This window comes from Flagellimonas yonaguniensis (assembly GCF_029193885.1).
GTDB classification, from domain to species: Bacteria; Bacteroidota; Bacteroidia; order Flavobacteriales; family Flavobacteriaceae; genus Flagellimonas; species Flagellimonas yonaguniensis.
Window position 1 is genome coordinate 57672 of sequence record NZ_JARFVB010000014.1, and the last position, 46307, is coordinate 103978.

A 46307-nucleotide genomic window follows, 5' to 3' on the forward strand; every position below is an offset into this window, starting at 1 on the left:
TCGTGGGACCATTAACTTGTCATGAAAGGAATTGCTGTGATAACCCATAATAATAGGCAGTGAATAATTTCAAAATATTCTTATTAATTATTTTGTTTAATGATATAAATTAAATTCTAAATAGGTATTTTTGAATATGTTGAAAGATTAACAAGATTTATGGTATTTAATAGGTCAAGGGACGTGGCTTGATTATCGTCATTTGGTATAGCGCATAGGGTGATACAAAATTTATGTCAATTTATTGGTCTGTCAAACAGTGAAAATTTGGTCAATCTATGATTAAGGTTGTATTTATGGCGATTAAGGTTAAAATTTAAAAAAACATTTTGATAACATGAACTCGAAAATTTTAGTTCCCTACGACTTTTCCCAAGAAGCCAAGTATTCTTTGAAATTAGGAAAAGAGGTTGCAGCTCGATTGGGGTATAAACTTAAAGTATTGCATTGCCTTGACTTTCCGGAGTACCCTTATCTTGGGTCCGACAGGATAAAACCCCTGGAAAAAACTTTGATTGATGAAGGAGCCAGTGCCTTGATTGATGATATCACCAAAATGTTTGGATCTATGGAAGGCTTGGAGGTCGATATTGTTAGTGGATCAGCATCCTCCAACATTCTTAATACAACTTTCGATAAGGAGGTCAGCTATACCTTTATGGGTTATAAGAATCGACAAATACCGAATCACATCGGGTCTACCACCAGAGATATCCTAAGGTTTGCGAAAGGCTCTGTGATGAGTTTAAAAAAGGAAGTATCTCTGGAATCCATCAAGCATATCTTGATAGTCACGGATTTTTTTAATACGGCAGTAAAGGCGATTGAGAACTTGAAACTTATCCAGAGAATAACAAAAGCCAAACTGACCTTTGTTTATGTAAATACCCGCGAAAGTTGGCTTACGACCAAGGAAACGAAAAGAAGCATGAAGGATTTTACTGAAATCCATGGTTTGCATGAAGCGAATTTGGAAATCGTTAATGATGATACGATAGTATCCGGGGTGCTCAACGGATTATTGACCAGTTCCTATGATTTGATTGCCTTAAAGCTCAATGGATTGTCCGATGCAAAGAAAGTCAATGACCTCCACCTTATGGGAGAAGTGCTGCTTGAGAGCACGGATATCCCAATATTGACCTATGTCCACGAGAACAATTATAGATAGGAAATTTGTAGGCGTATCACTACCAAGTCTGCCGATATGAATAATGAACTTTAAGAAATAATCAAAAACTTTGACATGAATGGGGAGGTCCGTGTTATTATAGCCACATGAGTTTTTGGCTATGGGGATTGGTAATTCCCCGTGTGGTAGGAATCAGGTCCTAGTCGACGTCATATTCATTGAAAGCTGGGATTTTATGGAAAGGCTCTGGAGGAATGTAAAGTATGAGAAAATCTATTTGAACCCTCCAAGGGACGGTATGGACCTTTATCTAATATTGCGTAGTACTTTGATTATTACAACCATGAGAGAAAACATCAGTCCATTGGCTATGAAAGACCCATTGATCTATTTAAAAGAGCATCTTGATAATTATATTAGTTTTGTAGAAAACCTGTCCTAAAGATCGGGGTATCTACAATAAACAATATCTTTATTTTACCAATTTTCAATATGGCTTTTATAAATTTACTCACTTATGTAAATTAAGTACCATGCAAAAACACTTTCTGACAATAATAATCGTATTGGTGCTGTTTTCTTGTAGTAAGAATCGTAGCATTTCCATCGATGAAAGGAACGAAGCACTTTTTGGTCAATGGGAATATGAGGCCATTGATTCTGATACTGCCGTTGACATCAATGGTGACGGCACTGTGAATATTGACCTGTACAACACAAACGAAATCCGCCAGTGCCTAAAGGATAACCTGACCTTTTTTACGGAAGGACCAATCGGAGAGAAAAACGAGTTTAGGCTTAATGAAAATGGTCTTTCTTGTGGTGAAGTTGACCCATATAGTACAGTGGAATCAGACAAATATGAGTTGATCAACAATGAAATTCTACGCTTCGAGAACAGGAATGATTTTCGAATCATAGAGTTTAGCAAAAACCGACTTGTATTGGAACAAGATGATTTTTTGGATGATCAGAATGTCGTTATCACATATACTTACAAGCGGGGTTGATTTAAATAAGTGGGCAACCCTTTTATCAATTTTACACCCTTACTACTGAACCAGAAGTCCAATCGCTCCATTGTCCATCACTGTCCCTGACCCGTATCTCATAGGGTTGATCTAAGTATTTCAACCTACTTTCACGGGATTCGGTCTCCATCTCAAAATACCTGTCGACACCACTTCCCTTGGCTTCGCTGTAGTTTAACAATTTGGTATCCCAACGATTGCCCTGTCTGTTAAAAATGCGGACCTCGACCTGTTCCAAGCTTGCTCCATTATAGGCCTCCGAACAGTTAATGCTAAAGCAGGTATATATCCTGACCTGGTAATCGCATCCGTTCAGGCCACCGCAATTGATGTTGTGCTTTTCACCCTTGGCGGCAACGGTCGGCAATTTCAACATCTCAATCGATTCGCTCTCGGTCTGTGACTGGCCGGTGGAATTCAGCACCAAGAAATTGATTACGAAACTTTGATCTATTTCGGGAAAGAACTGCATGGGCGCACTTCCATAATCCAGAGGAACAATCTCTCCCTCATTATAGGTAATGCCCTTATAGCGTATGGTTCCCGCACTGGCCCCGGTAAAGGTGAACACCAATGTGTAGTCAACACTCTGGTCATGGCCCGACGTTGCATTGGTTATGGCAGTAATATCGAAAGGATCATTGATGTACTTATCCTGGGCCGATTGGCTGATGTTGAGTGTGAACGGTTCCTGGTATATCTCATAATTTACGTTGACGTTGGCAGTCTTCTCCACATCGGAAGAGGAACGCACCGTAAAGGTCAGATTATGGTTCCCCTCACTGTTCCCCATATATTTTCCGGAAAAAGAACCTACCGGTACCGTAAAACTTTCACCAGCTGAATAAGTGTTGCCATTATACCGGAAAGATCCATTGTTGCCACTGACGGAAAAATACATTTCATAGCTGTCCCCGCCAATGCCTATTTCGGAAATATTGAAATTCATATCGATTTCCTCCCCGGTGTATGCCTGCTGGGCGGTTCCGGAAGCAGTGAAATTATAGTCCTTGGCCGAAACGGCCACGGCGATGTTCACCGATTTTTCGAGCCCTGTGTCGTTCTTCGCATAAAAGGTCATGCTTACCGTACCATCGTCAGTGCCCTCAAAGCTCCAGTTGAAGTTTCCCTTTGGCACTTCATAAAGGTTCCCCGGACTCACCACATTGCCGTTACTGTCCTTTATGATGGCATTTCCGTTCATACTGAAACGCAGGGTATAGTCGGAGGATCCCATGCTCTCGGAAATATTAAAGTTCAGGGAAGTGGTTTCCTCCATGGTAATATCGGAACTCTGTATGCCTCCCGTAAAGGTGAAATCGACCTGATCAAAGGTGATGGTCGCATTGGCTGTACGGGTAACGTCGGACCCTGATTTGACACTCAGGACAATATTGTGCTGACCAGGCTCCAGGCCTGTATAGGTAATATTGTTCGATCCAGCACCCAACGGGAAATTCTCCCCTGGTCCATAGGAAACCCCATTGACCAACATGGACCCGTTCTGGCTTGATGAATAAAAGGCGGTATAAGTGTCGTTCGCACCATTCGGAACTTCATCGATGTTCACGATGATGCCCACTGGATTATTGGAAAATTCGGTGGCCTTCGAAGGTGTCATGGTCAATCCAAAATCATTGTTGCCCACCACTATCGTGACCTGTTCCTCCAATATTTGTTCGTTACTGTCGCGTAACAAAAATGAGATTTCATAGGTTCCGGCCTGCTGTCCTATAAAATCATAGGCGAAACTTCCCGGGGCAACGGTGAAATATTGACTGGGCGTTATCGGGGAATTCCCGTTATAGAGTTGGCCATCCCCACCCGTAATGAAATAGTTGAGTTCATAGGAAACCCCATCATAATCGCCTTTTTCGATAAGGCTCAGGGATATGGCCCCACGTTGGCCCACCAATACCTCACTGTTGTTGGCCGAGGCACTGAAATCAAGTTCCAATTGTTTTGCATCCAGATCTATTTCGACCGGCCCGACCTCTTGCCCAAAATTGTCGGTCACAAGAAAACTGATCTGATGGCCCCCAAGGCTTTCCGGGGTATAGAAAAGGGAAAAGTTTCCAAGGTCGACAGGGTAGTCCGTATTGTTCTGGATATTGTTCCCGCCCGTCCCCGTAACCTTGCCATTGCCCTCGGTTATGTTGTAGGAAAGGAAATAATCGATATTGGAGGTATTTCCGCTGGATCTGATGTTGAAATTGAGCTGGGTCCTTTGGTTGACAAATACCTGGTTGCTCTCCGCATTGCCACTAAAAGTGAACGGAATATTGGCCACCTCGATCTCCACGCTATCCCTTTTCATCTGGCCGTTGCTGTCGCGAACATCAAAGTAGATCTTCCGTTGGCCGAGCACATTGTCCTTAAAGGTAAAATTGTAATTGCCCGGGAATATGGATCTAAAGGCCCCGGCGTCCATTACGCCCCCGTTTTGGTCCCTAACGGTCCCGCCACCCTCACTGCCCGGGGAAAAGGAATGTCCGATATCGTAGGTGACATCACTTTCCCCATCCTGTGTCTGGAGGTCGATATTGATGGCGATGTTGGTGTCGAGTTCCACTTGGGTGGAAGCGGCCGTGGCCCGAAAGGTAAAGTTAAGGTTTCCCACATCGAGGACAAGTTCCCTTGTGATGGTAGCGCCATCGGGGGCCTTCGCCACCATGGTCAACCTGTGTTCGCCCAAGGTCTCAGGAAGGTATTTGAGGTCGCTGACCCCTTTGGGGAGCGCAAAGACATCCCTAGGATCATAGGCGGTATCACCAAAATAGACCTTACCGGTCCCGTTTTCCAATTGGTAGGAAACCTCAAATTCCTGATTGCCGTTGTTTGCGGGATCTTCGGTGTCCTTGTCCCTTAACAGGGTCACACTTACGGGATTTTTGCTGTTGATGATAAATTGATCGGTCCCTTTGCCCAATAAAAAGCTAAAGCTTGCATATGTGGTATTATAAATCAAATCGAGTTCCTTTTCGATCTTGTTGGAGTCCCAGGCAAGGATCTTGACCTTATGTGCGCCGGTATCGATTGGCATATAACGGAATGACACATCAAAATCCCCGATGGGGATGGTATCGTTCTGGTATATGGTGTCATTCCCTATGGACAGGTAGTATCCCTTGCCGTTCTCGATACGGTACTTCATATAATAGGAGGTCGTGGAGACCATTTTTTCCGGTTCCAGGGAAAAATCCGTCTTGACCGCCTCAAAGACAAAGCCATCATTATTGTGGTCTTCCGTAAGGGTAAAATCAAAGGAATCCTGGACGATGCCGTCAAAATCCTTACTGCATGCCAGAACAAACAAAAAGCTCAACAGAATTAGGGAAACAAGGCGTAGTGGAGTAATTTTTTTCATAGTGTCCGGTTATGTTCAGAATAAAAAGTAGCGCAGGCCGATCCCCACATAGGGATAAAAATTGCCGACATCAGAATTGATATGGTAATACTCATTGGCCTTTATCAATAGGGAAAGGTCGTTCCCGAGGATCATCTCCCATTCGACACCCGCATATATTCCATAGATGAACCTGCTCTTGCCATCTATCACGGCCCCGGTATCCAGGGTGTTGTTCCCGTTGTTGATCACTTCATATCCAATGACCCCGCCCCCGCCTATGTTCAGCGCATATCTCCTGAAGTTGGGTTGTTCCCATACCTTGAAGAAACAGCCAGGCTGCACCGTGAAAATATTATAGGGGATATCATAATCCCCCTTGTCCTCCGCAATGGCGGCAAATATGCTCAACTGGGCATAGGTACTCCTGTCCAGATGATAATTGTACGTTGCCATGATCCCGAAACCGTCCTCAGCATATCCACCGCTGAGACCCACGGAAGAGGCATAGTTTCCGCCCCGCTGCGCGGAAAGGGATATGGCCATAAACAAGAACGAAAAAAGCACCAATGATCTACCCATAATCAAAATCGTTTAGGATTGTTTATAATGTCCCTGCCAATGGACATGGACAGGTTACGGTTTCCTCCCTCTTCATCGAGTTCCACCAAAAGTTCCTTTTTATTGTCCAAGGAGAATTTCTTGAGTACGATGACAAAGTGGTTCTCGGTTCCCCCCTTTACGATCTTGGGGACCTTGTACTCGAACAGAAGACCGTTATTTTTATCAATCGGGATTTTCTGTTCGGAAGCGTTCCTGTACGAACTTTTGATGAAGAATTTGATAAAGTTGATATCGAGGTCGACCCCCTCCTTATTTTCCAGCCTGAATTGGATATAGAGTTCGTCGTTGTTATAGTAAACCCCTTTGAGCCACAGGAAGACATCGCCTTTCCGTGCAAAATAACGGGGAATCAAAGCCTTATCGAACTGCATGTAATAACTCCTCAACCGATAGTACTCGATGGGGTAATGGGCATAAAGATCCGGTGTGGTCAATTCCAACACCGAGTCCTTCGGTATTTTCTCGATCTCTTGCATGGTCAACGAACGGGATTCCTCCGATTTTAGGGGAGAACCTATACTGGAATTAGGTTCTGGAACTTGAATGGACTTTGGTCCCTTATAGGAAATGGCCCTATCATCAATATTGGTCACCGCCATTTCGGGCCCAATGGTCCAGGTCAATTTTTTGGGGCGGGCATCCAGTTTCAGGATAAAATCAAAGAGGTTCCCGGATCTGGTGATGACCGTCAGGTTGGTATAGTTTTCCTTTTCGGTGGCCAGATCATCATAGTATACTTTTAGGATACGAGGGTTGAACCGGCTCCCGATTTCCTTAGGGAAGCCCACTGCAAATCCGATATCGCTCCCAATGATGCTTTCGGCGATATCCTCCGGAAAGATCAAAATGGTCTTGAACTTTCTGGAAACCTCGATGGTGTCACGGATTGCCTGTGCGGAAAGGCCATGGTTCATCAATAAAAAGAAAAGAAACAATAGTAGTTTTTTATCCATAGAGTGCCATTTATGTTTTCAGAAATACCTTGTACCCGTTGATCAATAATATTTCGTCGCGATCCTTCCTTTTTTTATTGGAGAAGAACTTGCCGAATGCCCGTATCGCATTTTCCGTCATGGGAAGGTCGATCCCGTTGGAGAGTTCCCTTGAGATGTCCCCCATGGCACCCTCCTCGACATCGGCGTAGAACTCTGTGAGCAGTTTCCCCGCCCTTTCATTGTAGATACCGAGACCGCCGTCTTCTTGGTCATACGCCTTAAGCGTTATCGGAAAGTTCCCAATGTTGGAAATGTCCATCAACAATCTGGACCCTTGGATGTTCACGGTGGCATAGACAAAGGTATTCTTGGGGAAAATCCGATCGGCAACCCTGAGTTCTTCCCGTAAGATCAGGGTCACCCTACTGCCGGGAACGACGAATTGGTCCCTATATACAGTGGCCTTCGCCCTTATATCGGCCAATAGGGCACTATGTTGTGAAACGCTTTCGTTCGGGGCCGAGAAATCCTGGCTTCCCGATCTGCGTTCCTCCCTTGCGCGCTGTAACATTTTTCGATATTCGATGCGCTTTTCGGTTTCTGAAAGCCCATTTGTACCGGAAACATCAGTATTGTTAGGAACGGTGCTACTCAATGTTTCGGTTTCAGGCTTGGAGATGGCCTTGCCATCGACCAACGAGAAATTTTCAAGATCTTCCAGGATCTTTTCAAGGGAATCGTTCTCTTTCTCCCTGTCCACTAGGTTTGCAGGCCCATCTTTTTTTCGGGAACTGTCCAATAATGAATCCTTGATAGACTCCTTATAGTAGGTGTTGGGATCTTTTATTTCCATCCCACTTGACCTATCTGGAAGGGAATCATTATAGCCATCGGTCGTTCCTTCCTCTTGGATGGCACCCTTCAATCCATTGAAACTGGTGGACAAAAAATATATAAGAAGCAGGATGGCAATGGGAAGGGCGAGGGCGAACCCTTTATGGTTCCTGATCCAATCGTTCAATTTATGGGTGTTCAATGCCATAGTAAAATTTCTTTACCCGATAATCGAAATCTGAACGTACCGGGTTATGTTGTCAACAAATATCATTTGCGTAGGTCCTTGTTGTCCAATACATCGAAACGGACAATCTTAAGGCCGTTCAGATTATTGGGGGTAGATTTGGTCTCCATCAAATAGCCGGTCGTGACCAGGTTCCGATATTCGGTCTTGCCGTCCCTTTCAATTTTTTGTTTTCCGATGAACCTGAACCTGAACGGATAGGACGAATAGTCAATGATGATACTGTCCTTCTCCAGTTCTATCGAATAGCCACTTTTGGCGATATCCTCGTAATAGTCCTGGTCCACCAAACGGTTATAGAGCCGCATGCCCGAACGATCGACCATATAAAGTGCCTTTCCCTCGATATTCCTTTTTATGAACCCCAGGTCCGGCTCCAGGCCAAAGAAAAGTTCATGAAAAATCCCCACATGTCCCTCGCACAGTATATCGATGGCCCTTTTGTAGTCCTTGATCCGAACAGTGGCCAATTTCTGGCCGCTGTCCAAAAGGTAAAAGTTGTTCTTTGCACTTTCATTGACCCTATGGATAACATAGGTACAGCACAAAAAACTAAAGAGCATGAAAGTTAAAGATAGGACAACCAAGCGGTTGGATCTTTTCTCTGCCCTTGTAATATCGTTGAAAACCCTATAACCTTCGTTGAATTCCATATTTCTTATTGGATCAAAGTTCTTACACCTTTTGTAGTCCCACCCGTTTTTATATCAATGGCCGTTTGTGCAGCCTTTTTGGCGTAGTGCTTTGTCTTTTCCTTCAATTGCCCGGCATTCACGTTCATCCCCTGTACTATAAAATTGGAAAGAGTGGGGGCCTTGAGGTAGACGAACAGGTTCATCAGCATCAGAAGGGCACTGGTCAGGACCAGCCCCAGATTGGCCTCGGTACGCAACAATAGGGAGTCAATGAGCTTTTCCATGATCTTGAGCATAAAATTGTCGATCAGGTGCAACATGGGGATCCAAAGGCAGACGGACATGAATTTCTGCAACCAGGCCTTCCACATTCCCGATAGGGCAGGGATGAACGACAGCCCGATATTGAGCGGGCCGAAAACGATGAGTACGAACAGATAGATCACGGACATGGCTTTGATCCCGATGAAGACCACGGTGGAAACAATGGAGGCGAAGGTGGTGATCCCGGAGGTCATACCGCTCAAGATCAGGGATTCCAATGCCGACCAGTCCATATCGAACAGGCTCCATGAGGAACCGATGTCCTCCATGGCCCTTGTCTGGGCGAGATATATCTTCAACTGTAGGATGTCCCATGAGACATCGTTGCCTTTCAACGAGTTTCCGATACCCTCATAGAATTGGAATATCGACCGTGCGAAAACCTTGTACTTTAACAAGATGAACGCCAATGGGACCCATTTGAGATAGGCGAAAAAATCGGCCCGGGTCTGCTCGTTCATGAACACCTTCAATGCGATGATGCCTATCCCGATATAGGCGAATTCCTGTCCAATGTCCATGATGGGATCCACCGCGTCAAAGGCGTCCAGGATATATTGGTCAAAGAGTTCGTTCACCTCTTCCCGGATGCCCGCATCGGTCATATTTTGTGTCAGGGCCAGTAAGGTCATCGGTTCAGGTCTATCAATGTTCTTCGTATTTCCCTGCTGGCGTCGAGCTGTTTCATTTGCTTGTTGTGTGCGATCAGACCGCCCAATACCCCGTTCAACTTAACGGTGATGTCGTTGATCTTCTTGAGACGTTCCTCGGGGGGCATGAGGGATCTTGTGTTCAGGATGGTCCTGCTCTGCTGGAACAGGTCCTTTGTTCGCAACAGGGCATCAGTGGCAAAGGCCAGGAATTCCTTGGTCTGCTTCGTCTCCAAGTTTTTAAGGTTCTCGATGGTTTCCTGAGATGTCCTATAGGCTTCCAAGATCTTATCCTTCAATTCAGTGATGTTGGAGAGTTCCGTGGATTGCAACACATAGTCCGGGGCGGTCTTCATGGCATCGAGTTCCTCTTTTAGGATTTCCCTTGACCTAGTGGTCTGATCATTGTTTTTCTCCATCAGGTCGATCAACCGGTCCAATTTCCGGTTGGTGGTGGCCAACCGGTTTCCCAATGATCGGAGCTGTATATGGATTTGGGCCAATTGGTTGTTGGTGATCCCGAGGGAGCCGTTGGTCGCTGCATCGGTGACGGGAATCTGGCCCAGGGCGACCAAGGGGACCAAATTGAATAGGTAGATGAGTTTTTTCATTTTTCCTGTGTTTTATGGGAAGGACCTATGGAATAATCCTTGGCCGTCAGTTCCCAATTGTTATGGTTCTTTTTATGCAGTTCATTGATCTTGTGGGATTCCATCGGGTTGGTCTCATAAATGCATTTTTCTACCAATGAGGTTTCCACTCCGTAGACCTTCACCCTGTCCTTCCAACAAAAGGCCACTTCCCGATATTTCCGATCGAGCGGCAGATCTCTGTTCAGGGAAAGGATGGATTGCCTCTGTTTATCACTGAGACCCATCATTTCCTGGATGTTCTCGAAGGCATTCTCAAAATCCCCCATGTCCAGGAAGACCTTGATATGGGAATTGACCACAATGGCATTCTTGATGACCTCGGAGGCAATAAAGTCATCCACCTTTTGGGAAATGAATATGGGCTGGCCACCATATTTTCTGGCCATTCTGGACTGGCTGTTGAAGTAATCCTCGAACTCCTTTCTGGAAAGGGCCTTCCATGCCTCATCGACCACCATCATCTTGTTGATGGCCAGTTTGTCCCCATCGAGGAGTTTTTTGTCAAAAATTTCCATGACCATGAGGGCGGTAATGGGGAACAACAGTTCATTGTCGATGAGTTTCCCCAGTTTGAAATAGACCAATCTTTCCTCGCTCAATCGGGCGATCCTTTCATCCTCATGGTTCAACAACATATCCCTTGGCCCGCCCTTATAGTATTTCTCCAAAAGGAACAGAAAGACATCGGGGTCGAACACCTCCTTGGAAATCCTTTTTGTGCCGACAAGTACCTTAAGATGGACTTGACAGTATTCATAAAAGGTATCGAACCGGAAATCGGTGTTCCCGGTCTCCCACATATGGGAATAATATCCTGGCAACAGGTTTTCAAGAACGGTATTCTTGACTTCGTTGGACATTGTATCCCGGGAAACGCCACGGTCGTCCCCCGTAATCAATTTCATGAGGGTGACCAGATTGATGACCTTGGCCTCGGTCAATACCCTGGATCCATTGTCCTTTTCAATGGTGTCATATGCGTCCAACTTGAAGGGGTTGAAGGTAAAGGGCCGCTTGTCGTCATGTTCTATGATGGTCCCACCAAAGACCATTGTGATCCGTTCATAGGAATTACCGTCCTCCATGATGATGGCCTCCGCACCTTGGCGGAGTTCCGAGGAGATGTAATGGTTGGCCACATAGGACTTGCCGCCACCGGAGCCCGAGGCGATCAACATGCCCCTATTAAATATCCAATGATTTCTCTCGGGTTCCCGGTAGACACTTACGGACAAGGGCCGTCCACTGATCCGGTCGATCAGCCGTAGACCATCGATCCCTTGCGAACCGTCACGATATCCGCCCTCAAAGTATACCAATGAGGCGGCCATGTCGCTGGACATGGGCATGTACATATCCGAAGGGAGGCCCACGGCATTCCCAGGGACCCCTGCGAAGAACAGGTTCTTTCTGTCAATGCTGTTTTCCTTGGCATTAATCTTCAGCTTTTTGAAGCCGTCCGCCACGGCGCTGCACATTTTTCCATGGCTCCCATCCGTGTTGTTGAACCCCAAGACGTTCAAATGGTAAAAGACGATCTCCTTATGGTTCTCCAAGATGTCGGTATTGAACTCCCGGATCTGATCGGCATAGATTCCGTTACTGTCATCTTTCTTTCCATTGCCGAACTGGTCGAAGCGCTTGGCCTTTTTCCTCAACCCCTTAAGGGCCCTTTCCTGCTCCGGAATATAGATGTACTGGTTGATGATGTGTTCATGGGGTATCTTGAACCCGATGGAAAATAGATTGCCGACAGGGAACCGGTTGTGCCGCGTCGTGAATTTTCCGTAGAGTTCATAGGGCCCCAAATATTCCTTGGTGAACTGGTCCAGGTTCTCCACGGTAAAGAACCGGGCCTGTTTCTCCCCGATCCTGATGGAATTGTTGGAAAAGTCGATATCGGGCAGGTTTTTATTGGATGCGGAGAGGCTAAAATATTTGGCATAGAGCCCATCATCGGTAAAAAGGCTATCATATTCCATTATCTCCGACCGGACAAGGCCCGATCCGTTCAACAGGTTCGAGACACTTTCCACCTTTGCCTCAAAATCCAACAGGAGATCCCGGTCAAGGAATTCTTTGGGAATTGTCCTGTCCAAAAAGAAATCCCTCTTTTTCGAAAGAAAGGAATTGACCCTGGTGGGGCCATATTTGAAGTACTCCGTCGGTACCAAACTGATAAATAGGTAATGCTCGGCCCTTAGAAAAGGACGCTCCTCAAAATACCGTTCATTGCCGATCTCCATAAAATCACCGTTCAACCGTTGCGGGATGGGGTCGTACCGTTCCTCAAAGAAATGGTCCTGTCGGTGCAGGATCATGTTGGGGCCCAATATGTCGATGATATTGAAGAAGAGGACGTTCAAGGTGTTGTAATCCCTTTGGTCCAAAGTGAACACCTCTGGGAGCTCCAATCTCAAGGGAATGGTCAAACAGCCCTTTTCTTTGGAAATGAGGGATTTCCTTTCATACCCATAAATGGGGAACACATCCATCATATCGGCTATCCTTTCCATAGGGGCATATTTTTGTACGGTCGGGAGATCTTGATCTTGTCCGGCCTGGAGGCATCGGCCATCTTTTTGATGAACCCCCTGGCCCCGTAGGCCCTGGAATGGAACAAGAGGATGGCGAACATGGACAATAGAGCACAAGTGGTCACCACAAGGGCCATGAACGTGGGGACGACCATCGATAAAATGAACCCTAGGGAGAGTATGCCAAGGCCTATATAGATGCAATGATTGATGTACCTGGCCTTGAGGCCGAGGAACAGGACTTCCTTCTGGAGTCCTTTCCGTATAAGGATAAACTTGTCTTCCATGAGGGCCTTTTTTAGGAACGCATGCTGTCCCCAACGGACAAAAGGATCCAGAAAATGGCCAGGCCAAGAATGACCTGTCCCACCTTTTTGGTAAGATCGCTCTGTTGGTCCCTTAAGTAAAGGAATACCAATCCACCCAAAATGGTGGATGTCCCAGCAATGGTCTTGACGGCACTGATGACGATATCAGCGATCCTGGAGAGGTCACGTTCCCCTTGTTGGAGTTCTTGGGTCAGTTCGTTCAATTGCCCAAAGGAATCGTGTGGTAGGCAAAGGCCCAGCCCGATAAGGAGCATGAGTTTAAGTTTCCGGGCCGGGATCGGTCTTGTCCGTAACATCCCTGTTACGGATGATCTTGAATTTTTCATTTTCTGTGCGAGTTAAGGAATTGTTCAATGCTTCACTTGAAGAGCCTTTGTTTTTGAAAGCCTCCAGGAGTTTGGAGTTGTTCTCGACTTCATCCACCTGGCTGAGTATGGTTTCCAAATCGGCTTGTTCTTCTTGTGAATTATTTACAAATTTATTATTTAAATACAAATAATCATTATTTTCTTTGATTTTTTTGGTTCCCCTTTTCTTTTTTACCAACAGGACCCAGGCCACATATATGTAATACATGGCCGTAATGCCCAATACTATTTTCCAGAAAAGGTTCAAATACAGTTTATTATAGTTTTTCTATCAGTTTCTCCAATTTGGCCCCGTTCTTATGGACGAATTCTTCCAGGACCTTCCTCAAGATCTCGTTCCGGTTGATCTTTTGTCCCATTTTATAGCCCAATCCAAGGGCCAGCCTTTCATAACCGGCGAGGCATTCCCCGCTCAGGGACATCTGGAACACATCTTTTTTGTCCCTATAAAACTCAGATTCAACGGTTTTATTGAATTCATGCCAAATTCTTTCCTCGGATTTCGTCATTTTTTTACCCTTGCTGGGACGGTTCACGTTTTCCATGGGCCGCACCACGGTTCCATCCTTTGGGGTTTCAGGATCATCCAGATCTTTGCCCAACGGTATTTTCTTCTCAGGAGTTCCCGTTATGGCATCGTTGGTAAGATCGGCGGTTTCCCCAGTTTGATCGGTCTCCATTCCGGAGGATCTTTCCTTTTTTAACCTGTCCAATATGCCATCCGTTTTGTCAATGTCCATCGTTATGGCCTTTATCAGTTGCCCAGTATCTTTACTTTTTTTCATTTGTTCACTGCTTGATTTTTGGTCCTTGTCTTTTGTAGCCATATTTCTTCCGTCCTAAAAAAATCCTTCATTGAGGGTTTCGTGGCCATATCAATTACTGGATAATTTAAGGACTTCCTCGAAAAAGTTCCTGATATCACGTGGTCCCGTTTCCATTTGTTCCGGGATGGGATGAAGGGTGCTCCTGTACTGTTCCCTGTATATGGTCTTCTCCTTGACCACATGCTGCATAAAGGGAAGGCCTGCCGTCAGGACATCGCCTTTTAAATTCGCGAACTTGTTCTTTTGGACCTCCCGATATTTGTTGAAGAAAAGATGGACCGATCGCAGTACCCGGTCCCCATTGTCCAAGAAGTTTTTCTTCAATGTCCTGTAGAAATTAAAGGTACTGTCGATTTCCAGTTCGTCATGGTCGAAGGGTATGAAGATATGTTCGACGAACATAAGGCCCTGTACCATTTCGAGGCTCAGGCTTCCAGGAAAGTCGACGATGATGTAGTCAACGTTTCCATAGTGCTGCAGGATCTTGTCCTTAATGGTCCTAACCGTTACCCGGATTATCGGATATATCGGGAGGCTGTCCTCTCCATTTTCCCCGATAAGGTCCAGTTCGCGCTGTCTTTTCTTGAAAATGGAGAATTGGGGATCGTCCACATCCAAAAGGACGACCTTCTTTCCATAGGTATGGAACAGGTTGGTGGCCAGCATGATGTTGAGGGTCGTCTTGCCCACGCCGCCTTTTTCCCCGGCGACCGAAATGATCTTTGTTTTCATATTGATATGTATTTAAGTGAGTAAAGGAATATTTATATATAGGGTCAATTACATAGGCATTTGTTCAATGGTTTGGATATTTGCTGATATAAGTATTTGTATCATCATACAGTTGGATAATCGCTCATTTGGTGAAATGTTTATTTGTATAAATGAATAAATGAATAAATGAATAAATGAATAAATGAATAAATGAATAAATGAATATTTTACTATAAATGTCCAATGCCGGTCCGTGTCAATTTTCCATCGTTGCTTAAATTTTTGATTTGAACCCTGAAAGGGCTTCCAGGATATTGGACTCAAGGGCCTTGAAACTTTCTTGGATCCCTTCCTGATAGACAAGGTTTTCCCCGATATTGCGCTTCGGGATGAACTCATTGTCCGTGGCGATGATCCACATGGGGTTGTAGCCCAAGGAATAATAGTACAGGATCAGCTTAAAGGTGGTGGGCGATATCGTACCGCGTTCCACATTGGTCAAGGTCGAATAATCGACGCCCAATCGTTCACAAACATTTTTCCTGGAATAGTGGGAATTGCGCTTGTCCGTGGTATCGTCCGCTTCGACCAGATCGTCCCGGATCTCCCTGAGCCTTTTTCCGATATAATAAAAATCCTCCGCTTTCGCGTTCTTAAGTTCGTCGATGTCCTTCATGTCTATAAATTTTGAACGGGGTAGGAGGAATAGGGTTCTTCCTCGAAAAGATCGGCCCCATCCCATAGGGCGGCCATACCTTCCCCTTTGCTATTATCTTCCTTAAAAGTAGGTCTTTCCTGTGACCCGTCCATATCCTCGAACAGGTCTGGGCCGGACATTTGGTTGAAATCCTCCAAAAATTCCAGGGCGATTTCCCTGTTCGCGTCCAGTGAAGACCCGATTTCATCCGTTATCTTATCGGGATCGAAGATCGAGGACTTGGGATGTTCCCCCTTGATCTTGAAATATTCGTCCTTGACCAGATCATCAATGTCCCCGAGTACCTTGTGGAAGGACTCGTCCAGGACCCGTTCCATTTCCCGTTCCAAGAACATCCTTCCGACAAGGTTTTCCATGAAGGCCCTTATCTGGGAGCCATAGGCTCCTTTATTGTCGACCAATTGCCCTAGCTCCTTTAAATGATCGTAGAGTTTCAGGTCACGGACCAAGGAAGTGAACTGCATTCGCTGCATGGGCCCATCGCAATTTTCCTTTGTAAAGGTTTCCAGGTAAACGTTATAGAATTCGATGTAATCGTTTTGGGCGAGATCAAGTAGGGCCACCTTGTCAAAAAAGCCGATATCCCCCATCAATGCCAGGCGTTCCCTTACCTTTTTGTCATGGTCCTGGGTCCTGAAATCCCTGGTCACCGGAAGGGGGAATTTGTCCTGGTGTTTCTTTGCCTCCATGTTCGGTCTCAATAGGCCAAAGCACAGTTTTTGCTTGATGGGATGTTCAAAGGTATCTGCCACTATACCTCCAAAATATCCGGTTGACATACGGGTTATCTTGCTCTTGGGCATCAGTTCCATCATTTGGGTGCCCATACTGGTGGTCGTGTCGTTCCTTGAGACCGTCCTGGACAGTTTTTCCTGGTGGATCTTCCCAAAAATGTCACTGATGCGCCGGGCCGTTTCCCCCTTGGCAGCACCGCTGAAGACGTTCGCACAGTTGTCAAAGATCACATCGGCCAGTTCCTTTCCGTAATCGGCGATGAGCTGGGAGACACTTTGGATGCCCAGGACAGTGGCCACCAAATGGGACCTCCCCGTATCGATGATCTTTCTAAGGCCCATGATGAAGATCGTGGGCACCTCGTCAAGGATGACGCCCATGGGCCTGCCCCCGGGCCTGTTGACCACCTGTAGGGCCTTGTTGATGATCAGCCCGATGGGTGCGGCATAGATCTCTGATCGGTCCGGATTGTTCTGCACGCACACGATCTTGGGCCTGGAAGTGCTGTTGATGTCCAATTGGAAATCATTGCCGGTCATCACATAGAATATCTCCTTGGTGGCGAGCATGGACAATGATATCTGTGCACTCGCCGTCTGACCGGCCAATTGTTGTCCCGCTTCCCGCTCCAGGGCATCCTTGAAGGGGATCATCAGGTTGCGGACTTCCATGTCCCTCAGGATAATGTCCAAGAGCACCTGTATGTTGACCGTTGAAAGGATGATGACATGGGGAAGGGTACAGATGTTGGTCCCGGTCTCCTCCGCTTTCTTCTTCAGGTACCAGATGAGCCCCGAAACAAAACTGATGGCACTCCTTGAAAAAAAATCGTTCTGTTTGATCCATTCCTTATTGAGGTTCTTCATGATGATGGTGGCCGCATCCGAGGCATCGATCTGTGACTTCATCAAGTAGGGGCTGATAGGATTGTTCCGGTGGGTCCTTTCCGGATCATCGAAGGAAATGGTGTAAAACCCAGGCAAGGAACCCAGCTGTTCCGGATCATCAGTGCCGAGTTGTTCCTTCTTTTTCAGCCAATGGTTATAGGCGATACGGGAGAGTGTATCGAACTTGAAGTCATAGATGAGCAAGGTGAACATCTTTCCGATAAGCTGCTCGATGATTTCTTCAAAAAAGGCAAACGACTTCCCACTTCCCGGTGTACCGATGATCAACAGGGCCCTGAAGAGGTTGACGAAGTTGACCCAGCCTTTTCTGATCTTTCCCTTGAAACGGTAATCATAGGGAATGTTCACAGAATAGGGGGTATCGATCTTTTGTTCCATCTGTTGGAACGTCTCGTTCCCGTCATTGAAAGGGTCTTCTTTGGAGAGGTCGGTAAAGGACAGCACCTGAAAGAGATGGACACTGCCCGATAGGGAAAACAGGAACCCCAGGAAATAGCACGGCACCGAAGACCAATACAAAACAATGTCGGGAACCTTAAGTGCATCACCGGCACCAAATAATATAATTCCAAGGGTCAGGTACGACACTCCCTTGGTATAGGTCTTTCCCGCTACCTTTTTGGGGTGGTACAACATGACCGCCGCTCCAATGGCCATGAGCAATAACAGTTTGCTTAGGTACTTTTGGTGCAGTGGCCCGAACTCCATGAAAAATCCATAGATCCATCGAAGGATCGGGCCATCGATCCCATGGTAGGCCAATAGCGCATAATGATCGATATAGCCGATCGCCGCAAAAAGGGCCACGGAGAGGAACATGGCCGAATGTGCCAACCTTTTATCTTGCATGGAAGGGAAGAATATGGTCCATTATGGAATCAACCAAAGGTCCTTTCCCTCCATCCCTCCAAAGCGATGTCGGATGCCTCCTGAAAGGAAATCCCCTTCTCCCGTACCATTTCGATGGTAGTGTCCATCAGGACCTTGGATTGGTCCCGGATGAACTGGGTATATCCATCCCCTATTTGGAGGCGGTTCTTGAGTTCCATATCGTTCTCTTCGATAAGTGCATCCAGCAGTTCATAGTAATATTGGTGGTCCTTCAACCCTTCCGATAGCTCTTCCATTATTTTCATTTGTTTAAATTTAAGTCAATACATTGAAATTTGATCATTCCCCTTTCTATGGGTATTTGGCCTGTCTTGAAAAATCCCTCGATGATAGCTTCATATTTTTATTTGTGCAGTGTTCTCCTTTGAGAACTTTTTGTGCCTAAGATGCGTCCCAATGGCCCGAAAGGGGACCATATAGGAATACCGGAGCCCAAAATCGGCCAAGACCCCAGTGGTACGTATTTCCTCCACGATGCCCTCATTGGGGGCACCCTCCGGTCCGCTGTTGGTCTTGAGAACGATCTTGTCCCCTGGGCGTATCCTATCCGGATCCACGGTCCCAAGTTGTTCGTACCTTTCCTTCTTGCTGCTTTTCAGGTCGTCGTTCCAATCCTTGCCCATCGATTTCATGATCTTGGCCCTTACAGGAAGGTACAGTCCGCCCAAGGTGGTCAAAAATGACCGTAATGCCTTGGCCATCTGTGGATCCAAGATGGTTGTGGATCTGGATTCCGAGATGGAAAATTCAAGGGCCAACTTGTCCGAAAAAAGGATGGCCTTGAACCCTTGGCCCTTTGGGAACGCATTATCGACCGAGTCTTCGATCTTACGGGCATCATGGGCCATTTGACCGCGCCGGTCCTTATGGTAGTGGATGTTCATTGACACTCTCTCCCGGTTGATTCGGTTCTCGACATAGATCCCTTTTGCCATTCCATTGATGAGCTTGGTGAAAACTTGGATGTCAAATCGGTGTCCCGTGGCATCGTTGTCGAAAATGGACACGAGCTGGATTCCTTTTCTTGAAAGAAAGGGGGTGATGAGCTCATAAAAGAAATCCAGTTTTTCGGTATAGACGTTCCCTCCAAAGGAAATATAAAGGTCACCCTTTTTTCCCTCAAGTTCATGGAAGGAGAGCAGGTCCACCCCGCTTTCCCCAAAAACGATCCGTTGGGCCCCTTCCTTTGGGGGATTGGAACTGAACAGAAAATGGTCCTTTCCGTTGAGCACCAGGCGGAATTTTTTGGATTCCCCCGTATGCCTGTCCCTATAGGGCCTGTTGTACAGGATATAGTTCCTGGGGGTTCCCCCGATATCGAATTTTGGGAAGGCCACATTGGCGATCTTGCTCCCATTGTCATTATGGTGGAAGGCATTGAAGATCCTGCCCCTAAAGGGATCGGATGCAAGGGTTTCCATCGCAATGCCCCTTTCCTTGGTCAGGTATATGGGATTGTGCATTGGTACTATGTTGTAATTTTCCTCCAAGGACTTCGTTCTGCCCCTTTTTTGGGGAACCTTTGCGTTTTGTGCAACATGTTCGTGGGAACTGTCAATGATTTCCAGGCCCTGTTCGACGGCCCTGTAAAAGTTCTCCTCCCTATTCTTTAGGAACGAAAAGAAAAGTCCCTTGTCCTCTGTATCATTGCGGTTGAAATAGGAGATGGGGTCCCTTGAGGTCATCAGGACGATCCGGTCGCCCTCCTTGGCGAATTCCATCGATCCGGCACTTTTTTTGAGCAGTACATGGCCCGTACGCAATAGATGGCCCGCAAAGTCCACTTCCCGGTTGATCTTACCGATCAACCGCTTATAATGCCCTGGATCATCTTTGTAACTTATAGTGTTCTTCATTGCCGATAGGATTGAAAAAAGCCGATATATTTGAATATGTCGGCTTTTGTTCATCAAATGGACCTTATGGCCCCTATTTGCTCATGACATTATGCCGTTTCTTTTTTTTTTCGTCCCCGACCACAACGGCACCCTTGGTTTCCAGGTCCTTTACATTTGCCTTTTCCGGGGATTTTGTAATGAACCTTTCCGCCTTGGGGCTATAGGTGACGCTATAGGTCTTCCTGCCCTTCTTGGTGGCTATGGAGATTTCCACGGCCTCTCCCTTGTTCATGGCATCGGCCTGCTGTTTGGTCAATTGCTGCCCATAGAAATAGGTGTTCTCCGAAAGGGCGGTCTTCGTCCTGATGTCATTGAGCTTTGGCTCGTAATAGGCCAGCTTCGAGAACATTTCCCCATCCTTGGTCACCCCATTGAAGACGATGGATCTACCGTCATTGACCATGGCCTCGAACTCTTCCTTGGAGAACTGGTGGTTATAGGCGGTGGCCTGGGCAAGGGTCACGGGCTGGTTCCTTTTGATCTGGACGTCCAATTTGGACCCGCTCTGGGAACTGTACATCAATTGGACGGCCTTGACACTTTCCTTGAGTTCCCCTTCGTTGACATAGGTGGAGCGATGGATGTACTCCTCTCCCTTGACCAGGGCATCTTGTACGTTCTCGGGAAGCTTGTCAAAACTGATATAGGCGCCCTCCAATTTTTCCTTGGCCTCCCCATAGGCGAACCGCTGGGCGGGGGACCGCATTTTCTCCACATAGGGACTGGTCTCGTCAATGTTGAATTCCAGGCCTCCCTGGGTCTTGATCTTTAGGATGCTTTCCTCTTTGGAGAGGATTTCCCCTTTTTGCCAAACTTGGTTCACTTTTACGAAAACCCTTTCTACTTGTTTTTCCATTTTACTGAGTATTTAATTGTTAAGGAATATTGATTTTCGTACCTTTGCGGTACTTGTTGATATTCATTTATCGATGAGTTAAGGAATATTTCGGAAAGAGGGCGGGAGCGCTCTTTTTCCATTTTATAAAGCTATCCGGTAATCCTCCATCTGCACCTCCTTCCCCTTTAATGTGATACTTTGGTCAGATTCCCATTCCAAATGCCAATTGGCCATTTTGGGTTTGAGGATATCCAATGTTTTGCCCAGATAGTTCCTGTGATAGGACCAGACAAAATATTTGATGGCACCCACCTCAAGGGGCACCCTTACCGAAATACCGTCCCCTTCCTTCCCTACCACCATACTGTGGCGGTTGATACGGAATTGATCCAGGGCCTTGTTGTACTTTAAAAAACTTTTTGCCAATCCTTGGTTGAAGTCCTTTATGGAATTATAAAAGCGCAGAAAGGATTTTTCGTCCCCTACCTGGAACTTGACCCTTAGGTCCCCTTCACCAAGTTTCAACATGAAATTGGTGTCGTCGATGAAGGAAATGAAACTGAGGTCCCGTAGATACCCTTCTATCTTTTTGCCTCCTGTGAACGAAAGGATGATCTTCTTCACCTTGGTCAATTTGCGGATCTCGAACAAGATCTTGGTGGTCTCATAATTGATCTCCCCGAGGGCCATATAGACGGCATTGTCGAGTTGGAACTTCCTGTGAAAGGCAATGGCCTCCCTGGGATCCTTGAACACGACTAACCATTCGATGGATTTGGGGATATTGGAATACCAAAGGGAATGTTTGGCATCGGATTCCCCATAGGGCCGGACCCCCTTGTCACTGTCCAGGAAATAGCCCGAGGTCTCGTTCTGGACATTGTAGAGGGGGAACAATGGCTCCCCGGAAGGAGCCTCGAAGATACGGTCCTTAAAGGCATCCGTTCCGGTAACATCGGAATAAAGCCCTTCCGACCTTCCCTTGAACGGCGCAGCGTAGGAATGGAAGTGATTAAAGTCCGTAGGGACCCTTTCCAGGCCCACATCCTTGGACATATCCAACATCAATTCCTTGGCTGCGGTCACCTGATGGTACTTTTGATCGACCTTGTCCCAAAGCGTTTCGCTCTTTTTCCCCTCTGTCCTAGAGACTTCTTCGATGATAAGGTCCGAAGCGGACAGTTTGTTCTGGGGGCTCTCCACGTGGTAATATAGGAATCCCTTTTCGGTATGGATGACCACACGGTATTTGCCGTTCCTTTTGAACAGGATATGGGTGGGTTCCCTTTTTACAGGTTCATACCCGAAATGCCCGAACAGGGCGGGGAGGTCTATCAAATGGTCTTTGTCCAACCAACGGTCCAACATATGATTAAAAATTGTTTATTTGTAAATAATTAATAAGTTTGTAACTGACACCACAAATATATAAAACTTTTTCAAATGACAATGGTTTTCAATAAAAAAGGTCTGAAACGGATATTGGGACATCTGATATCCCTCGGGAAAAAGGAGGTCCGGTACCTCATATTCCTTATCGTTGCCCTAACGGTACTTCTACTGGGCAAGGCTTTTTCCATGATGGAGGAGGATATCGGGGAACAGATGGTGGCCATGGACCGTTATAATACCTCACTCAGGGCCAGCTCGGGGAATGCCCCAATGGACAGTATGGTCTCGGACAGGGAAAGGGAGCGGTTGCTCTTTGAAATAGAGGAAAGGATCGTAAAGTATCTTTTTCAGATCCCGGACTATACCTATATGTCCTCATTGGAAACCTATTTTAGATATAGCCCGGGACTGTTGGACGAAATTCCCTCGTGTACGCCCTTGGAAAAGGGAGACTATAGGTTGAGCAGTGCCTTTGGGTACCGTGTACATCCCATTTCTGGAAAAAGAAAAAAACACATGGGACTGGATTTTGCCGCACCGAGGGACAAACAGGTATATGCCACCGCATCGGGTACGGTGGTTTCCATCGTCCGTTCCAAAACGGGGTATGGTACCCACATCATCATCCGACACCGTTTCGGTTTCAGGACCCTTTATGGGCACCTGACAAAGACCTTGGTGGGCAAAGGGCAATTCGTCCAGCAGCACGAATTGATCGGGACTGTGGGCAGTTCAGGGGATTCCACTGGGTACCATCTGCATTATGAGGTCAGCAAGAACGGTGAAAAGATCGATCCCATACCCTCATTGGACCTGAAGCGTAAGATCATACTTGAACTCATCGAACAATAATTATGGAGCCATTACAGGAAAACAGACCACTGGACCCATGGCAAAGGGCAAGAAAGCTCATGGCCAGATTATGGAACCTTAAGGAAAGGTTGTTGAACAGGGATTTTGGGGACTTTGCCACCTTGGAATATGAAAGGGTCCGCCCGGAGGACATCCGGGACATCCAAAGGCTCAAATACCACAGGAACCTGGATATGGCCAAAACGGGGCATGCGGATGCTTCGTTGAACAGCCTGATTTCCTATCATCGGAAAAAAGAAGGGTTGGTGAAACTCGACCAAGGAGTGGTTGCCATGGGAACCATCAAGGTCAGGGAAAATGACGACCTCCTGGCCTCGATCCGGTTTGGGTACGACAGACATCGGAAAGCCCCCGTTATGGCCTTGAGGAACCATGATAACATTCCCATGTGGAAACCACTGGATTGGCCGGAACTCTTGGGAAGATTGTCCAGCCTTCATCCAAAGGCAACGGACGGACTTGAGTTCGGACATTCCTTTTTTGCAAGGGACATCCAAAGGACCGTTCCATCCGATTTCGAATCCCTCGGTAAAATGTATGACCTCATTATCGAAAAGTCCTTTGGGTCCAATAAATACTTTGGGAAGGGGGTATTGACATTGGATACAGGGGTATTGGAGCATTCCTTGGAACATCTGCACAGACCGATGCTGTTCCCAGCATCGATAAAAGGCCATGAGATCCTAAGGTTGACGGAGGCCAATGCACATTATCTTGTCTTTCAACCCTTTCTCAAGACCTCTGCAGATCTGGTGCACCTAACCCGTGAAGAAATCCAAGAAATGCTCCAGAACCAACGGGTCGATCGGATTGCCAAGCTCAGGTTCGGACTTGTCCTCGGCATCAGGGAGGGGCAGTTGTACATTGGTAAAACGAACGGTGAAAAGACCCAGGGGATGGACTGGACAACTTTCAGGGAAGCCATGGAATCCCCTGTCCATAGTGCCAAGGTCAAGTACTATCTGGCCAAAAAGATCGTAAAGGAAAAGGACTTTGTGATCGAAAAAGGTGCGATCCGATTGGAAAGCGGTGGACGGACCGCTTATCTAAAAAGGCATTATAAAAATGGCCAATGGTACTTTGCCGAAACTAGTCGAAACAATCAAGAACTACATTTCAGGCCTGCAGATGGACCGGTCATGGGACACCTGCGGACCCATTTTTCGGATTCGGAAAATCTACAAATGGCATTGGATGCGATCAAAGAACAGAAACTGTACATAAGGAAAATCGAAAACACGATAAATATATGAAGCATGAAAACAAGAACAATCATCAGAACGGGCCAGTATGACCATTGGCAAAGGGAGATCGTAAGGGATGGATCGGGGACCCATTATGTACTTGTGGAGGGGGTGCCCCATCATACCACCAAAACGGGGGAACCTACATTTCCGTTACGAGACTTTGTGTTCCAGGACCTGGGAAAACCACGCACATTTGATGGCAATGATTACCCTTATGGATTCGATCCAATGCTTTATGATCTGGAAAAGGAGCAGGTCAAGAAACCCAAAGAACAGAACATATTAAAACTATAGGTCATGAGATCCATCCTTGGCATTAACGGCCCGGACAGCAGACCAGTTGTTTCTGCCAGGGTTCAATTGGACAGGGCCAAAGAACCTGAACGTGCTAACAATCTCCATTGACCTTGATGCGTCGGCATTAACATTTAAAAGAACATAACACTATGGCATTATAACCTTAAAGCGGGGGAACAACCCCTACAGGGCCGACCTTAATGGACGGTCCCACAAATTCCTTAACTCACGATCTATGAAATACTCAAAAAAGAAATATCTGGACTTTATGGTCCGGACCATCGACGCATTGCGAAATTCGGACACCCTCGGGCATACCTTCATCAACAATCCAGGGTTCGGCAATATCTTCGACATCCTCAAAAATGAAAAATACCGGGAACGGTTTTTAGGTGCATTGAACCAGTATGTGGGCGATACGTATACGGATACCCTTGTGGACAGCCTAAAAAAAGGTTCCCTGAACTCGTTCTATACCCCAGTGCCCATAATTCGGGCCATGATGGATTTTTTAGCCGGGATACCCGACTTTTCCCCAGGGACCATTTTGGAGCCCAGTGCGGGGAACGGTTTGATCATCAGGGAACTGTTGCGCAGATATCCCAAGGCCATGGTCACGGCCTTTGAAAAGGAGATCCTGACCGCACGGATCTTGGAACATAATTTCAAGCACAGGGACAATGTCCGGGTGTTCGGCATCCCATTTGAAGGTATCGGCCAGAGCGATGCCGCCAAAAGTTATGATCTGGTCATCGGCAACATACCGTTTGGCGCCAACAAGGTCTTCGACCCCGATCTGGCGGACCACCCGTTAAGGGACGGGCTTACCAGCAATGTCCATAGCTACTTTGTCCATAAAAGTCTGGAACTGGCCAAACCGGGGGGAATGGTGGTATTGATATGTACCAAGAATTTCCTCGATAAGGCAAAATATGGGCAGATCCGTGAAAATATCATTAAGGACAATGATTTTTTGGGCGGGGTCAGGTTACCGGACAATGCCTTTGAGCAGGAAAACACCTCGGTGGTTACCGATATCCTGTTCTTCCAAAAAAGCCGTACCAAGAATCCATCCTTGGAACAGGGGGAAAGGAACCGACTGTTCATGGGAACGGCAAAGATGGATCTTGAAGGCAACGAAATCCAGATGAATGCCTATTTTGATGCCCATCCCGAAAACATCCTGGGGACGGTGGAACCGGGAGGGCTTTATGACCATTCCGATTATACCGTAAAGAATCCCAACAATATAGCAACTATCGAACCCGCCATAAGGGAGGCCTTGATAACCTTTAGACCATCGAGCATAAAATCCAGAATCATAACGGAGAAAAAAACGGATAAGGCCGCTGTGCCTAGAAACCCTCAGCAGTCATATGAGGGCCCATTAAGACCGGGCAACCTGATCGTGGCGGAACAAAAAATTGCAAAGATCACCGATTCCGGCCAGTATTACTACCTGAAGACCAGACCGGCCGAATTCGATAAACTGACCAAGATCATCTCCCTACGGGACACCTATTTGAAACTCTTGGAACCCAAGGTCGTAGATGGACTGAAAATCTGGGAGGACCTTAACTATCAATATGATGTGTTCCTCTTCCAATACGGGAACCTTAACCACAAGGCCAATTACCATTTGGTGACCCTGGATGTCCAGGGACCATTGGTGCTGGCATTGGAAATTCCCGAAAAAGGGACTTTTACCAAGGGCCAATTTCTGCTTACCCCTTGGGCCTCACAAGTGGAAGAAAGCCCCGAACGGTTATCGCTACAGGATGCCATTTATTTTTCCCTGAACCGGTACAATCGGATCGATATCGATGCCATTGCCGGGCTTACGGACAAGCCGAATGAAACCGTGATCGGGGAATCCCTTTCCAAGGGCCTTTTGTTCATCGACCCGACCGAAGATGGGTGCAGGCTTGCCCCAAAATATCTGTTCTTATCAGGTGTCATCCATAAAAAGATACAATGGTACCGGAACAACGACTTTGGGGAGTTCCGTTCCTTTGTGAACAAGGACATCCTCTCCAGGTCCATTTTGGAACTCGAAAAGGTCAACCCGCCGATTACCCCGTTCGAGGATCTCGATGTCAAGATCCATGAGCCATGGTTTCCCATTGAGGTGACCCAATCCTTTATTTTTGACACCTATGGGACATTGGCGCACATAAACTACAATGATACCACGTCAAAATACATGGTCAAGATCGAAAAATACGACTATGCGAGCGTCAAAAAGTTTTACGTCAGTTCAGAACACCGATACTATGGTTTCAAGGACATTCTCGAAGGGGCCCTGAACTCTACTATACCCTATATTTCGAAGGGGTCCGGGGATTTTAAAAGGACCGATAAGACCAAGATGCAGGAAGTGAACATAAAGTTCGAGATCATGTACAGGGAATTCAACGAATATGTGATCGGGAACAGCGAACTCAAAAAGTCGTTGGAGTTCCAATTTTACTCCATCTACGATGCCAAGATCATGCCCAAGTACGATGGAAGCTATCTGGAGTTCCAGGGATTGAGACATTTTGAACCCTACAGTAGTCAAAAGGACACCGTGGCGGGGATCATCATCAACCAAGGGCTCTTGGTCAATAAGGAGGTCGGGTTCGGAAAGACCCTGGATATGGCACTTTCCACCGAAAAACTCCGTGAACTAGGCCTGTCCAAAAGGACGGTGATCATCGGCCTGAGATCGACCGTGGTGCAATTGGAAAAGGAGTTCCGAAACGCCTTTCCCCAAATGAAACTGTTGGTGGCCAACGACAGGGAGGTCGGTGGAATCCAAAAGCGGAACGCCTTTTTTGCAAAGATCGTCTCCCAACGGCCCGATGTGGTATTGATGAGCCACGATACCTTCAAGTTCATACCGCAGTCCCCCGAGATCATCAAGGAAATCATCCAAGAGGAACTGGACAATCTGGAAAAAGACCTGGGCGTGATCTATGAGAACAAGTACGATATCAATAAAAGGGTACTGAAGGGGCTGGAGATACGAAAGGAAAATCTGGAGGCACAGCTCCAGAACGTTTACCACCAGATCGAAAAAGGGAAGGACAGGATATTGACCTTTGACCAATTGGGATTTGAACATATCATGGTCGACGAGTCCCATAAGTTCAAGAACCTGATGTACACCACCAGACATTCCAGGGTAGCTGGCCTGAACACCAGTACCGGATCCGAAAGGAGCAAAAACCTGTACACGGCGATCAGGACCCTCCAAAGATCCAGAGGGAAGGACTTTCAGGCGACCTTTCTATCGGGTACGCCCATCTCCAATTCCATAACCGAGGTGTACGTCCTGTTCAAGTACCTGATCCCGGAAAGACTCACGGAGATGAACATAGCTTCCTTTGACCAATGGGCCCAGGTTTTCGCCAATAAATCCTATGAGTTCGAGCCCACGGTCTCAGGGGACTATAAGGTCCGTGAGCGGTTCCGCTCCTTCAAGAAGATGAAGCTGCTGTCCACCCTGTACAATGAAATTTCCATCATTGTCAATGCACGGACCCACCATATCGATCGGCCCAAAGCGGTAATGGATGTGCATACCATCAAGCCCACCGAGGGCCAGTTGACCTATTTTGAACAAATAAAAACCTTTCTTGGAACAGGGAACAGTGACCATCTGTATGGCAACAAGACCTATACGGAGGACCAAAAGGGGGCACTTTCCCTGATTGCGCTGCACCATATGCGGCATGCCTCCATCGATCCCAGATTGCTCAACCCCGATCTGGAGGATCCCGGGGAGGCCAAACTGCGGATCATCGCCCGTGAGGTCTATCGGACCTATACCGAGAGCAATGGTTTTAAAGGTACCCAGGCGATTTTTTCCGATCTGGGCACCCCAAAGGACACCTTTAACGTTTATTCGGAGATCAAGCGAATCTTGACCGAGGAATTTGATGTTCCGTCCGAAGAGGTGGTGTTCATCCACGATTTCAAGACCGATGGAAAAAGGCTCCAATGCTTTGATGACCTGAATTCGGGCAAGTACCGTATCATTATAGGCTCGACGGAAAAATTGGGAACCGGGACCAATATCCAGCGAAGGATGGTCAGGATCCACCATGTTGATATCCCCCACCGGCCCACGGACGTGGACCAGCGTAACGGAAGGGGGGCAAGGAAAGGGAATGAAATGGCCAAAAAATATTGGGACAATAAGGTCACCATCTCCTTTTATATCGTCGAGAACTCCACCGATGCCCTGATGCTCAATAATGTCAATACCAAAAAGAACTTTATCGAACAGATCACCAACGGAACCATCCAGTTCAACAGACTGGACATGGGCCCAGTGGACGACAACGGGTCCATCGATTACAAGACCCTGTTGGCCGTGGCCAAGAACGACCCGCTCTTCCTGGAAAAGGAACAACTGGGCAAAAGGTTGGAAGAGTTGCAACTGGAACGGTCCATCTTCAAACGGAACAGGCTTGAAGCGGAGAACAATATCCGGTTCCATTCCAGGGAGAAGGAAAAGGTGTACAAGAACATTGAAAAGCTCGAAATGGACCTACCGTTATGGCAATTGATGGAAAGCAAGGAAACCTATTACGGCATTATCAGAAATGCTATGGGGCTTCCGTCCAACACCCAGGATACGGATATTGGACAGGCCATTATCGATTTTTTTGAAAAGCACAAGGGCATGGTTTCGGAACATCAGGTCCTAAAGATGGATGGGGCAAGCCTGTGCATAAGGATAGAGGATGTAGAGACCCATTCCCTATTTGTCCGGACTGACAATGCGACCTATGGACATGGGGCCAGACGGATCGTTACGAACCCCAAGAGTGTTGCCGATTATATGTACAATACCCTTTCCAAGATTCCCCGGTCGATCAAGGATCAAAAAGAACTGGCCCTTGACCATGGACACCACATTACCGCCAACCAAAAGATCTTGGACCTTGATTTTGATAAATTGGACGAACTCAAGAAGATGGAAACAAGAATGGAACAGATCAACGAGGAGCTTGACAAAAAGTTCGATGTAGATGTTTCCAAGGAAGAGCCCGAAAAAACGCAAGTGTCCGCCCCACATTCCCAAAACGTGGGGGTTGACCGCTCTTTATGAGCATATTATGGATTTCCCCTTTGCTGGGAGATTTGATACTGCCATCGAAACCAATACAATGGAATCGATCAGCATGATCGGCAAAAGAATGAGGAATACTAAATATTGAATATTAACCCAATATTTTATACTTTTAGGTATTATACCATAAGGTAAAAAATCATGAAATCACCTTTTATATATGGTAAAACGGTCAGTAATGACGCCTTTACCGATAGGACCCAGGAATCCGAGAAATTATCGAACAATCTGCTACAGGGAATAAATACAATAATCATCTCACCCAGAAGATGGGGCAAATCCAGTTTGGTGGAGAAGGTGGTCAATACGATCAATGGTACGCAGACGGACCTAAAGACCGTGGTCATCGATCTCTTTTCTGTATCGACCGAAGAAGAATTTTTGGAACTTTTTGCCAAAGAGGTCATCAAGGCTTCTTCATCCAAATGGCAAGATTGGTTAAAGTCAGGGAAAGACCTTTTCAAACAACTGGTGCCGAAGCTCAGCGTCGGGGTCGATCCTTCCTCGGATTTTTCATTGAGTTTTGACTGGGAGGAACTAAAAAGGCACAAGGACGAAATATTGAACCTGCCCGAAGTGATCGCCCAAAAGAAGAACATACGTTTTGTGGTCTGTCTTGATGAATTCCAAAACCTTGCGACATTCCCCGATTATGAAGGTTTGGAAAAAAAGATGCGGGCCATTTGGCAGCGACAGAAAAAAGTATGCTACTGCCTTTATGGGAGCAAAAGGCATATGATGACCGAAATATTCAACAATACCTCAAAACCATTCTATCGTTTTGGGGACATTATACTGCTCCAAAAAATCAGTGGGGAGGATTGGCACCAATTTATTTTGGAAAGTTTTGAAAGCACGGGCAAGACCATTTCAGAAGAAATGGCCCGAAAAATCCCGCAGTTGATGAAGGACCATTCATGGTATGTACAACAATTGGCACACTATACTTGGCAGAAAACGGAAAAAAATGCCAAGATGGAAGAAGTGGCCGAAGCATTGAACGAATTGATACAGGCCAATTCCCCATTGTACCAAAAAGAAGTGGAAAATATCAGTGGCACCCAATTGAACCTGTTAAAGGCTATAAGCAAAGGGGCCAAGCAATTGACCGCTGCGAAAACAATGCAGGAATATAAATTGGGCACTCCCAGAAACGTGAGCAAGAACAAGAACATTTTGATCAATGAGGACATAATCCACGAAACGTCCAATGGTTTTGAATTTTTGGACCCAGCATTTGAACTCTGGTTCAAGAAAACCTATTTCAACCAGGATTATCTGGACCTGCTCCATCCTTAAATATATAATATCCACATAGGAGGCAAGGACAACATTTCCCGTCCATCCAAGTTTTTGTTCTATACCCTATGTCCCCTGTTCCTGCGGAAGTTGAAGACCCTTCCCTTCGGTCGGGCGTTCAACCCCCTCGGAACCGCGCACAAAAGCAAGCGGGCGAAAAAACGCCCACTTGCATTTATCTTTCCACCGCTCGAATCATTCTTTTCCCTACCCATAAAATGGGACAACGACCCCTATCGACCCATGGATCCTGTCATGGGAAAGGGCACCCTGACGGGTGCTTTTTTGTGGAAAGGGAGGAAGAAGAAAAGGGTGGATATTTCCTTGGATTTCCCTATCATGCCTACTTGTTGATCGTATATTTATAATAGTTAAGTAATTGTAAAACAGTTAAATACATTTTTTATGAACCAATTTTTTTCATCCCTTGAGAAAACGGGGATACGACAGTTGGGGCTGAGCATCACCTTTTCCGATGGAGAGGTATCGGTGTCCGTTCTGCCCAAGAGCCATGCCGATGACAAGGGGCTGAAATCCCTGAGACCATTGAGCCTACGGGCAAGTGTCGAGGAAATGGACAACAAGTTCTTCGAGGCCGTCCAAAGTCCGTTGGAGCGTACAAAGACCATGTTCGACAGTGTGGAGGCCTATGAAGCATCACTAAAGGTTTCAGAAGGCAGGACGGCAAAGGCCAAAAAGCAGAAAGAATCTGTGGGCAAGAAGGCCACCGCCTTGCAGAACCTTATCAAGGAAAAGGATTTCAACCCGATCAAAGACCATGAGAGGGCGATCAAGGCAGCCAAAGAGATCTTGGCCATTGACCCAGATCACAAAGAGGCCAAAAAGGTCTTTGAGCAAATGTCCCAATATGAATCACCAAACCTTTTCCAAGATGCAGATCGCTAACATAACGAGAAAATACATCTTCCTGAACGGTAACAGGGAGAAGATCGAACTGGAGGACATTGACCTCGAAATGGGGCATGAACGGATCATGGAGCATTATTCCACACTATATCCCGAACTCACCAATGCCAATGTCGTGGACAAGGGCATCAACGATGGTTTCCATGAGATACACTTCCAATCATTGGCAGGAACCAAAGGTTGACAAAATGAACGTAGATGAATTTTTAACCAAAGGAAAATGTACGGCACCATCAAAGATCATCAACTCACGAGAACTCACGGAGTTCCACAACGACCTGTTCAGGGCGTTCCAACAGGACAGCCACCGTACAGGGACAAGGCGGATGAAGGCATTGTCAAAAAGGACAGACTGCTTCCTGACGTGAACGTATGGCCCATTGCCATTAACGATATATCGGAAAAGTATTCAGGGGACGGACTTCGCCAATTGGCAGGGCTGATGGTGGAGGTTACCCGAAAGTTCACGGGGAGCATCGATTCTTGGAGGTTCGATGAAAGGGACAGTCTGCAAGACCTTATTCTCAGATGTGCGAACAGGCTCAGGGACAGGGCAAGGGTCGATTTGATTGATGTATATCGCAATTGCGATGGGGAGTTGGAACTTGACCTGAAACGGTACATCGGGAACAAGGGCAATATCTACTGTATAAACCTAAAGCCATTGTACGGAATGAAGTGCAAGAATAGAAAATTGTTCGATATACTCCTATCCTTTATCAAGGGACTTCCCTTTGATTCGATCTTCGATACGTTTGAGGACAGGATCGATTGGATATGGACTTTTTTGATCGAGGAAATGGAATATTGCAGGGAAGCCCCCAACGAGGATTATGGGGAGAGATTGAAAGGTTCGGTGGACTTCCTTTCACGGTACGAGAAGAAGTACAACGACTTTGAGGTAAGGGACTGGAAATCCCGATTGGAAAGCTATAGACCCAAAAGGGAGGTGTACAAGAAACTAAAGGAACTCCTTTTGGCCTCGGAAAAGTTGGATTTTCAGGTGGTACAACGGATATCCGTCCGTGACGGTTATGAGAGCATGGTCGATTTTTACCATACGTTCCTGATAACCGATGATGGCGAGAGCGAATTTACCCGATCGTACATCAACATGCTCAATGATTGCTCCAACGAGTACGACCTGCTCTCCACCTATGCCCATGCGACCATAGGCAACGATGGGATGGGGGAATTTGAGGAGGGACTGGAGGAAAAACTTAAGGAAGTGGAAAACTTTATTTGTGAACTGAACGAACTGATAGAACGGATTTGATATGGAAAAAATCATGGAATTGGACATGGACGATCATTTGGTGCCAAAATTTGCATTGATAGGCTATGCCAGTACATCGAGTTATTACAATACGGAGCATTATTTTGCGTACCATAGGATAGTGGGGGAATGTCTTACAGCGGGTATGCCCCTGACCAAGGATACCGCAAGGAATCTGTTCAGATGTCTGGAAGGGGAATTGATAAAATTTTCCTTTAAGGGATTGTTGCCCAAGAATCTGGTACATATTGATTTCAAGGGGGAACTCCATTTGATATGGATCGTCCATCCAAAACGGCATACCCTTTATTTTGATGAAAAGATGGGCATTCCGATAGGGCAGTACCCCCTCCCCAAACTGATCTTTTCGTTGAAAGGGAACACGTTGAACGTATTCTCCCTAAAGCGGAGCGAAGTCCTTGACGGGGATACAGGACTATGCCATGCCCCCTTGCCCAATGTCAATGCACGGGGGAGGGTATGCATGGGCAATGTTTCCATGGACTACGACGGATTTGAACACTATGAGGACATCATGGGATTTATGGAAAAACAGTTCTTTTCTTCGGTGTTCACGGAAACCCACCATAACGACCTGATCAAGGGAAACCTTGTGCAAACGATGAAACACCTCAATGGGAAACAGCGTTTTGACGATGCCCTTCTCATTGCGAACAACAAGACCATAAAACAACTTTATGAAAGATAGGATACATATTGCACCCAATTATTTTTTCAACCCTACACACCCGATCACTATCTCATTGATAGGGGTGGGAGGGAATGGCTCCCTATTCCTTGCGAGATTGGCAAGGTTGGATCACGCCCTTTGCCAAACGGGACATCCCGGACTGCACGTCAGGGCATTTGACGGGGATATTGTCGAACCCATGAACATCGGTAGGCAATTGTTCACCCCACATGACCTTGGACAGAACAAGGTGGTCAATGCCCTGACCAAGATCAACCGTGCCTTTGGGCTGCAATGGGAAGGAATACCGATGAATGCCATGACCTTTGGCGATGACATCAGATCGAACATCGTCGTGACCTGTGTGGACAATGCCAAATACAGGACAGCACTTTCTTTGGCCTTACAGCACCCCCATAAGGGCTCGGAACATAGGACAATGTTCTATTGGATGGACATAGGTAATAGTAGGGACACGGGGCAGTTCGTTCTAGGCAGTCTGTTCGAGGAAGATAGAAAATTGGACGATGGTTCTTTGGAGTGCGTAAGCAGACTTAAGAAGATAACCGACCTCTACCCGAATTTGGAAGATCATGATACCGAACCCCAACAGGGAAGGGGATGTGCCTATGCCGATCGGTTGATGGAACAGTCCCTGTACATCAACGATGTCTTGGTGGCGCACGCATCGGACTGTCTGTTCAGATTGTTGTCGCACAGGCAACTATGTGTCCACGGAGGATTTGTGAACCTCAAAAGCGGAATTGTCAACCCCATAAAAGTATAGGACAAAATTAAGGATATGGACAAAGTATTTATAAAGGCCTCCAATTATTGGGCGATCCATGATCTTGCCCTGTTGGGCGATTGGAGCAGGGTACAGGGAACAAAACTACAGGCCCTTTACCATCTTGTACAGTGTAGGGGCAAGGTCTTGGACGGCCCCCATGACAGTGGGTACAAAGGGATAAAAGTACTGGAATATGGTGACGGGTGTTACATCGGCTTTATCCGTATGGCCTACAATAAGGACACTTTTTTCCCCTGCAAGCTCCATGTTGTCAGCTTACAGGAACTGGTAAAAAAATGAACAGAAAAAAATCGGTATCGAAGTTACCCTACCTGTCATTGATCGGGTTTTTGGGAACCGATTTTATCACGAATTGGAAATCGAACTTAAAATCAAAGATTATGACATTTTCGGAACTTTATAATGATCTTCCCTTGGTGGGTTTTCTATGGGTGGTTCTTTACACTTATTTAGGGATCCTGCGTATCAAACGATTGTTGAGATTGCCATTTTTATTGGTGATCATCCTTATTGGGCTTATCCCAGGCATCTGGTTTGTACTTCCCATATTTGCCGTTTTTGAACTGAGTGTACAACTGACGAAACTGATTGGACAGCTTTTGTAGGCTGTTCTATATATCCAATAAAACCAATAAAGGGGTAACAAATAAAACAATTGATGTTTTGGAAGACCCTTTTATTATTTGGTAAAGGGTAATATAGAATTTTATTAACATAAATGGCAATCTATTTTTTGCACTGATTGGATGGAATTATATTTTTCAAAACGAGATGTTTGATTTGTTCGTAACTCAGAAACAAAGAGAAACAGAAAAGTTAAAGAAGAATGTTCAAAAAGGACATATAAGGTTTATACACCTTTAATTAAACAAATTTAATTTGAACTGAATGCCACCAATACATACCGACGGCAAAAAACCCATGGGAAAATTATTCATAAAGGTACCATGGTTTAAGGAGGATCGCTCGGCTTACGGACTCCTTTTATTTTATGGATCGAACCAACAAATATGCTTTGAAAAAGGGCTTTTGATCATTTTTGTCCTATAAACTTAAAATTCAAGAAAAAAATGATTGATTCACTTATCAAAATGTTCAATAAAGAGTTAAGTTACAAATACTTGGTATATCGCCATTTGACTTTAAAAGAGAAGCTTTTAGACTTATTCCCGTTCATCTATCTTTTTGTTTTATTCTTTAGCGCAATCGTTGCTATCATCGGGCCTAGGTTACGGTGGATATTGATACTGCCTCTTTACTTATTTTTAGATTTTTTCTTGATTAAATTGAAGCCTAGGGTTTCTTTAATCTCATATCTAGAGAAAAAAAGGTTAAAAATGGTAATGGCCGTGTTTAGGGATAGAAACGACGTTAAAAATAAGTGCAAATCTTTCAGTAAATCATTCGAAAAATATAAAAAACGAGAGGTAAGGAAATATTTAAAAAGCTATGATCCTGTAATAGCTTTGGAATGCATCAGATATAAAGAAAGCCGACAATTGACGATGACGTTATTTTTTGCGGGAGCATTTATCTTGATGGCATCTGAGCAAATCGCTAAAACCATAGAGAAGATACCTTTTTACAAAGATTTCAATATCCAATTTCAAGAAATCCTTGACTATTCCAATAATTATGAACCTAAATATGGATATGTGCTTTTCGCATTCATTGCATTGGCGATTATGCTTGGTTTGATTTCTATATTTTTTAAGGCAGTTCCTTATATATTTTTTAAATCGTATATGGATATAAAATCCTCCAAGTTAAAATCCCTTAGAGTGCTGGTGGAAGATATTGCCATGAAAAAGAAATAAGATCCTTTTGGGATACTGTCTTGATAGTTGAGATTATCTTTTCTGACAACAAAGGTTATGGTCATGACATGTTCGAAATATGGGAGAATGGATATACAAAGTCCTTAAAAGAAAGGCGGGATGCTCCTTTGTGATAAGGATAACCGTACATTTATTAAAATCCCTATGTTTGGATGGAGTAAAACACAACTTTGTAAAAAAATGTTTTTTGTGGCCGAATATTGGGCATTTTCCACCCTTTTCTTTTCCTCCCCTTCCACACTTTTGTAAATTTATGATGGATAGGTTTTCTGTTTTCTAGGATATGGGCGGCCTAATGAATCAAAAGAATGAGTGAAACCGCTTATAATATATTGGATTTTAATGGGCCGATAGGCAAAGAGGTCTTTTCCGATATGGTCAAGGAACTTGGGCCAAAGGAATCGGTGAAATTATCATTGGAACAGCTTGGCACGCTTATATCCCTTGTTTTCACCTACGGAATCCACTATGACGAATTGACGGAGGATAAACACCCTCTTTTTTTTAAAACCCTTATGGAGGAAAAGCTCCCGTTGTTTCAAGTTTCCCAGACATTTGCCGGACACCTGTTGAACAATTTGGACCAAGGAGGCAAGGCCGAGTTCCAACAGCTCCTCCAAATGGAACACAACATTAAGGAAATTCTTTCCAATGAAAGGTTGTTGGATTTTGTGGAAATGGAGTTGCTGGACCCTACCACCTCTTTTCGAAAATGGGAATACGGACGTTACGTGATGGCCTATATTGGTCAAAAGGTCTTTGGCCATATCAAGTGGGATAAGATTTTCGATAAAAAAGGTTGCCTTCAAAAATTGGAAGAGGGATTGGACAAACAGGATGGAAAGATGGATTCCCAAGAAAAATTGTTCCTGCAATTGATGGCGAAGGGAATGTTGATGCCCCAAAAGACCAATATGTCTGAATTCCTGCTCATGGGTTCCTATGTTCAGGAAAATATGATGAGGCTTTCGGTAAGGATGAAAGATCTGTCCGAGATATTGGGAAGTGCCATCCAAAAGGAAATTTCAAAACAAAAGGGCAAGGAAGGGCCAGGTCTATGATTGATTCGGATGTATTGCTCAGACATCTCCAGAAATTGGGAAAAGAGGAAGCCCCCTTTATAAGGGGCAAGCAATACACCCTATCCCAAGTCAAGTTGGCTGAAAAGATTGTCCAAGACCTACAACATGATTTGGAAAGGGCCTTAAGAAAGCCCAAACTATCCCGTAGAAGGGCATTCATCGTCATATTGCAGGAACTCTATTATGATTTACCTGAATATCCAAGTGAACTATCGCTAGATAGTATCCATAGAAGGGCTTCACAACGGTTTGAGTATATGAACCGAAATGCAAAAGTGTTCAGGACGCCGACACATGTACACCCCAAAGATCCATGCACATATTATGAGGACAATGCATATGGAAAGGCAAGGTATAGGGTTGCATTGGAACATTTGGTGAAAGGATCATCCGTATACTTTCAAGAGACCGATGCAGAAGCTTCACTTAGGATCATATATTGGGAAATAGTGCTTTGTTGATGTTGGAGAATATCAGGGATGATGGCTTTTATTGATTTATGAATTTTGTTAATTAGAGGTTTAAAAACTAATTTGTCATTTTAAAATCAATGTATTTTCTATAATGACCTTAAGTTAAAAAATGATAGAATACAAAGTAGAGCATAACTTGAAAGTCGAGGAGTTTAGAGAGGTATTGATAAATTCCACTTTGGGAAACAGAAGACCAATTAACCATCATGACACCTTGAGGAAAATGGTCGAAATGGGAAACCTTACCATTACGGCAAGGCATAAAGGTAAACTTATAGGTGTTTCCAGATCGTTGACCGATTTTTCATTTTGTACTTATCTATCCGATTTGGCAGTTGATCTATCATATCAGAAAAGAGGGATAGGGAAAGAGTTGATCAGAAGAACAAAGATGGAAGCACCTGACGCCAAATTGATTTTACTGGCTGCTCCTGAAGCCATTTCCTATTATCCGAAAATTGGAATGACCCATTATGATTTTTGCTATTATTTGGATAAGGCAGAGGACTTGATTTAATAAATGGTTGAGTATTGGGTAGGGTTTTTAAGTTTCATATTGAATTACAGGGGAGTAATCCGAAAATTTGGCGTGAGTTCCTAGTGGATTCCAATATTACGTTTTATAGGCTACACCACATTATACAGATAGTGATGGGATGGGAGAACTATCACCTTTTTGAATTTGAATCGGATACATATCGTATTGGCCAACAATACGAGGAGGATGGATACCATGGTCCAAATGAAGTGATCAGCGCACAAAATCTTAAAATCAGAGATGTGCTAAAGGACAAGGAACAAACATTTTCATATCTCTATGATTTTGGCGATTTCTGGCAACATGGGATAACATTGGAAAAGATAATCGATGATTTAAGGATTCCCTTTCCCATTTGTTGCCATGGCGAGTTGAATTGTCCCCCAGAGGATGTAGGTGGTTTGCCAGGGTTCTATAATTTTTTAAGGATTATGGGGAACACAAAGCATCCTGAACGTAAACATTTGAAACAATGGGTCAAGGAGAAGAATGTTGCCTTTAAGGGAAGGTATGATGCGAATAAGTTCTATATCGAAAAAGTCAATTTCTCCTTAATGGAATTGGATGATTATATTGAGGATTGGGAAGCTGAAGATTAAATCGATTTCTTTAATGGATACGAATGGTTATATGTGGTTTCATAAATATGGACACAAGAGACGGAATTCGTATGCTATATCGGCTACCCAAGAGCTTGATAATTTATCTGAGCTTTGAAGATTGTATCCTGTTGTATATTTTGAATGCCTCAAAATATAGATCGTCGTCAATGTCTAGATGCTGATTGATAAAATCAGTAGCTAAATTTACAGCATTTGCTTTATCACCTTTTTCTAAATTTTTAATCAAATCTTGGTAAATCCCATCTATGGATTCATCGCTTTTTGATAATACTTGACAATTATATAATGAACCAGGTTCAATCTTCAGCATTCCCCTTCCGTATGTTTTTGATTCAGCTTCCAATGAAAGTTGCCCATAAAGAGATAGCATCGATACATGAATCCATTTTTTTTGTGTGTCACTAACTTTTTTGAAATAAATTCTATGGACTGAGTTTGTAGATTGAACTTTAGAATAGTTCAAAACCAAATATGGAATTGTTTCCACTCTATATGGAAAGAATGCATCAGGAATTTTCCCATCCCGAACGTAGTACCATGGTTTTCTCTTTTGACAATGGGACCTTTGATCTAGCTGGGATTCTATCCCCTCTTTTAAATAATCTTGGATTCTCTGTGCAGTTGAATCATTAATTAATAATAATCGCTTAAGATTCTTACCTCCGCTTTTCATGAAGTTAGGGAAATCTTTAGCGGAGGTAATTATTGGCTTTAGATCATTCTTTTTGAAACCTAAGCTTTTAGCGGTTGAATAATCCTTTATGAAAAAATCATTTGCGCCGGTTACAACTCCAATTCTAACATCGGCATATTCAGAAAATTTTCTGAATCCGTACTTTATATTTAAAGTGTTTTGAATTTTTTTTAAACTTTTGGTTTCCGCGGTTATTACCTTTCGGGCTGCCCAATCTTCCCAGTTTAATTTTCTGTATTCAATTTCATTTTCTATGCCTTTAGAAAAACCGACTATGATTTCCTTATTTTTTGCGCCATAATTGCTCAACCATAACAAAACTATGCGCTCTTGTGCATCTTCAAAGTATGGCGTGTTTAATGCAAGAACCTTTATTTTTTCATATCTTTCTAGAAGGTGTTTTCTAAAATTTTGAGCATAGTCTGCTTGCAACAATGCCCAAGGTACAATCGCTCCAAGGCCACCTCCTTTTTTTAGATGTTGTTCAGCTTTAATGAGAAAATACGCCCACAAATCTGATGAGTTGCTTAATTCTTGAAGCTCTTCAATAGACTTCTTGAATGCTTTAATTTTTGTTTTGTCTTGTTCTTGGTGCCTAATATAAGGCGGATTTGTTAGAACGGCATCGAACTTATTGCAACTGTCAAATTCAAAAAAATTGCTTTCGATTAAGTTCGCTTCTGGTAAATGGGTCAAAAGGCCATTAACAGGATGAATGTCACACCCAAAGAGACTTATGTCAACACTTTCGTTATTTTTTCGTTGATTCCTTTCAGCTGCCAAAAGTAAGGCACCATCACCATATGCGGGATCAAAGAAAGAGTTGTACCCTTTGTTTAACATCGGTCTAACCAAATAATCGGCTAGACTTTTCGGAGTATAATAAATTCCATTTTTCTTTTTATGTTCTATCGGGTTATCCTCCATAATAAAAATCTCTAAGTAGTCTATCCGAACTGTGCTTTTCAGAACTTAAAAAATCTCTAACACTAGTAAAATATGGTTTGAGCAAAAGATCTTCGTTTTCCTTAATTAAATTACGCCACTCATCACTGGCAATGATTTTTTCGGTTATTTCTGAGCGAAACTCACAGAATACTGAATCAAGCAAAAGAGCTAGGTTAGTGGGATATCCAACTAGACGTGGACTTGATATCTTTGGCTTTAAGATTTCACAAGAGATTGATTCTTTTGCTAAAAGTGGACTTTGCTCACCACCATATTGAATGTGATATACTGGTTTTGGATCTTCATTTTTCTTGGGCATTGCAAAGTCAAAATGGAACTTTCTAATTAAATCTTTACTGTCCCCATTAGACTCACAAATTGCTATCATATACGAGGCCATGGAATAATTGGGTGAGATGTTTACTCCAATGAAGACTCTTCGTCTTCTTTGTTCCACCAACAATTCAAGCTCGCATTCGAGGTCTATAGAAATTTCTTTCGGTTTTTTGACAGCTCCTTTTAAAGTAGAATGTGAAATGTAAGCTTTACTGGTTAAATCAGAAAAACTGTTTGCAAAGGAACTTTGGTTTGAGATAAACCCCAATGTCTTTATTTCATTTCTGATGAACGCATCATATTTAGGTTGTCCTAGGCCAATACCCATAAAATCATTTGATTATTCTGAGATTTTCGAAAAAAAGCAAATCCTCATAACTGGGGTGGGGCTCAGTGTATTTCAGTTTCATTGGATGCCATTGCGCACCTTCAGTTTCATCCTCCGCAGCTACAGTTTCGGGATATTGCTCATCACTTACATAACATTTTGAATAGTACTTTTTATCATTCACCAGCTTACGACCTATTTCCCACGGCAAACCTATTTCCCCCGTTTTTTTGACAACTAGCTCAGTTAATTTGCTTTTCCACCATCGGTTATTGGATTCATCGGCAAACACACCTTTATATTGGGCATTCTTAAATTGTTCACTGACGGTATCAAATCCTTTTGGAGTAAGACCGAGATAAGTAGCTGCCCAAATCCTGTCATATAGAAATCCAGGCCTTTCAATTAGAGTATGTCTGAACCATCTGTTCATTTCAATTAACAGGCTTTTATCTTTAAGATTTTCTTTCTCTTTAATTTCGATTGGGAGAATCTTACAAAACCTCTCAATGTCTTCCTCCGGACAATCAAAATATTTCACAATGTCATCAATACTTTCGGGTCTTTTTCGCTTTAGCTTTCGGAATCCTAACGCAATGCTTTCTATTGTTTTGTAATGGGCAGATATTTCATTGTCAGGATACATGTCTTCATAGGCCGATTTTTGCCTTGTATCCACATCTTTTTTAATGTCAACAGCTGTAACAGAAATAATCGGACATTCAGTAAAGACTTCGTGAATGAAGGTTGCTGCTGTTGACCCTTTTCGAAATGTTTTCGAAGATGTGTTATCAAGAAAATGATCCATGATAATTAAATCGGGTTCAACCGATTCCGATAGATATTTGTTGATGATATTGTCAAGATCCCCGTCTTTCACATTTACAAAACGGTATTCAGCCTTAATGGCTTTGGCCAAACTCTTGGCCGTTGCTTCACGCTCAGGTGAATCATCGAACCAAACAAAATTAATTGGCTTCCTCATTTTCTAATACAATTTTTATTTCAGTTGACCACTCTCCTTCAGGTTTTTCGAAATTGATGCTTCCTCCATGGGCCACAACAATTTCTTTTACTATGCCCAGCCCTATCCCAGAGCCTGTTCCAACAATCAAGTTATCTTCTGGGTTCATGCGACTTTCCAGATTAACGTACAATTCTCCGTCGGGATCAGATATAAATGGAGTAAATACCTCTGAAAACCTACTTTCGTTCAAACCAATTCCAGTGTCTTTTATAGCTAGAATCAGTTTTCCTTCATGGAAACTAGAAGTAACTCCTATCTTTCTTTTTCCACTTGTTGCAATAACAGCCTTAATGGAATTGGAAAGGATATTGAGCAAAATTGAATAAATTTCTGCTTCATGATATTTTCGAGTAATGGCGTTGTTCGGAACGTTTTCGGAATCAATCGCTATACCATATTTGCCCGTAATTAGTTCAAAGGCTTTTTCTACTTTGAGCAATTTGGATTTTAAAGAAACCCGACCTGGTTGGACTTTTGATTTATCGGCGCTTATCAATGAAGTCAATTGTAATAATTCTGTCAAACGTTTATTCAAATCGTTGAAATTGGAGCCAATCTCCAACGCTTTGTCCTTATCCTCTCCAACAAGTGTTTCGGCAATTTCTGTCAATGAATTCTTGCTTTGTTCTAGTAGTCCCAAAAGAGATTTGACCTCGTGGGAAAAGATTAAAAGTAGTGTAGAAGTTGATGCGATTAGTCGCAAATGAGACAACTCAGATTTATTGGACTCATTTTGCCTTCTAATTACTTCCGTAGCTTTGGATATGGATTGCTCTACTTCCCTTCGCTTGTTTGGTTCAAGGCTTCTGGCAACTGTTCTTATTTCATTGTCAATATATTCAAGAGCCCTATCGACAACTCTATGGGTTTGAATTGGTTCATCCAAAACATCCTCAAAAGCTTCTTTGGCAATTTCAGCTTTTAGAATTGATTCTTCACGAATACTATAATCCCTTAGAATAGTGGTCCAGTCCAATGCAAATCGGACGAAATCCTTCAATTCTGTCATTGCATCTGAATCAATGAAGCCTTCTCTGTTGGCCTTCATTTCAAAACCCTTAGCATCTTTACCAAGTTCAACGTTTCCAATATAGCTATTCATGGCAGGCATGTTGAGCAATGATCTTGATGCCTCGACACCTCGTAGGGATTCAGCGAAAGCCAACAGCTCTTCCTTAGGGGACGCTAATCTTCTTGCCTTGTCTTTTTCAATATTTAACCAATCATCGTTACCATAAGGATAAACCCTGAAACCTCTAAATCTTATTTGTACTCCACCCCACCTTGGTAAAATCTCACTCAAATTTCTGGAAGAAGCTATACCTCTGTCTCTTATCTTTTCTACCCCAGAAATAAATATTCCTAAATGTAGTTTAACATCATTAAGATTGGAAAACCGTTTTGATGACACTATTTTTCTTTTTCCAAGACCTTTGGCATCCAATTCACATACCGCCTGCCCTTTGCTGTTGACAAATGCATTTAATGTTCCCCAACCTGCATTGATAAACTCCTCCCTTAAATCTTTCACTTCATCTTCGAAGTCGGGAGCTTCCAAAAGAATATTAAAGCCAGGGTCTTCCATAAATCCATCTCTTCTTGCACCCCGATTGGCCACTAATACTGCTAGTTGTCTTTTTAACCAGTCCATGCCCCTTTTTCTCCATTCATCGGATATGTCCTCGATAATGAGAGTTGTCCCGGTTTCTGCTGACTGCAAAATATCTTGGTTACCCTTGCAATGTATTGTTGTCACATCCGTACCCACTTTGAAATTTTCCCATGGAAACTCTACCTGGATAAGCCGGGTAAACTGACCCACCTTCGCCGGATGAAACTGACCATGGCAAATGGACTGCCCAGATTTGATCTATCCTTGGGTTAAACTTAGTTTTTATTTTTCAATTTTCTTCTCATTGATTCTCCTTTTATATCTATTCTGTGGGCTGTATGCACCAAACGGTCGAGGATGGCATCGGCCAGTGTTTTCTCCCCGATAATGTCGTGCCACTTTGATACGGGCAATTGTGATGCTATTATAGTGGATTTTTTGCCGTGCCTGTCCTCGATGATCTCCATAAGTGCATGCCTATTGATGTTGTCCAATGGTTTAAGGCCGAAGTCATCCAAGATGAGCAAGTCCTGTTTTTCAAGTTTGTTTATCTGTTTTGGATAGGAACCGTCTGCCTTTGATGTCTTGAGCAGGGTAAAGAGCTTCGCAGTATTGAAGTACATCGTTTTTGACCCCATGGAACAGGCCTGGTGGCCGATGGCCGATGCCAGGTAACTTTTGCCCACGCCGGTACTACCGGTAATAAGTATGTTCTCCCTTTTTTGGATGAACCCGCAGGAACCTAGCCGCCGGACCAGGTTCTTGTCCAGTTGGCGCGACGGTCGGTAGTCTATAGCTTCCATGACGGCCGTATACCTGAACCTTGCGGACTTGGTCAATCGCTCTATCCTACGGTTGTGACGGTCGTCCCATTCGCTCTGGACGAGATAGGCGATCAGTTCATCGTTGGTGTAACCGGTGGACGGACCGCCGGTTTCCATTGTTGTGGTGAAGGCCCTGTGCATTCCATAGAGCCTCATTTCTTTCATCGATTGCATTGTTTTTTCGTTCATATGTTCTGTTTTTAAGTATTGTTCCTATTCGTAGTATTTTCCTCCCCTTATGTTGTTGTGCTCGGGCATTTCCATGTCCCCGTCGATACCTTCATCGATCTGGTCCCACCCCTTTTTCAGGATGCGCTCGACCATATTGTAATTGTACGCACCATATTCCGCGGCACGCCTACAGGCACCGTCAAGACGTTCCCTTCCGTACTTTTTGGCAAGGTGGAGCACGCCCAGACAGGACTTATAGGATTGTTCCGGGTGTTGCTTCTTCTCCAGGATGGCAATGATGTACCCTTTACAGTGTCCGCCGATATCGCTTGCCCAATCGATGAACTTTTCACTGCTCCACTCGCTTATGAAACGATGGTGCGAGGGCATATGGTCGGCCAAGGTGGTATAGCCGTATTTCTTCCTGTTCCTTGTATGTACGGCGAACCTTTCGTGCTTATGGTAGATCTCGACGATACTGTCGGTATAGACCAGCTTGACCTGTTTGCCTATATGCCTGTAGGGCACGCTGTAATAATGCTTGTCCTTCCCAAAATAAACATGGCTGTTCTTGTGTACGGTGGCCTGGGCATAGCGTTTTACCTCATAGCGTTTCGCCGGTAACGGCATCAGTTCGCCCTTCTCGATCTCCATAAAAAGCGAACACCTGGAATATTCCCTTCCCCTGAACGACATTGCGTTGT

Annotated in this window: 46 protein-coding genes; 21 read left to right on the forward strand and 25 right to left on the reverse strand. The window is 44.6% G+C overall.

Features of this window, described 5'->3' with window-relative positions; all coding sequences use genetic code 11:
- Positions 1 to 337 precede the first annotated feature (337 nt).
- From PY092_RS16415 to PY092_RS16425, 3 genes are all read left to right on the forward strand, one after another.
- Positions 338 to 1171, forward strand: a complete 834-nt coding sequence (locus tag PY092_RS16415) for a universal stress protein (RefSeq protein WP_275616897.1) — start codon at positions 338 to 340, stop codon at positions 1169 to 1171.
- A 196-nt stretch (positions 1172 to 1367) separates the two neighbouring features.
- Positions 1368 to 1574: a hypothetical protein gene (locus tag PY092_RS16420; protein WP_275616898.1), complete on the forward strand. Its 207-nt coding sequence runs from the start codon at positions 1368 to 1370 to the stop codon at positions 1572 to 1574.
- 91 nt (positions 1575 to 1665) lie between these two features.
- Entirely contained in the window at positions 1666 to 2142 is a 477-nt protein-coding gene (locus PY092_RS16425) for a hypothetical protein (protein ID WP_275616899.1), read from the forward strand.
- Between the two features lie 31 nt (positions 2143 to 2173).
- Here the strand turns inward: PY092_RS16425 and PY092_RS16430 are convergent, their stop codons facing one another.
- From PY092_RS16430 to PY092_RS16520, 19 genes are all read right to left on the reverse strand, one after another.
- On the reverse strand, positions 2174 to 5530 hold the full coding sequence (locus PY092_RS16430; protein WP_275616900.1) for a TraQ conjugal transfer family protein: 3357 nt from the start codon (positions 5528 to 5530) through the stop codon (positions 2174 to 2176).
- Positions 5531 to 5545: 15 nt separating this feature from the next.
- Complete coding sequence (locus tag PY092_RS16435; protein ID WP_275616901.1) at positions 5546 to 6091, reverse strand: conjugal transfer protein TraO; 546 nt, start codon at positions 6089 to 6091, stop codon at positions 5546 to 5548.
- A gap of 2 nt (positions 6092 to 6093) precedes the next feature.
- Positions 6094 to 7086: a DUF4138 domain-containing protein gene (locus PY092_RS16440; RefSeq protein WP_275616902.1), complete on the reverse strand. Its 993-nt coding sequence runs from the start codon at positions 7084 to 7086 to the stop codon at positions 6094 to 6096.
- 10 nt (positions 7087 to 7096) lie between these two features.
- Positions 7097 to 8110 carry a conjugative transposon protein TraM gene (traM, locus tag PY092_RS16445; protein ID WP_275616903.1) on the reverse strand — a complete coding sequence of 338 codons (1014 nt, stop codon included), beginning with the start codon at positions 8108 to 8110 and terminating at the stop codon, positions 7097 to 7099.
- Between the two features lie 62 nt (positions 8111 to 8172).
- Entirely contained in the window at positions 8173 to 8802 is a 630-nt protein-coding gene (locus PY092_RS16450; protein ID WP_275616904.1) for a hypothetical protein, read from the reverse strand.
- Between the two features lie 5 nt (positions 8803 to 8807).
- A complete protein-coding gene (locus PY092_RS16455; protein WP_275616905.1) occupies positions 8808 to 9740 on the reverse strand; it encodes a TraJ family protein in 933 nt (310 codons plus the stop codon).
- Positions 9737 to 10369: a coiled-coil domain-containing protein gene (locus tag PY092_RS16460; protein WP_275616906.1), complete on the reverse strand. Its 633-nt coding sequence runs from the start codon at positions 10367 to 10369 to the stop codon at positions 9737 to 9739. The genes PY092_RS16455 and PY092_RS16460 overlap by 4 nt, the downstream gene beginning before the upstream one ends.
- The gene (locus PY092_RS16465) at positions 10366 to 12927 is read right to left on the reverse strand and encodes a TraG family conjugative transposon ATPase (protein ID WP_275616907.1); all 2562 of its coding nucleotides are present in this window, start codon (positions 12925 to 12927) and stop codon (positions 10366 to 10368) included. The genes PY092_RS16460 and PY092_RS16465 overlap by 4 nt, the downstream gene beginning before the upstream one ends.
- A complete protein-coding gene (locus PY092_RS16470) occupies positions 12915 to 13235 on the reverse strand; it encodes a DUF4133 domain-containing protein (protein WP_275616908.1) in 321 nt (106 codons plus the stop codon). The genes PY092_RS16465 and PY092_RS16470 overlap by 13 nt, the downstream gene beginning before the upstream one ends.
- An 11-nt stretch (positions 13236 to 13246) precedes the next feature.
- Positions 13247 to 13603 (reverse strand): hypothetical protein, encoded by a 357-nt coding sequence (locus tag PY092_RS16475; protein WP_275616909.1) that lies wholly within the window; start codon positions 13601 to 13603, stop codon positions 13247 to 13249.
- Positions 13536 to 13892, reverse strand: a complete 357-nt coding sequence (locus PY092_RS16480) for a hypothetical protein (RefSeq protein ID WP_275616910.1) — start codon at positions 13890 to 13892, stop codon at positions 13536 to 13538. Before PY092_RS16480 ends, PY092_RS16475 begins: the two co-directional genes overlap by 68 nt.
- Positions 13893 to 13902: 10 nt before the next feature.
- Positions 13903 to 14430, reverse strand: coding sequence for a hypothetical protein (locus PY092_RS16485; RefSeq protein ID WP_275616911.1), 528 nt, complete (start codon positions 14428 to 14430; stop codon positions 13903 to 13905).
- A 90-nt stretch (positions 14431 to 14520) separates the two neighbouring features.
- Complete coding sequence (locus tag PY092_RS16490) at positions 14521 to 15204, reverse strand: ParA family protein (RefSeq protein WP_275616912.1); 684 nt, start codon at positions 15202 to 15204, stop codon at positions 14521 to 14523.
- A gap of 256 nt (positions 15205 to 15460) precedes the next feature.
- Positions 15461 to 15862 (reverse strand): helix-turn-helix domain-containing protein, encoded by a 402-nt coding sequence (locus PY092_RS16495; protein ID WP_275616913.1) that lies wholly within the window; start codon positions 15860 to 15862, stop codon positions 15461 to 15463.
- A gap of 2 nt (positions 15863 to 15864) precedes the next feature.
- Positions 15865 to 18396: a TraM recognition domain-containing protein gene (locus PY092_RS16500; RefSeq protein ID WP_275616914.1), complete on the reverse strand. Its 2532-nt coding sequence runs from the start codon at positions 18394 to 18396 to the stop codon at positions 15865 to 15867.
- Positions 18397 to 18425: 29 nt separating this feature from the next.
- A complete protein-coding gene (locus tag PY092_RS16505) occupies positions 18426 to 18683 on the reverse strand; it encodes a hypothetical protein (protein WP_225604018.1) in 258 nt (85 codons plus the stop codon).
- Between the two features lie 90 nt (positions 18684 to 18773).
- A complete protein-coding gene (locus PY092_RS16510) occupies positions 18774 to 20294 on the reverse strand; it encodes a toprim domain-containing protein (protein ID WP_275616915.1) in 1521 nt (506 codons plus the stop codon).
- A gap of 73 nt (positions 20295 to 20367) precedes the next feature.
- Positions 20368 to 21192 carry a hypothetical protein gene (locus PY092_RS16515; RefSeq protein ID WP_275616916.1) on the reverse strand — a complete coding sequence of 275 codons (825 nt, stop codon included), beginning with the start codon at positions 21190 to 21192 and terminating at the stop codon, positions 20368 to 20370.
- A 123-nt stretch (positions 21193 to 21315) separates the two neighbouring features.
- Positions 21316 to 22542 (reverse strand): hypothetical protein, encoded by a 1227-nt coding sequence (locus PY092_RS16520; RefSeq protein WP_275616917.1) that lies wholly within the window; start codon positions 22540 to 22542, stop codon positions 21316 to 21318.
- 75 nt (positions 22543 to 22617) lie between these two features.
- Here PY092_RS16520 and PY092_RS16525 point away from each other — a divergent pair, with 75 nt between their 5' ends.
- From PY092_RS16525 to PY092_RS16610, 18 genes are all read left to right on the forward strand, one after another.
- Positions 22618 to 23418, forward strand: a complete 801-nt coding sequence (locus PY092_RS16525; RefSeq protein ID WP_275616918.1) for a M23 family metallopeptidase — start codon at positions 22618 to 22620, stop codon at positions 23416 to 23418.
- A 2-nt stretch (positions 23419 to 23420) separates the two neighbouring features.
- Positions 23421 to 24692 carry a hypothetical protein gene (locus PY092_RS16530; protein WP_275616919.1) on the forward strand — a complete coding sequence of 424 codons (1272 nt, stop codon included), beginning with the start codon at positions 23421 to 23423 and terminating at the stop codon, positions 24690 to 24692.
- 3 nt (positions 24693 to 24695) lie between these two features.
- The gene (locus PY092_RS16535) at positions 24696 to 24980 is read left to right on the forward strand and encodes a hypothetical protein (RefSeq protein WP_275616920.1); all 285 of its coding nucleotides are present in this window, start codon (positions 24696 to 24698) and stop codon (positions 24978 to 24980) included.
- A 238-nt stretch (positions 24981 to 25218) separates the two neighbouring features.
- Positions 25219 to 30084 (forward strand): N-6 DNA methylase, encoded by a 4866-nt coding sequence (locus tag PY092_RS16540; RefSeq protein ID WP_275616921.1) that lies wholly within the window; start codon positions 25219 to 25221, stop codon positions 30082 to 30084.
- A gap of 162 nt (positions 30085 to 30246) precedes the next feature.
- Positions 30247 to 31404: an AAA family ATPase gene (locus PY092_RS16545; protein WP_225604026.1), complete on the forward strand. Its 1158-nt coding sequence runs from the start codon at positions 30247 to 30249 to the stop codon at positions 31402 to 31404.
- A gap of 68 nt (positions 31405 to 31472) precedes the next feature.
- The gene (locus PY092_RS16550) at positions 31473 to 31772 is read left to right on the forward strand and encodes a hypothetical protein (protein WP_275616922.1); all 300 of its coding nucleotides are present in this window, start codon (positions 31473 to 31475) and stop codon (positions 31770 to 31772) included.
- 37 nt (positions 31773 to 31809) lie between these two features.
- Complete coding sequence (locus PY092_RS16555) at positions 31810 to 32310, forward strand: PRTRC system protein E (protein WP_275616923.1); 501 nt, start codon at positions 31810 to 31812, stop codon at positions 32308 to 32310.
- On the forward strand, positions 32297 to 32515 hold the full coding sequence (locus tag PY092_RS16560; protein WP_275616924.1) for a PRTRC system protein C: 219 nt from the start codon (positions 32297 to 32299) through the stop codon (positions 32513 to 32515). Before PY092_RS16555 ends, PY092_RS16560 begins: the two co-directional genes overlap by 14 nt.
- Before the next feature lie 36 nt (positions 32516 to 32551).
- Positions 32552 to 33607 (forward strand): hypothetical protein, encoded by a 1056-nt coding sequence (locus PY092_RS16565; RefSeq protein WP_275616925.1) that lies wholly within the window; start codon positions 32552 to 32554, stop codon positions 33605 to 33607.
- A 1-nt stretch (position 33608) separates the two neighbouring features.
- Positions 33609 to 34316: a hypothetical protein gene (locus tag PY092_RS16570; protein WP_275616926.1), complete on the forward strand. Its 708-nt coding sequence runs from the start codon at positions 33609 to 33611 to the stop codon at positions 34314 to 34316.
- Positions 34306 to 35085, forward strand: a complete 780-nt coding sequence (locus tag PY092_RS16575; protein WP_275616927.1) for a PRTRC system ThiF family protein — start codon at positions 34306 to 34308, stop codon at positions 35083 to 35085. Before PY092_RS16570 ends, PY092_RS16575 begins: the two co-directional genes overlap by 11 nt.
- Positions 35086 to 35100: 15 nt before the next feature.
- Complete coding sequence (locus PY092_RS16580; protein ID WP_275616928.1) at positions 35101 to 35388, forward strand: hypothetical protein; 288 nt, start codon at positions 35101 to 35103, stop codon at positions 35386 to 35388.
- Positions 35385 to 35714 carry a hypothetical protein gene (locus tag PY092_RS16585; protein WP_275616929.1) on the forward strand — a complete coding sequence of 110 codons (330 nt, stop codon included), beginning with the start codon at positions 35385 to 35387 and terminating at the stop codon, positions 35712 to 35714. Before PY092_RS16580 ends, PY092_RS16585 begins: the two co-directional genes overlap by 4 nt.
- Before the next feature lie 465 nt (positions 35715 to 36179).
- Positions 36180 to 36926: a hypothetical protein gene (locus tag PY092_RS16590; RefSeq protein ID WP_275616930.1), complete on the forward strand. Its 747-nt coding sequence runs from the start codon at positions 36180 to 36182 to the stop codon at positions 36924 to 36926.
- 329 nt (positions 36927 to 37255) lie between these two features.
- Positions 37256 to 38008: a hypothetical protein gene (locus PY092_RS16595; protein WP_275616931.1), complete on the forward strand. Its 753-nt coding sequence runs from the start codon at positions 37256 to 37258 to the stop codon at positions 38006 to 38008.
- Entirely contained in the window at positions 38005 to 38490 is a 486-nt protein-coding gene (locus PY092_RS16600; RefSeq protein ID WP_275616932.1) for a hypothetical protein, read from the forward strand. The genes PY092_RS16595 and PY092_RS16600 overlap by 4 nt, the downstream gene beginning before the upstream one ends.
- Positions 38491 to 38611: 121 nt before the next feature.
- Complete coding sequence (locus PY092_RS16605; RefSeq protein ID WP_275616933.1) at positions 38612 to 39019, forward strand: GNAT family N-acetyltransferase; 408 nt, start codon at positions 38612 to 38614, stop codon at positions 39017 to 39019.
- Between the two features lie 14 nt (positions 39020 to 39033).
- Entirely contained in the window at positions 39034 to 39639 is a 606-nt protein-coding gene (locus tag PY092_RS16610) for a plasmid pRiA4b ORF-3 family protein (RefSeq protein WP_275616934.1), read from the forward strand.
- A 103-nt stretch (positions 39640 to 39742) separates the two neighbouring features.
- On the opposite strand, the gene PY092_RS16615 is transcribed toward PY092_RS16610, so the two are convergent.
- From PY092_RS16615 to PY092_RS16640, 6 genes are all read right to left on the reverse strand, one after another.
- Complete coding sequence (locus PY092_RS16615; RefSeq protein ID WP_275616935.1) at positions 39743 to 41284, reverse strand: HsdM family class I SAM-dependent methyltransferase; 1542 nt, start codon at positions 41282 to 41284, stop codon at positions 39743 to 39745.
- Positions 41274 to 41969, reverse strand: coding sequence for a hypothetical protein (locus PY092_RS16620; protein ID WP_275616936.1), 696 nt, complete (start codon positions 41967 to 41969; stop codon positions 41274 to 41276). Before PY092_RS16620 ends, PY092_RS16615 begins: the two co-directional genes overlap by 11 nt.
- Before the next feature lie 4 nt (positions 41970 to 41973).
- Positions 41974 to 42954, reverse strand: a complete 981-nt coding sequence (locus tag PY092_RS16625) for a response regulator (RefSeq protein WP_275616937.1) — start codon at positions 42952 to 42954, stop codon at positions 41974 to 41976.
- Complete coding sequence (locus PY092_RS16630) at positions 42938 to 44716, reverse strand: sensor histidine kinase (RefSeq protein ID WP_275616938.1); 1779 nt, start codon at positions 44714 to 44716, stop codon at positions 42938 to 42940. Before PY092_RS16630 ends, PY092_RS16625 begins: the two co-directional genes overlap by 17 nt.
- A gap of 167 nt (positions 44717 to 44883) precedes the next feature.
- Entirely contained in the window at positions 44884 to 45621 is a 738-nt protein-coding gene (gene istB, locus PY092_RS16635; RefSeq protein WP_116186018.1) for an IS21-like element helper ATPase IstB, read from the reverse strand.
- Positions 45622 to 45645: 24 nt separating this feature from the next.
- A partial coding sequence (locus PY092_RS16640; RefSeq protein ID WP_417958309.1) for a Mu transposase domain-containing protein occupies positions 45646 to 46307 on the reverse strand: 662 nt, incomplete at its 5' end.

What these genes read in the sequence shown, in the direction of transcription:
- PY092_RS16570 (WP_275616926.1), top strand. Translation starts at nt 33,609, where the DNA reads ATGGAAAAAATCATGGAATTGGACATGGACGATCATTTGGTGCCAAAA.
- PY092_RS16465 (WP_275616907.1), bottom strand. Translation starts at nt 12,927, where the DNA reads ATGGAAAGGATAGCCGATATGATGGATGTGTTCCCCATTTATGGGTAT.
- PY092_RS16585 (WP_275616929.1), top strand. Translation starts at nt 35,385, where the DNA reads ATGAACAGAAAAAAATCGGTATCGAAGTTACCCTACCTGTCATTGATC.
- PY092_RS16475 (WP_275616909.1), bottom strand. Translation starts at nt 13,603, where the DNA reads ATGAAAAATTCAAGATCATCCGTAACAGGGATGTTACGGACAAGACCG.
- PY092_RS16555 (WP_275616923.1), top strand. Translation starts at nt 31,810, where the DNA reads ATGAACCAATTTTTTTCATCCCTTGAGAAAACGGGGATACGACAGTTG.
- PY092_RS16580 (WP_275616928.1), top strand. Translation starts at nt 35,101, where the DNA reads ATGGACAAAGTATTTATAAAGGCCTCCAATTATTGGGCGATCCATGAT.
- PY092_RS16590 (WP_275616930.1), top strand. Translation starts at nt 36,180, where the DNA reads ATGATTGATTCACTTATCAAAATGTTCAATAAAGAGTTAAGTTACAAA.
- PY092_RS16545 (WP_225604026.1), top strand. Translation starts at nt 30,247, where the DNA reads ATGAAATCACCTTTTATATATGGTAAAACGGTCAGTAATGACGCCTTT.
- PY092_RS16455 (WP_275616905.1), bottom strand. Translation starts at nt 9,740, where the DNA reads ATGACCTTACTGGCCCTGACACAAAATATGACCGATGCGGGCATCCGG.
- PY092_RS16510 (WP_275616915.1), bottom strand. Translation starts at nt 20,294, where the DNA reads ATGAAGAACACTATAAGTTACAAAGATGATCCAGGGCATTATAAGCGG.
- PY092_RS16520 (WP_275616917.1), bottom strand. Translation starts at nt 22,542, where the DNA reads ATGTTGGACCGTTGGTTGGACAAAGACCATTTGATAGACCTCCCCGCC.
- PY092_RS16430 (WP_275616900.1), bottom strand. Translation starts at nt 5,530, where the DNA reads ATGAAAAAAATTACTCCACTACGCCTTGTTTCCCTAATTCTGTTGAGC.
- PY092_RS16565 (WP_275616925.1), top strand. Translation starts at nt 32,552, where the DNA reads ATGTACGGCACCATCAAAGATCATCAACTCACGAGAACTCACGGAGTT.
- PY092_RS16595 (WP_275616931.1), top strand. Translation starts at nt 37,256, where the DNA reads ATGAGTGAAACCGCTTATAATATATTGGATTTTAATGGGCCGATAGGC.
- PY092_RS16600 (WP_275616932.1), top strand. Translation starts at nt 38,005, where the DNA reads ATGATTGATTCGGATGTATTGCTCAGACATCTCCAGAAATTGGGAAAA.
- PY092_RS16450 (WP_275616904.1), bottom strand. Translation starts at nt 8,802, where the DNA reads ATGGAATTCAACGAAGGTTATAGGGTTTTCAACGATATTACAAGGGCA.
- PY092_RS16550 (WP_275616922.1), top strand. Translation starts at nt 31,473, where the DNA reads ATGTCCCCTGTTCCTGCGGAAGTTGAAGACCCTTCCCTTCGGTCGGGC.
- PY092_RS16460 (WP_275616906.1), bottom strand. Translation starts at nt 10,369, where the DNA reads ATGAAAAAACTCATCTACCTATTCAATTTGGTCCCCTTGGTCGCCCTG.
- PY092_RS16530 (WP_275616919.1), top strand. Translation starts at nt 23,421, where the DNA reads ATGGAGCCATTACAGGAAAACAGACCACTGGACCCATGGCAAAGGGCA.
- istB (WP_116186018.1), bottom strand. Translation starts at nt 45,621, where the DNA reads ATGAACGAAAAAACAATGCAATCGATGAAAGAAATGAGGCTCTATGGA.
- PY092_RS16620 (WP_275616936.1), bottom strand. Translation starts at nt 41,969, where the DNA reads ATGGGTATTGGCCTAGGACAACCTAAATATGATGCGTTCATCAGAAAT.
- PY092_RS16470 (WP_275616908.1), bottom strand. Translation starts at nt 13,235, where the DNA reads ATGGAAGACAAGTTTATCCTTATACGGAAAGGACTCCAGAAGGAAGTC.
- PY092_RS16420 (WP_275616898.1), top strand. Translation starts at nt 1,368, where the DNA reads ATGGAAAGGCTCTGGAGGAATGTAAAGTATGAGAAAATCTATTTGAAC.
- PY092_RS16505 (WP_225604018.1), bottom strand. Translation starts at nt 18,683, where the DNA reads ATGAAAATAATGGAAGAGCTATCGGAAGGGTTGAAGGACCACCAATAT.
- PY092_RS16575 (WP_275616927.1), top strand. Translation starts at nt 34,306, where the DNA reads ATGAAAGATAGGATACATATTGCACCCAATTATTTTTTCAACCCTACA.
- PY092_RS16525 (WP_275616918.1), top strand. Translation starts at nt 22,618, where the DNA reads ATGACAATGGTTTTCAATAAAAAAGGTCTGAAACGGATATTGGGACAT.
- PY092_RS16485 (WP_275616911.1), bottom strand. Translation starts at nt 14,430, where the DNA reads ATGAAAAAAAGTAAAGATACTGGGCAACTGATAAAGGCCATAACGATG.
- PY092_RS16490 (WP_275616912.1), bottom strand. Translation starts at nt 15,204, where the DNA reads ATGAAAACAAAGATCATTTCGGTCGCCGGGGAAAAAGGCGGCGTGGGC.
- PY092_RS16560 (WP_275616924.1), top strand. Translation starts at nt 32,297, where the DNA reads ATGCAGATCGCTAACATAACGAGAAAATACATCTTCCTGAACGGTAAC.
- PY092_RS16440 (WP_275616902.1), bottom strand. Translation starts at nt 7,086, where the DNA reads ATGGATAAAAAACTACTATTGTTTCTTTTCTTTTTATTGATGAACCAT.
- PY092_RS16615 (WP_275616935.1), bottom strand. Translation starts at nt 41,284, where the DNA reads ATGGAGGATAACCCGATAGAACATAAAAAGAAAAATGGAATTTATTAT.
- PY092_RS16495 (WP_275616913.1), bottom strand. Translation starts at nt 15,862, where the DNA reads ATGAAGGACATCGACGAACTTAAGAACGCGAAAGCGGAGGATTTTTAT.
- traM (WP_275616903.1), bottom strand. Translation starts at nt 8,110, where the DNA reads ATGGCATTGAACACCCATAAATTGAACGATTGGATCAGGAACCATAAA.
- PY092_RS16515 (WP_275616916.1), bottom strand. Translation starts at nt 21,192, where the DNA reads ATGGAAAAACAAGTAGAAAGGGTTTTCGTAAAAGTGAACCAAGTTTGG.
- PY092_RS16605 (WP_275616933.1), top strand. Translation starts at nt 38,612, where the DNA reads ATGATAGAATACAAAGTAGAGCATAACTTGAAAGTCGAGGAGTTTAGA.
- PY092_RS16500 (WP_275616914.1), bottom strand. Translation starts at nt 18,396, where the DNA reads ATGCAAGATAAAAGGTTGGCACATTCGGCCATGTTCCTCTCCGTGGCC.
- PY092_RS16625 (WP_275616937.1), bottom strand. Translation starts at nt 42,954, where the DNA reads ATGAGGAAGCCAATTAATTTTGTTTGGTTCGATGATTCACCTGAGCGT.
- PY092_RS16540 (WP_275616921.1), top strand. Translation starts at nt 25,219, where the DNA reads ATGAAATACTCAAAAAAGAAATATCTGGACTTTATGGTCCGGACCATC.
- PY092_RS16535 (WP_275616920.1), top strand. Translation starts at nt 24,696, where the DNA reads ATGAAAACAAGAACAATCATCAGAACGGGCCAGTATGACCATTGGCAA.
- PY092_RS16415 (WP_275616897.1), top strand. Translation starts at nt 338, where the DNA reads ATGAACTCGAAAATTTTAGTTCCCTACGACTTTTCCCAAGAAGCCAAG.
- PY092_RS16435 (WP_275616901.1), bottom strand. Translation starts at nt 6,091, where the DNA reads ATGGGTAGATCATTGGTGCTTTTTTCGTTCTTGTTTATGGCCATATCC.
- PY092_RS16425 (WP_275616899.1), top strand. Translation starts at nt 1,666, where the DNA reads ATGCAAAAACACTTTCTGACAATAATAATCGTATTGGTGCTGTTTTCT.